The organism is Myceligenerans crystallogenes (genome assembly GCF_039529775.1).
Classification (GTDB): Bacteria; Actinomycetota; Actinomycetes; order Actinomycetales; family Cellulomonadaceae; genus Myceligenerans; species Myceligenerans crystallogenes.
In genome coordinates, this window is record NZ_BAAANL010000002.1 from 139419 (window position 1) to 195893 (window position 56475).

The window sequence follows — 56475 nt, forward strand, 5'->3', positions numbered from 1 at the left end:
GGCCTGACCGGTAGTTTTCTGTGCTGGTCGCAGGTCCCGCAAAGAAGGCGTCCCGGCATTTGTCATGTACGTCGTCCGGGGCCCTGCGCAGGGGCTCGGCCGTCAGGGCTTCTCGGCGCCGTCCGACCGGAGGATCCCGCGGATCCGGTCCAGCCGCTCGGACACCTGGCGCTCGAAGCCGCGGTCGGAGGGGGAGTAGTACTCCGTTCCCGCGAGGGTGTCGGGGAGGTACCGCTGCGGCGCGACGGCGTGCGGCCAGTCGTGGGCGTAGCGGTAGCCCGTGCCGTGGCCGAGGCCCTCGGCGCCGGAGTAGTGCGCGTCACGGAGGTGCAGGGGAACGACGCCGGCCTTCCCGGCGCGGACGTCGGCCAGGGCGGCGTCGCCCGCCAGGTACGCCGCGTTGGACTTGGGTGCGGTCGCCAGGTGCACCACGGCCTCGGCCAGGACGATGCGGCCCTCGGGCATGCCGATCATCTGCACGGCCTGGGCGGCGGCGACGGCGGTCTGCAGGGCGGACGGGTCGGCGACGCCGACGTCCTCGGCGGCGGAGATGATGAGGCGCCGGGCGATGAACCGCGGGTCCTCGCCGGCGGCGATCATGCGGGCGAGGTAGTGGAGCGCGGCGTCGACGTCGGAGCCGCGGATGGATTTGATGAAGGCGGAGATCACGTCGTAGTGCTGGTCGCCGTCGCGGTCGTAGCGCACGGCGGCGACGTCGACGGCGCGCTCGACGTCGGCGAGGGTGATGACGGGGACCGCATCATCCTGCGTGGTTTCCCCGGGGGCTTCCGCGGGGTCGTTCTGCAGCACGGCCCCGGCGGCGGCCTCGAGGATGGTCAGGGCCTTGCGGGCGTCGCCGCCGGCGAGGCGCACGAGGTGCCCGGCGGCGTCGTCGTCCAGGCCGACCGAGCCCGCGAGCCCGCGGTCGTCGGCGACGGCGCGGCCGACCAGTTCCCGGACGTGCTCCGACGTGAGCGGTTTGAGGGTCAGGAGCAGCGAGCGGCTCAGCAGCGGCGAGTTGACGGAGAACGACGGGTTCTCGGTCGTGGCGGCCACGAGGGTGACCCAGCGGTTCTCGACGCTGGGGAGCAGCGCGTCCTGCTGGGTCTTGGAGAAGCGGTGTACCTCGTCGACGAACAGGACCGTCTCGTCGCCGCCGGTCGCGAGGCGGCGTCGTGCGTCGTCCACCACCTGGCGCACGTCCTTGACGCCCGCGGTGACGGCGGACAGCTCGACGAACTGACGGCCGGAGGCCGTCGCCACGAGGTAGGCGAGCGTGGTCTTGCCGGTTCCGGGCGGTCCCCACAGGATGACCGACGACGGCGCCGCGCGGCCGGACGCGCCGGGCTCGATCAGGCGCCGCAGCGGGGAACCGGGTTCGAGGAGGTGCTCCTGCCCGGCGATCTCCGCGACCGACGCGGGCCGCATCCGGACGGCCAGCGGCGCCGACGGGTTCACCTCGGGGGTGCCGCGCCCGGAGGTGGTCACGGCGGAGAACAGGTCCATGACGCCAGCCTAAGGAGACCGGCTGACACCCGGCGCCACGGCGGGGCCGGATCCGGACGGGGCGGGGTAGGATGGTGCGGTTGCCTCAGCGGTTCCGGCCGTGACAGCAACTCCCTGGGACCTCGGCCCCCGGCGCGTTCGCGCGTCAATCGGCTGGTCCCGCATCCGGCTCGCCCGTTCGAGGGCGCGGCCGGGTGTGACCTCTCAACCACGAAGGACAGGAATCACCGTGACCTCTGTCACCCGTTCGCGGCGTCAGGTTCGCCTGAGCCGCAAGCTCGGCCTCGCGCTCACGCCGAAGGCCGTCAAGCACTTCGAGAAGCGCCCGTACCCGCCCGGTGAGCACGGGCGTGCCCGTCGCCGCACCGAGTCGGACTACGCGGTGCGCCTGCGCGAGAAGCAGCGCCTGCGTGCCCAGTACATGCTGCGGGAGAAGCAGCTCCTGAAGGTGTACGAGAACGCCCGCAAGCAGCCCGGCCTGACCGGTGAGGTCATGGTCGAGGACCTCGAGACCCGTCTCGACTCGCTCGTGCTCCGCGCCGGCTTCGGCCGCACCATCCTGCAGGCCCGCCAGATCGTGACCCACCGTCACATCCTGGTGGACGGCAAGATCGTGGACCGTCCCTCCTTCCGCGTGAAGGTGGGCCAGACCATCCAGGTGAAGCCGAAGAGCCAGCCCACGACGCCGTTCCAGGTCGCCGCCGCCGGCGCGCACCGGGACGTGCTTCCGACGCTGCCCGGCTACCTCGACGTGCAGCTGGAGAAGCTGTCCGCGACGCTCACCCGCCGCCCGAAGCGCGCCGAGGTCCCCGTGACCTGCGACGTGCAGATGGTCGTCGAGTACTACGCACGCTGACGCTCCCGGCGCAGGCCCTGGTCAGAGGCTGAAAACCTGACCGCACCGCGGCTCGTGGCCCCTCCCCCGGTAACGGGGGAGGCCACGAGCCGCGGTCGTGTCCGGGATCGCGCGGCCGGGGGCCGCGGTGCCGCGAACGCGCCGCCACGAACCGCCTCGCAGGTCAGTCGAGCAGGGTGGCGTACCGCAGGGAGAAGGTGACGGTGTCGCCCGATCGCTCGGTCGAGATGCAGACCGGTCGCCAGTCGTAGAAGGCGGTCAGGCGGCAGGCCTCCTTGTCCGGGAGGTCGCGGAGCGCGGCCGGGCCGGCCGTGGCCCGCACGACCACCTCGCGAGAGCAACCACCCGAGCCGCATCCCTTGCGGTCGGCGACGACCTCGGCGCCGGGCGGCAGCTCGGGCAGGACATGGCGCGGGGGGATCTCGGCGGGGCCGTCGAACTGCATCGCCACGACCGGCCAGATCATGACGACCAGCAGGACCAGGATTCCTGCCAGGGCGATCTTGCGGAGCGGGCGGCGCACCGCTGAAGTCTACGGCGGCGTGCCCGCCGGCCCGTGGCGCCCTGGGGGAGTGCCCCGCCGCCGGGGGACCGGCCGGTCAGCGCGGCAACGGCCCCGCGTAGGCGTCGCGCGCCCGGGCGACGTCGGCCTCATGGGCGGTCCACCAGGTGCCGAGGGCCGCGAAGACCGGCTGGAGGCTCAGGCCCAGCTCGGTGACCTCGTACTCGACGCGGGGCGGGACCTCGTTGTAGGCGCGGCGGGTGACCAGGCCGTCGCGTTCCATCTCCCGGAGCTTCGCCGTCAGGACCTTCGGGCTGATGCCGAGGCACTCCTGGAGCCGGCCGAAGCGCATCGAGCCGGACGTGTGCAGGGTCCACAGCACCGGCGTCGTCCACCGGGAGTGGACGACGTCGACGGCCGGTGCGATCGGGCACGCCGCGGCGGCGCCCGCGGTCGCCGAGGGGGTCCAGACGGTCATGAGCTCTCCGATACTTTCCTGGGGGTACCTACTGTAACCAGCCCCTTAGCGTCGCGGACGTGACCGGGACACGCCCGGCACGCAAGCGAGGAGAACCCATGAGGATCGTCGTCACCGGTGCCACCGGAAACGTCGGACGCCCGCTCGTCCGGACGCTCGCGGCCGCGGGCCACGAGGTGACCGCCGTCGCCCGCCGCCCGGCCTCCGGGCCGGACCTGCCCGGGGTGCGCGCCCTGGGTGCGGACATCGCCGAACCGTCGGGCCTGCGGGAGCCGCTCGACGGCGCCGCGGCGCTGTTCCTGCTGACCAGCGGGGACTTCCTCGGCGCGGGCGGCGACGTCGGGCCCGTCCTGGAGGCGGCCGCGAACGGCGGGGTGCGGCGGGTCGTGCTGCTGTCCTCGCAGGGCGTGGCGACCGGGCGGCACCCCGCCGGGATCGAGGACGCCGTCACGGGCTCGGGCCTGGCGTGGACCATCCTGCGGCCGGGCGGGTTCGCGTCGAACGCGCTGCGGTGGGCGCCCGGCGTCCGGTCGGGCCGCACGATCGCCGCGCCGTTCGGGGACGTCGCGCTCCCCGTCGTCGACCCGCGGGACATCGCCGACGTCGCCGTGGCGGCCCTGACCGGTGACGGTCGTTCCGGCGCCGTGCACGAGCTGACCGGGCCGGAGGCGGTCACGCCGCGGCAGCAGGCCGAGGCGATCGCCGGCGCCGTCGGGCTCCCGATCCGGTTCGCCGGGCTGACCCGGGCCGAGGCCCGCGAGGAGATGCTGCGGTTCATGCCCGGGCCGGTCGCGGAGTCCACGCTCGGCATCCTGGGCGAGCCGAGTCCTCGGGAGCAGCAGGTGAGCCCCGCGGTGGCCGAGGTGCTCGGGCGCCCCGCCCGGAGCTTCGCGGACTGGGCGCGCGCGAACCGGGAGGCCTTCCTGCCCGCGTGACACCCCCGCGGCAACGGTAGAGCGCCGAGGGAACTCGGGTGAAACGCCTGCATATTGCGCGAGATCACCAGTTAAATCAGTAGACTCCCGTGCACTGGTGGACAGAGAGGTTCGGGAGACGCATCGATGTCGCAGCAACAGCAGGACACGGGACGACGGGCAGGCATCGTCGGCGGTGTCGGTGCGCTCGCGGTGGCCGGGGTCGGTATCGTCCAGGAGGCGCTGCTGTCCGGCGTGCAGGCCTGGGTGGTCGTGGTCGTCCTGCTGCTCGCCCTGGTCAGCGTGGGCGCGGACGCCTGGGTGCGGTGGTGGCCCGGCCGGACCCGGGTCGATCCCGGCCTGCCGGCCCCGCGCCGGGCCGCGGTCCTGATCGACCGCCAGGCCGGCGGCGTCGCCGGGTACGGGTTCCTGGCCGAGGGCAGGCTCGTGGTCACGACGCAGAGCATCGTGCACCGGGCCCTCGGGCAGGACGGCGACGGCGACGCCACGGGCGCGACCGTCGTCATCCACTGGGAGTCGGCGCTGCAGAAGGACTACGACGCCGAGGTCGTCGCCTGGCGCGACTCGGGCGCCGCCGGGATCGCCGTGCTGTGCCTCGACCAGGCCGAGAGCGTGCCCAAGGGCGCCGCGCGCCTGGCGGCCGGCGCCCTGAGCGCCAGCAAGCAGGTCACCGTCGAGGTGCGCAACGCCGTGGGCAAGGTCACCCGGGTGTCCGGCGCCGCGGTCCAGGTGCACTCCGGGGGCCACACCCGGCAGACGTGGTCCATCCAGTCCGAGACCGGGGCCGGCTCGGCCGCCGGCCTCGGGGCCGGTGAGATCGACGGCGCCCCCGTCGTCCGGGAGGCCGACAAGCGGATCGTCGGGTACGTCGTGGACACCTCCGGCGACGACATCCTGTTCGCGCCCCTGAAGAACAACCCCGCGTACGACGAGGCCCTCGCCGCCGCCCGGACCGGAACCCTCGACGAGATCGCCGGGCGACGGAGCCTCGTCGGCTGGCTGCCGGCGGTCGCCGGTGTCGTGGCCGTGCTGTTCCTCGGCTACGTCACCCTCGGCAACGGCAGCCTGTTCGCGCCTCCCGTCGCGCCGTGCGAGGGCGAGCGCATCGACATCAACATCACCGTCGGCACCGAGAAGGACGCCCTGATCGAGACGCTGGCCGACCGGTTCGCGGAGACCTACCGCTACGACGAGGTCCGCTGCGTCCGCCCCCACGTCAGCGGCGTCAGCTCGGGCCTGGCCAAGACCGCGGCCGCGGAGGGCTGGGCGACCCCGCCCGAGGACGAGCTGCACCCGGGCTCGGCCGCCCCTCAGCCCGATCTCTGGCTCCCGACGTCGTCGGTGTGGGCCGAGCTCCTGGTCCAGGAGGGGCACGACGCCATGCTGGCCCCCGCCTGGAAGACCGAGATGATCACCGTGACGTCCTCGGTCCTGGGCATCCTCATGACCGAGGAGAAGCGCGCGGAGAACTTCGCCGACGGACCCCCGACCTGGCAGGAGCTGGCGCTCGCGGCGGCGTCCGACGACGGCCTCACGCTCGCCATCGACGATCCCGTGAACTCCACGTCGGGCATGGCGAACTCGGTGGCGGTGAACGAGGCCTTCAGCGACGTCCCCGGGCCGCAGAAGGTGAACACGCTGCGCGCCGCCGTCGCGTCGGTGCCCGATGCCCTGGCCGGGCGGGAGATCACGCAGATGATGAACCGGATGCACGAGCAGCCGGAGCTGCTGCGGCAGATGGACGCGATCGTCGCGCAGGAACAGACGGCGTTCCTCTTCAACTGCCGGTCGCCGCTGGGGGAGCCGCCCCTGGACTGCGCGAACCCGCGCACGGACCCCGCCGAGCGGCTCGTCGTCGTGCAGCCCGCCGACCGGACGTACGCGTTCGACCACCCGGCGATCCTCATGAAGAACGCCTACGAGTCGGACGGCGACCCGAAGGAGAAGTTCGCGGCGGTGACCGCCTTCGCCGAGTTCCTCGCCGGCCCTGCCGGGCAGGAGGAGTTCGAGCGCTGGGGTTTCCGGCCCGCGTCCGATCCCGCGGGGGTGACGGACCGGCTCGTCGACGTCGTCGGCGCGACCGCGCCGGTGAGCGTGTCGCCCTGGCCCGTGGCGGAGAAGATCGCGGGCTACCAGGCGCAGTGGCAGTCCGTGCGGCTCCCGGTGCGGGTGCACCTGACGATCGACAACTCCGGCTCGATGACGGACTCGACCAGCCGCGTCAACGTCCCCGGCTTCGTGGATCCCTGCGACGGCGAGGCCACCGACGACCCCAACTACCTGCAGCTGGCGCAGAAGGCCGCGCTCGACGCCGTCGAACGCCTCGACGACGGACGGGACGCGGTCTCCCTCGACGCCTTCCCGCGGCCCGACGGCTGGCAGGCCGTTCCCATGACCCGGCTCGACGGCGGGGTCCGGGGCGAGCTGCGCGAGGCGATCTGCGACGTGGACGGGCTCGGCGGCAGCACGCCGCTGTACTCGGCGATCGAGGGCGCGGAGCGCACGATGATCGCGGAGGTCCGCGAGGAGGGGGCGTCGAGCTCGACGGCGATCGTCGTGCTGTCCGACGGCGCCCAGCAGCCGCCGGCGGATCTGCGGGCGCTCCTGAAGAAGATCCGGGGCGAGACCATCGTCCCGGTGATCTCGGTGGCGATCGGGCCCGGCGCGCCGATCGACGACCTGTACGCGATCCGGGACGCGACCGGCGGCGCGGTGCGCGACCTGCGGTCCCCCGACGCGGTCGCCGACCTCGACACGGTGCTGGTCGACGTGTTCGGCGGGCTCACGGGGGAGTAGCCGGCGGGTCCGGCGGCCGGTGCCGTCGGGGAACGCGCGAGGGCGCGTGCGCGGGATGAACCGCGCACGCGCCCCGTGATGCGGCAGGCATGCCGGCCTGCCGGTTCGGGTCTACCGGATCCGGCCTACCGGGCCGGAACCGGCGGCGTGCGCGGGCCCGTGCCGGGCGTCGCGTCCCGCAGGCCGTCGAGCAGCGTGTGGTAGGCGGGCTTCTTCACGTACTCGCCGGTCATGATCGTGGCGTAGCCCTCCGGGAAGACGCCGGGGACCCAGGAACGCGCGTCGTCGAAGCCCCACACCGTGAAGCTCGAGCAGGACGGCACGTCGAGGCACGCGTCGAGCAGCTTGCGGTACCGCTCGGTCTGGAGGGTGATCTGCTCGGCGGTCGGCTCGCCGTCGTCCCCGAGCGGCATGCGGACGTCGGCCTCCGTGACGGCCACCTGAAGCCCGAGGTCGGCGAACCGCTCGAAGTTCTCGGTGACCGACTCGTCGAACTCGTACTGCAGGCTCAGGTGCGCCTGCGCCCCCATGCCGTGCAGCGGCACGCCGTCGGCGAGCAGCTCGGTGGCCAGGTCGTAGTAGGCGTTCGTCTTGGTGTTGACGCCCTCGGCGTTGTAGTCGTTCAGGAAGAGGGCCGCGGCGGGGTCCGCCTCGTGCGCCCACCGGAACACGTCGCCGATGAGGGCGACCGGGTCCTCCGCGCACGCCTTGAGGAAGGGGTTCGCCTCGGTGCGCAGGCGCACGCCGCCCGCGTCCCAGTCGTCCTGGAAGATCTCGTTGGCCACGTCCCACTCGTAGATCTCGCCCGCGTAGCGGCCGACGACGGTGCGGACGTGCTCCTCCAGGACGTCGCGCGCCTCCTGGCAGGTCCAGCCGGCGCTCGCGTCGGTCACCCACTGCGGGTTCTGGCTGTGCCACAGCAGGGTGTGGCCGCGCACCTCCTGGCCGTTGGCCTTCGCGAAGGCGACGACGGCGTCGGCGCCCGAGAAGTCGTAGACGCCGGGCTCCGGGTGGAGCTCGGCCCACTTCATGTCGTTCTCGGGGGTCAGCGAGCCGAACTCCGCGCCGAGGATGCGCTGGAACTCGGTGGGGTGCTTCCGGTCGTAGCCGATCAGCTCGCGCTGACCCCACACGGCGCTGCCGACCTCGAGGTCACGCGGCGCCTCGGAGCGCAGCGTCGGTGTCTTCGGGCCGGCCTGGGCGGCGGGTCCCGTCAGGGCGACGGCGGTGACGGCCGAGGCGGCGGCCAGGGCCGACGCGACGACGGCGGCCAGGCGCCTCTTGGTGATGGAATGGGACATCTTCGTTCCTCTCCGGATCTGTTCCGGCGACGTCGGACCTGTCGCGGAACTCCTTGGAGGGTAACGATGTCGATAACGTTTTCGCAAGGTGCGGGCGGGATCGGTCCGCCGCGCCGGGCCGGGCCGCGTGCCCGGCGCCGCGCCCCGCGGCGCCCGCCGTACCGGCACGCCCCGGGCGTCCCCGGTGCCCGGGCAGCTCACCGCGGTCTCACGTTAGGGTTGCCGCCATGACCTTCTCCCTCGGTGACGTGGCGGGACTGCTCGCGGCGATCGCGTTCCTGCTGCTCGTGGGTTTCCTCGCCTATCCGCTCGTCAAGCTGGGCCGCGTGCTCGAGGAGGCGCGTGCCGGGCTGCGCGAGGTGACCGAGCACTCCGTGCCCATCCTGGACGAGACCGCCAGCGCGGTGGCGAACGCCAACACCCAGCTCGTCAAGGTCGACACCGTGACCACGAGCGCCGCGTCCGTCAGCGAGAACGTGAGCGCCCTGACCGGGCTGTACGCCGCGACGCTCGGCGGGCCGCTGGTCAAGGTGGCCGCGTTCTCCTACGGCGTGCGGCAGGCCTTCGCGCGGGCGACCGGCCGGTTCGACGACGGCGCGGGGCGCCACACCGCCGTCCGGGACGAGGACCGATGAGGGCGCGGTTGTTCTGGGTCGGCGTCGGTGTCGTGGTCACCGTCGTGGTGATCCGGCGCGGCCGGCGCCTCGCGGAGCAGTACACGCCGGCGAACCTGGCGGCGCGCGCCGGGGCGAGGGCGGTCGACGCCGCCGACGCCGGGGCCGTGCGCCTGGCGCGGGGCGCCCGCGGTTTCGCGGGCGACTTCCGCCGGGCGCGCGCGGCACGGGAGGCGGAGCTGATGCGATCGCTCCTGTCCGACGGCGCCGGGGGCACGTACGACCTGGACGACCTGCGGCGGCGGACCGGCCGCTGAGCCCTGGCGGGCCGGCCTGCCGGTCGCGGTGCGGCCGGGCGCCGGCGAGCCTCCGGGGGCGCGGGCGGCGGGTTGTCCACAGGCACCGCAGTTTCAGTTTCCGTTTCCCGGCGTCGTCGCGGGAGACTGTTACCAGCACCGATCGAACCGGCGCGTGCGCGCGCCACGAACAGCAAAGGACCGCAACCGAGATGCGTACCGCCGAGATCCGCAAGCGCTGGCTCGACTTCTTCGAGGCAAGGGGTCATGCGGTGGTGCCGTCGGCGTCCCTGATCAGCCCGGACCCGTCCACGCTGTTCACGATCGCGGGCATGGTGCCCTTCATCCCGTACATGACGGGCCAGCAGACCCCGCCGTGGAAGCGCGCCACGAGCGTGCAGAAGTGCGTGCGCACGCTCGACATCGACGAGGTCGGCAAGACGACGCGCCACGGCACGTTCTTCCAGATGAACGGCAACTTCTCCTTCGGGGACTACTTCAAGGAGGACGCCATCAGGTTCGCCTGGGAGTTCCTCACCGGATCCCGCGAGGACGGCAACCTGGGCATCGACCCGGAGCGCCTGTGGGCCACGGTCTACCACGAGGACACCGAGGCCCGGGAGCTCTGGAAGACGCACACGAGCATGCCGGAGGAGCGCATCCAGTCGCGCGGCAAGAAGGACAACTACTGGCACACCGGCCAGCCGGGCCCGGGCGGCCCGTGCTCGGAGATCTTCTACGACCGCGGCCCCGGGTACGGCGCCGAGGGCGGCCCGGAGGCCGACGAGGACCGCTACATCGAGATCTGGAACCTCGTGTTCATGCAGTACGCCCTGGACGACGTGAAGGCCAAGGACGACTTCCGCGTCGTGGGCCCGCTGGCCAAGCAGAACATCGACACCGGCATGGGCCTGGAGCGCGTCGCGTTCCTGCTGCAGGGCGTCGACAACATGTACGAGATCGACGAGGTCCGCCCCGTCATCGACGCCGCGGAGGCGCTGTCGGGCAAGAAGTACGGCGCCGACCCCTCCGTCTCGTCGGACGACGACGTGCGGATGCGCGTCGTGGCCGACCACGTCCGCAGCGCCCTGATGATCATCGGCGACGGCGTGCGGCCCTCCAACGAGGGCCGCGGCTACGTGCTGCGCCGCCTGCTGCGCCGCTCCGTGCGCGCCATGCGCCTGCTCGGGGTCGACGACGTCGCCCTGCCGTCCCTGCTGCCGGTGGCCAAGGACGCCATGAAGGCCTCCTACCCGGAGCTGGAGACGAACTTCGAGCAGATCTCCGCCGTCGCCTACGCCGAGGAGGAGGCGTTCCGCCGGACCCTCGTGTCCGGCACGTCGATCCTGGAGGAGGAGGTCGCGAGGGCGAGGTCCGGGGCCTCGGGGACGCCCACGCTGTCCGGCGGCGCCGCCTTCCAGCTCCACGACACCTACGGCTTCCCCATCGACCTGACCCTCGAGATGGCCGCCGAGCAGGGCGTGAGCGTCGACGAGCAGGCGTTCCGCACGCTCATGCAGGAGCAGAAGGACCGCGCCCGCGCCGACGCCCTGGCCAAGCGCCACGGCACGGTCGACGTCGCCGCGTACGAGGCCGTCGCCAGGGAGCTGGCCGCTCCGGTCGAGTTCCTCGGGTACACCGAGCACGACGCCACCGTGAGCGTCGTCGGCCTGCTGGCCGACGGCGTGCCCGCGCCCGCCGCCACCGCCCCGGCCGACGTCGAGGTCATCCTGGACCGCACCCCGTTCTACGCGGAGGCCGGCGGCCAGCTCGCCGACCAGGGCACGATCGTGCTCGACGGCGGCGCCACGATCGAGGTCGACGACGTGCAGCGGCCCGTCAAGGGCCTGAACGTGCACCGCGGGCGCCTCATCGAGGGCACCGTGGCGGTCGGTGACCCCGGCACGGCCACCATCGACACGACGCGGCGCCGCGCGATCAGCAAGGCGCACTCGGCCACGCACATGATCCACAAGGCGCTGCACGAGCTGGTGGGCCCGGACCGCACGCAGGCCGGATCGGAGAACGCGCCGAGCCGCATCCGGTTCGACTTCCGCTCGCCGCAGGGCGTCTCGGCCGCGACGCTGTCCGAGATCGAGGAGCGCGTCAACACGCTGCTCACGGACAACCTCGAGGTCACCGACGAGCAGATGGCCCTGACCAAGGCCCGCGAGCTCGGTGCGATGGCGCTGTTCGGCGAGAAGTACGGCGACGTCGTGCGCGTCGTGTCGATCGGCGGGGACTGGTCCCGCGAGCTGTGCGGCGGCACCCACGTGAAGCTGACGGGTGAGCTCGGCCGCGTGACGCTGCTGGGCGAGTCGAGCATCGGCTCGGGCGTGCGGCGCGTGGACGCGCTGGTCGGCGACGGCGCCTACGGGTTCCAGGCCACCGAGCACGCCCTGGTCGGGCAGCTGTCCGGGCTGCTGAACGCCCGGCCGGAGGAGCTCACGGACCGCGTCGGCGCGCTCATGACCCGCCTCAAGGACGCCGAGAAGGAGCTGTCCGGCGTCCGCCAGGCCCAGCTCCTGGCCACGGCCGGGAAGCTGGCCGCCGAGGCCCCGCGCGTCGGCGACGTGCGGGTCGTCACGCACGACGCGGGCGAGGCCGCCGCCGACGACCTGCGCGCCCTCGTGCTGGACGTGCGCGGCCGCCTGGGCGAGGCCGAGCCGGTCGTGGTCGCCGCGGGCGGCGCGCCGGGCGGCCGCCCGGTGGTCGTGATCGCCACGAACGAGGCCGCGCGGTCGGCCGGCCACAAGGCCGGGGACCTGGTCCGCGCCGCCGCGCGGACGCTGGGCGGCGGTGGTGGCGGCAAGCCGGACCTCGCCCAGGGCGGCGGCCAGGACGCGGCCAAGCTCGGCGAGGCCCTCGCGGGCGTCGCCGAGGGCGTCCGCCTGGCGGCGGTCGGGGCGTGAGATCGCCCGACGACGGCGCGGGGCAGGGGGCGGGCGAGGCCCCGTCCCTGCCCCGGGGCGCCCGCCTGGCCCTGGACGTCGGCAAGGTGCGGGTCGGGCTGGCCGCGAGCGACCCCGACGGCCTGGTCGCCACGCCGGTCGAGACCGTGCCGCGCGTCCCGGAGCCCGCCGCGCTGGCGCGCGTGGCGCAGGAGGCGGCGGACCGGTTCGCGGCGGTGATCTACGTCGGCCTGCCCCGGCACCTGAACGGCCGCGAGAGCGCCTCGAGCGCGGACGCGCGCGCCTTCGCCGGGGCGCTGCTGCCCGCGCTGGCCGCCGTCGGGCAGGCCGGCACGGAGCTGCGGTTCGTCGACGAGCGGATGACGACCGTCACCGCGACGCAGGCCCTGCACGCCGCGGGGCGAAACACCCGGAAGCACCGGTCTGTCATCGACCAGGCGGCTGCCGTTATCATTCTGCAATCCGCGCTCGACGCCGAGCGGGCCACGGGTGCCCGCGCCGGTTCCGGCGCAGGTGAGTGACCAGTGCACGACACGCACGTCCCGGCCCCGGCACATGCCCCCAGAAGTGAAGGATCGACGAGGTGACGGATCTGTTCACGGCGCCGCCTGATGCCCAGGCGGGCCTGCCGTCCAACGCGTCGCGACCCCGCGGCCGGAAATCACGGAACGCGGCGATCCGGCGCAGGCAGCGGCGCCGCAGGCGGGGCCGCTCGGTCGTCGTCCTGCTGGTGTGCCTCGGCCTCGTGTCGGGCGCGGGCTGGTTCCTCTGGGAGCAGCGCGACTCGCTGCTCTCCTTCGACAGCGCCCTGGCGGCGAAGGACTACCCGGGCCCCGGGAACGACGAGGTCAAGGTCGAGATCCTCGCGGGGGCCACCGGCGAGGAGATGGCCGAGGCCCTGCGCAAGGCGGGTGTCGTGGCCAGCGACGACGCCTTCATCAAGGCGTTCGACGAGAACCCGGACTCCGCCCGGATCCGGCCGGGGACGCGCGAGCTGCTCACCGAGATGAAGGCGTCCGACGCCGTCGCGCTGCTCGCCACGAACGAGATGGCGCACCTCGACGTGACGATCCCCGAGGGGCTCACGGTGGCGCAGACGGTCGAGCAGCTCAGCTCCGTGTCCGGCATCCCCGCCGAGGAGTTCGAGAAGGCGCTGGACAAGCCGCGGTCGATCGGCCTGCCCGCGCAGGCCGACGGGAACGCGGAGGGCTGGCTGTACCCGTTCACGTACGCCGTCGACCCGGAGCAGGACACCGCGGCGGGCGTGCTGCAGGAGATGGTGGCCGCCACCGTCCGCGAGCTGGACGAGCGGGACATCGCGCCGGGCGACCGTCAGGAGGTCCTCGTCAAGGCCTCCCTGGTCGAACGGGAGGGACGGATCGCCGCCGACCGGCCGATGATCGCCCGCGCGATCGAGAACCGGCTGGCGGACGGCATGAAGCTCCAGATCGACGCCTCCCTCGCCTACGGGCTCGGCAAGTCCGGCCTGGACCTGACGAACGCCGACAAGGGCGCCGACACGCCGTTCAACCTGGAGCAGCACCTCGGCCTGCCGCCCGCCCCGATCGCGAACCCGAGCGAGGAGTCGATCGACGCCGTGCTCGCGCCGACGCCCGGCGACTGGAAGTTCTGGGTCGCGGTCAACCTCGACACGGGTGAGACGAAGTTCTCGGAAACCTTCGCGGAACACCAGGGATATGTCGCTGAACTGCGGGAATGGCAGGAGGCGAACGGCGGCTGAACGTTGCCCCGTGCATCGTGACGCGGTGCGGGAACCTGATATAACCGACTCGCCGCGGGTGTGACCACGCCCCGCGGCGGGACGAGTACGACCCGAGAGACAGGTGAATCGCGCCGCGATGTCCCAGCCGAATCAGTCCACCCCCCGCCACTGGGCGGGGACCGGGACCGCATCCCGCAGCAGGCGGGGCGGCCCCGGCACCGCCAGATCCCGGCGGGGCGGGCGCAACCGGCGCCGCGGCGCGTCCGGCCCCGGCGCCGTCCCGCGGCCCGTGCTGATCGCGGCGGCCGTCGTCGGCGCGATCGTCGTCGGGCTCGGCGGCCTCGCGTACGCGGACCACGGCTACCTGTTCGGCGTCAGGACGCCGCTGGCGGGCGCGGACTACGAGGGCTCGGGCGGCGAGGAGATCCAGGTCGAGATCCCCGAGGGGGCGGGCGGCCGGGCCATCGGCGAGGTGCTCGTCGAGAACGGCGTCGTCGCCTCCTCCGGGGCCTTCGAGTACGCCTTCGAGAACAACCCCGGCGCTCCCGCCATCCAGCCCGGCACGCACACCCTCAAGCTGCAGATGCCGGCGGCCGACGCCGTGGCGCTCCTGGCCGCGAACCAGGTCGACCGCGCCGGGCTGACGATCCCCGAGGGGTTCGTCGTGGAGCAGATCAAGCAGCAGATGGTCGAGGCCGGCTGGCCCGAGCAGGACGTCGAGCGGGCTTTCGAGAACATCGGCGACGTGCTGCCGCCGCAGGCCGAGGGACACCCGGAGGGCTGGCTGTTCCCGAACACCTACGAGGTCAAGCCGGAGAAGCAGTCGGCGAAGGACGTCGTCACGGTGATGGTCGAGCAGATGACCGCGGCGCTGGACGAGCTGGACGTCCCGTCGGAGCGGCGCAAGGAGGTGCTGATCAAGGCCTCCCTGATCGAGCGCGAGGCGGTGCACAAGGAGGACATGCCGCTGATGGCGCGCGCCATCGAGAACCGGCTGGAGGGCGACGACCGGCTCGGGATCGACGCCGCCGTCCTCTACGGCCTCGGCCGGACCGGCGGTGTGCTCTACCAGGCGGAGCTGGACGACCCGTCGAACCCCTACAACCTGCGCCTGCACAAGGGCCTGCCCCCGACGCCGATCTCCGCGCCGAGCCGGGCGGCGATCGAGGCCGCGCTGAACCCGTCGACGGAGCGCACCGACGTCTACTTCTGGACGACGGTCAACATGGAGACCGGCGAGACGAAGTTCGCGACCAAGGAGGAAGGCAACGCGGCGCACGTCGCCGAGCTGCGCCAGTGGGAGGCGGCCAACCCTGACTGGCACGAGTGACCGGCGCCGGGATCACCTACGCTTGCGCCCGTGGAACTGATCAGACAGGGCAAGGTGCGGGACGTGTACGCGGACGGCGGGGACGTGATCCTGGTCGCCTCGGACAGGCTGTCGGTGTACGACGTCGTGCTCCCGACCCCCGTACCCGACAAGGGCGCCGTCCTGACGCAGCTGTCCCTGTGGTGGTTCCGGCAGTTCGCCGACCTGGTCCCGAACCACGTGATCAGCGAGGACGTCCCCGAGGAGTGGAAGGGCCGCGCGATCCGCTGCGAGCGGCTCGACATCGTGCCGGTCGAGTGCGTCGCGCGCGGCTACATCACCGGCTCGGGCCTGACGTCGTACGAGGCCACGGGCGAGATCTCGGGCATCGCGCTGCCGCCCGGCCTCGTCGAGGCGGACCGGCTCCCCGCGCCGGTCTTCACGCCCACCACGAAGGTCGACGAGGGTCACGACGAGCCGATCACGTTCGACGACGTCGTGCGCACCACCGGCGAGGAGACCGCCACCGCGCTGCGGGACCTGACGCTGGAGATCTACGGGCGCGGATCCGAGATCGCGCGCGAGCGCGGCGTCGTCATCGCGGACACGAAGCTGGAGTTCGGCCTCCGCGCGGACGGCACGCTCACCCTCGCCGACGAGGTCCTGACCCCGGACTCCTCGCGCTTCTGGAAGGCGAGCGAGTACGCTCCGGGCCGTGCCCAGTGGTCGTTCGACAAGCAGTACGTCCGCGACTGGTCGTCGACCCTCGACTGGGACCGCACCTACCCGGGCCCGGAGGTCCCGGCCGACGTCGTGGCCGAGACGCGCGCCCGGTACGTGGAGATCTACGAGACGCTGACAGGAGAGAAGTGGACGTGACGGCAGCAGAGCACACGGCAGGGGAGCCGGCAGGGGATCAGGGGACGACGACGCGCCGCGCCGCGGTGCTCGGCCATCCCATCGCGCACTCCCTGTCCCCGGTGCTGCACACCGCCGCCTACCGGGCGCTGGGCCTGACGGGCTGGGAGTACGGCCGGCACGACGTCGACGAGGACTGGCTCCCCGGGTTCCTCAGCGGCCTGGACCCGACCTGGGCGGGCCTGTCCCTGACGATGCCGCTGAAGCACCGCATCATGGACCTGGTGGACCACGTCGACCCGCTCGCGGCGGCCGTCGGCGCGGTCAACACGGTCCTGGTCTCCCCGGCCGGGTCCGGCGACACCGTGACCCTGACCGGCACCAACACCGACGTCCACGGCCTCGTCCAGGCGCTGCGGGAAGGGCTGGCCTCCCCGGGGCCCTTCGCCGGCGGCCCGGGGCACCGCGCCGCCGCGGGAACGCCGTCCGCCGAAAGGGGGCGGGGCAAGAAGATCACCTCCGCGGTCGTGCTCGGCGGGGGAGCCACCGCGGCCTCCGCCCTGGCCGCGCTCGCCGAGCTGGGCTGCACCTCGCCGCGCGTGCTCGTCCGGTCCCTGGACCGCGTCGGCGAGCTGACCGGGGCGATCGCCCGCATGGGCGTGACCCCGGAGGTCGTGGAGTTCGACCTCACCGGCGCGGACCCGCGCCTCACCTACGAGCTGACCAGCGCCGACGTCGTCGTCTCCACGCTGCCGCCGCGCGCGGCCGACCCGCTGGCCAAGGGCCTGCTGCACGACGCCCGCCTCGACGAGGAGGACCGCCCCGGCGTGCTGCTCGACGTCGCCTACGACCCGCGGCCCACCAAGCTGGCCGCGACCTGGGAGCTCATGGCCGGCGTCGCGGTGTCCGGCGAGCGGATGCTGCTGCACCAGGCGGTCGAGCAGGTGCGGCTCATGACCGGGTACACCGGCGACCTCGCACCGGTGGTCACGGCGATGGACACGGCCCTCAACCAGGCCCTGGACGTGTAAGGATGGCCGCATGCTTCGCTGGCTGACCTCCGGAGAATCCCACGGACCCGCCCTGGTGGGCGTCATGGAGGGCCTGCCTGCCGGCGTGGCCCTCACGACCGACGACATCCGCGCCGCGCTCGCGCGCCGCCGCCTCGGCTACGGCCGCGGCTCCCGGCAGAAGTTCGAGCAGGACGAGCTGCGCGTGCTCGGCGGCCTGCGGCACGGCCTCACCCAGGGCGGGCCGCTCGCCGTCGAGATCGGCAACACCGAGTGGCCCAGGTGGACCGAGGTCATGTCCGCGGACCCGGTCGAGCGCGAGGCCCTCCTGAAGGACGCCGGCACCGGCGACGAGAAGGAGATCGCCCGCAACCGGCCGCTCACGCGCCCGCGCCCCGGCCACGCCGACCTCGTGGGCATGCGCAAGTACGCGTTCGACGACGCCCGCCCCGTCCTGGAGCGCGCGTCCGCCCGCGAGACCGCGATGCGGGTCGCGCTCGGCGTTGCCGCCGCGAACTTCCTGCAGCAGGCGCTGGGCGTGCGGCTCGTCTCGCACGTCGTCGCGATCGGCGCGGTCGAGGTCCCCGAGGATGCGCCCGTGCCCGGCCCGGACGACGTCGCCGCGCTCGACGCCGACCCCGTGCGCTGCCACCACGCCGCCACCTCCAAGCTCATGGTCGAGGAGATCGACCTCGCCAAGGCCGACGGCGACACCCTCGGCGGCGTCGTCGAGGTCGTCGTGCACGGCGTGCCCTCGGGGCTCGGCACCTACGTCCAGGGCGACCGGCGCCTGGACGCGCGCCTCGCCGCCGCGCTCATGGGCATCCAGGCCATCAAGGGCGTCGAGGTCGGCGACGGCTTCCGCACCGCCCGCCGCCGCGGCTCCGCCGCGCACGACGCGATCCTGCCCGCCGGGTCCCACGGCACCACCGGCGGGATCGTCCGCGAGACGAACCGCGCCGGCGGCATCGAGGGCGGCATGTCCAACGGCGAGCCCATCCGCGTGCGCGCCGCCATGAAGCCCATCTCCACCGTCCCGCGCGCCCTGCCCACGGTCGACGTCGCCACCGGCGAACCCGTCACCGCGCACCACCAGCGCTCCGACGTGTGCGCGGTCCCGCCCGCCGCCGTCGTCGCCGAGGCCATGGTCGCCCTCGTCCTGGCCGAGGCCGCCGTCGAGAAGTTCGGCGGCGACTCCCTGGTCGAGGTCAGGCGCAACGCCGAGGCCTACCTCGCGGCCATCCCGGAGACCCTGCGGTGAGCTCGGGCCCCGTGGTGGTCCTCATCGGCCCGCCCGGCTCCGGCAAGTCCAAGCTCGGGCGCGTCCTGGCCCACGGCCTGGGCGCCGGGGTCCGCGACACCGACGACGACATCGAGGAACGCGCCGGCAAGCCCGTGGCCGACATCTTCGTCGACGACGGCGAACCCGCCTTCCGCGCCCTGGAACGCGAGGCGGTCGCCGCGGCGCTCGCGGAGCACGACGGCGTCCTGTCGCTCGGCGGCGGCGCCGTCATGGACGCCGCCACGGACGCGGCCCTGACGGCGTACACCGCGGCCGGCGGCCGGGTGGTCTTCCTGGACGTGACCCTCGCGGTCGCCGCCCCGCGCGTCGGCATGAACCAGGCCCGCCCGCTCCTGCTGGGCAACCCCCGGCAGCGCTGGCTGGAGCTGATGGAACGCCGCCGCCCCACCTACGAGCGCCTCGCCACGCTCCGCGTGCAGTCCACGGAGGCTCCCGCCGAGGAGGTGGCGGCCGAGGTCGTGCGGGCCTTCGGCCTGACCCTCGTCACCGACCTAGCCGACCCGAAGCACGCAGACGACGAGACCACCCAGGAGGACCCGGCGTGACCACCCGCGTGACCGTGAAGGGCGAGAGGCCGTACGACGTCGTCGTCGGCAAGCACCTGCTCGGCGAGCTGCCCGCGATGATCGGCGAGGGCGTGCGGCGCGTGCTCGTCATGCACCCCGCGTCCCTGGAGGCGACCGGCGAGGCGATCCGCGAGGACCTGCTCGCCCAGGGCTACGAGGCGTTCGCGTGCGAGCTGCCCGACGCGGAGGAGCAGAAGACCGCGCAGGTCGCGGCGTTCTGCTGGGGCGTGCTCGGGCAGGCGGACTTCACGCGCTCGGACGCGATCGTGTCCGTGGGCGGCGGCGCGACGACGGACCTGGCCGGGTTCGTCGCGGCGACCTGGCTGCGCGGCATCACGGTGGTGCACGTGCCCACGACGCTGCTGGCCATGGTGGACGCCGCCGTCGGCGGCAAGACCGGCATCAACACGGCCGAGGGCAAGAACCTGGTGGGCTCGTTCCACCCGCCCGCGGGCGTGCTGTGCGACCTGGCGGCGCTGGAGTCCCTGGACCGGTGGGACCTCGTGGCCGGGATGGCCGAGGTGGTCAAGACCGGCTTCATCGCGGACCCGGAGATCCTGCGGCTCGTCGAACGGCACGCGGACTCCTTCCTGAACTGGAAGGGCCCGGACGCGGCACCCGAGACCTGGGACGTGCTGGCCGAGCTGGTCACGCGGTCCGTGACGGTCAAGGCGCACGTCGTGGGGGAGGATCTGAAGGAGGCGGGCCTGCGCGAGATCCTCAACTACGGGCACACCTTCGGGCACGCGGTCGAGCTCGCCGAGCGGTACCAGTGGCGGCACGGCGCCGCCGTCGCCGTGGGCATGGTGTTCGTGGCCGAGCTGTCGCGGCTCGCGGGGAAGCTGGACGACGACGTCGTCGACCGGCACCGCGCGATCCTCACGTCGCTCGGCCTGCCGACGTCGTACCGCGGCGACCGCTGGGAGGAGCTCCTGGCGGCGATGCGCCGCGACAAGAAGTCCCGCGGCGACCTGCTGCGGTTCGTGGTGCTGGACGACGTCGCCCGGCCGGTGCGCCTCGAGGGCCCGGACCCGGCCCTGCTGGCCGCGGCCTACGCCGAGGTCTCCAAGGAGCCGCCGGCCGGGAACGAGACCCGCGTCTCGCTGGGGTAGGACGGCCGGCGCCCGGCCGGGCCGGCCGGGCGCGGCGTCCTCTCAGTTCCTTGCGCCGCCCGTCGCGCGCTGGCGTGACCAGGCGCGGTAGACCAGCACGACCAGGACGGGGATGAGCAGCGCCCCGATCCACCAGCCGATCTCGTCGGACTCGGACAGGACCATCAGGGTCGGGATCACGAACGCCAGGATCGCGATGGCGGACGACATCCTGGTCACGGCGACGTTGTCCGCGACGTGCGCGGGATCCTCGCTGAGCTTGCTCTCCGTGAGCAGCGCCGTCGGGTTGACGAGGGCCAGGTACGGCCAGACGACGAACACGGCCACGACGACGGCCGCCAGCAGCGCGAACGCGAACCCGCCCAGCACGGCCATGACGGCCTGGGTCAGCGGCGATCCGCCGGTCAGGTCGATCGCCGCCTCGTCGCCCGCGAACCAGTAGTGCGGGATGTAGTCCTCGGGGTCGGCGTACGCCACGACGCGGTCGGCGAAGAACGGCAGCCGGGTGAACACGAGCTGCACGACGGCGAGCGGCGGCACGGTCAGCACGGGAACCACCATGCCGCGGTAGAGCGCCATGACGACGTGGCCGAACTGCTCGTCCGGCCGCCACAGCGCCTGCAGGGCCACCCACGCCCCCACGGTGGCGCCCGGGAACACCAGCAGGAACCCGAGGAACATCAGGTTCCCCTGGGGATCCGCGGCGAGCAGCCACAGCCCCGGGGGCATGAGCACGGCCGTCACCGCGGTCACCACCCAGGCGGACGGCGACATCATCCGCCTGCCGAACCCGTCGGACGCGCGCGTCACGGGCACCAGGCCACGCCGCCTGCCGGGTGAGCCGGCGGCGGCCCGTACCGCCTCGGCGGCCGTCGCGGCGGCGTCCCCCGCCTCGGCCAGGCCCGCCCGCAGCCGGTGGCGGGCGAGCACCACCACCAGCGCCGCCGAGGCCACCACGATCGCGGCGGCCGTCGCGACCGACAGCACGTACGTGAGATCGGTGGCGAGCGGCACCCCGTGGCGCACCCCGGACATCAGCCGCGGCAGCGCGCTGCCCCGGATGCCGTACTCGAGGGCGGCGAGCGTCAGCGTGCCGTAGGTCAGGGCCGCCGCGACCGCGGGCACGCCCGCCGTCACGTAGTCGCCGGCTCGGGCCGCGATCCCGGACCGCAGCCGGCCGGCGATGTGCCGGCCTATCTGCACGAGTGCCGCCACCTGCAGCGCCAGCGTCACCACGAACGGCGCCGGCGCGTCGTCCGGCGCGAGCACCACCGACAGCGGGGCCACGACGCAGGCGGCGGCGAGCACCCAGGTCACCGCGTCCGACGGTCGCCTCCCGGCGCCGGCCTCCGGTCCGTTCATCCTTGCCCCTCCCGGGCCTCATCTCGTCGTGCACCGAACTCGCGCCGCACGGTACCAGCACGGCAGCGGGTGCGCGGGATCCTGCGGGTAGCCCGGCCGGAGGAGGCGAAGCCGGGCTTAATCGGTTCACGCCGTGGACCCCGGCGAACGGCACGGGTTCGATGGTGCCGGACCCGGCGCCACGCGCCGGTGTCGTCCCCGCATTCCGGCGAAGGGTCTCGATGATGAGCGGCCTGATGAACGCGATACGTAGTAAACGATTTTTACGACCCTTGGTCGGGGCGCTCGCCGCGACCCTGGTCCTGACCGCGGGCGCGCTCGGGCTGAGCGCGGCGACGCAGCCGGCGTCGTCGGCCGCGAGCCTGACGCGGGTGACGAACTTCGGGCCGAACCCCAGCAACCTGAACATGTACGTCTACGTGCCGGAGAACGTCGACCCGAATCCCGCGCTGCTGGTCGCGGTGCACTACTGCACGGGGACGGCGCAGGCGTACTTCAGCGGGGCCGCGCGGGAGTTCGTCACCGCGGCGGACCAGCAGGGGTTCGTCATCGTGTTCCCGGAGGCGACGCGCGACAGCAAGTGCTTCGACGTCTACTCCCCGGACGCCCTGAGGCGCGACGGCGGCAGCGACCCGGTCGCGATCAAGTCGATGATCGACTACGCCCGGAGCCACTACGGCGTGGACGCCTCGCGGATCTACGCGACGGGCGTGTCGTCCGGGGCGATGACGACGAACGTCCTGCTGGCGCTGTACCCGGACGTCTTCGCGGCGGGCTCGGCGTTCGCGGGCGTCCCGGCGACCTGCTTCGCGACGGGCAGCTCCACGAACACCTGGAACAGCACCTGCTCGGGCGGCCGCGACATCCGCACGGCGCAGGCGTGGGGCGACGCGGCCCGCGGCATGTACCCGTCGTGGTCGGGCACGTACCCGCGCTTCCAGACGTGGCACGGCACGCAGGACACGGTGCTGGCGTACCCGAACTTCGGCGAGCAGATCAAGCAGTGGACCAACCTGCACGGCCTGGCGTCCGGCTCCGGGCGCGTGGACCAGCCGCAGACGGCGTGGACGCGCACCACGTACGGCGACGCCGCCCGGCCCACGTTCCAGTCGATCAGCCTGCAGGGATACTCGCACGACGTGTATCGCACGGGGATGGCGAGGTACGCGATGGACTTCTTCGGCGGGCTCGACGAGGCCGGCGCGACGCCGTCGCCCAGCCCGTCGATGACGATGCCGTCCCGGACGCCGACCCCGACGCCGTCGATCCCGGACTGCGGCACGGGTGCGGTCTCGGCGCTGACGACGTGCCCGCCGCCGTCGCCGTCCGCGTCGCCCCGCCCGCCGGGCTGCGAGGAGGGGGCGCCGACGCCCGCGCCGTCGTGCCCGCCCTGGCCGTCCGACAGCGCCAGTCCGTCGCCGGCGTCCGGCTGCACGGCCGTGATGCGGATCGTGAACGGCTGGCAGGGCGGCTACCAGGCCGAGGTGACGGTCACCGCGACCCGGCCGCTGACCGGCTGGACGACGTCGTTCACGCTGTCGGGCTCGACGGTGTCGCAGCTGTGGAACGGCCAGCTGACCGTGACCGGCTCACGGGTCCAGGTGAAGAACTCGACCTGGAACGGCAGCCTGCTCGCGGCCGGCGGGACGGCGTCGTACGGCTTCATCGGCACCGGCACGGCACCGGCGACGATCCCCGTGGTCGACTGCGCGTGACGGCCCGCCACTGAACTACCCCCGGGCAGGCCGGGGGTCGAAGGCGAGGGGCCCCGCCCGAGATGGACCGGGCGGGGTCCCTCGTTCTGTCCGGTCAGTCGGAGGTCCGCAGGAAGAACTCGTTCTCGTCGGGGTCTGCCAGGACGACGACGTCGCCGGCGTCGTCGAGGACCCGCGCACCGAGCCCGACGAGCCGGGCGGTCTCGGCGCGGAGCTCGGCGGCGGGCGCGGAGAGCTCCGGGCAGAGCCGGTTCGTCCCGGCCTTCGGCGGGATCGGCGGACCGCTCCAGGTGATCTTCGTGCCGCCCCCGGGCGCCTGGACCGCCGTCTCCTCGTCCTGGTCCCACACCAGCGGCCAGCCCAGCGCCGCGTGCCAGAAGTACCCCGTGACGGCCCTTCCCTCGCAGTTCAGCGCACCGATCAGGCCGCACCCGGCGAGGAACGTGTTCTCCGGCGGGACGACGCAGAACTCGTTGCCCTCCGGATCGGCCAGGACGACGTGCGTCTCGTCCGGTCCCTGCCCGACGTCGCAGTGCTCGCCCCCGGACCGCAGCGCGGTCTCGACCCGCCCGTCCATGTCCTGGCGCGACGCGCTCGTCAGATCGAGGTGCACGCGGTTCTGCCGCGTCTTGGGCTCGTCGCTCGCGACGAACCGGAGGCCGTAGGCGGTGCCGTCGGTGGGCCGCACGACGACGCCGTCCGGTGCGCTCCGTGCGATCCGCCAGCCGAGGAGCCCGGCCCAGAACGCCGCCTGCCCCTGCGGATCATGGGCGTGGACGCGAACTCCGGCGAATGCGAGGGCCATGGGCCGACGGTAGGCGCGCGGACGGAGGACGGCAACGTGTTTTCCGGCGTCCCGGCGAGCTTGATGTTGCCGCGTGACATCAGGCGCGCGAGCGGGCCCATCCGGCCGAGCACGGCCCGCGGGTCGGTCACCGTGACGCACAGGTTCCTCTGGCCCTGGATCTCCCAGACGTGCCAGCCGGTGACCTGCTCCCAGGGGATCCGCCCGGCGCCCACGAAGCTGGAGGTGTCGGTGAACCCGTCGTCGTCGTCCCGAACCCGGACGGGCCCGGGCGGAGGGACAGGGTCCAGGCACCGCAATTCGGCGGTATCCGCCGGCAGGACCCACGCTCGTGGCGTCACGCCCGTCGGGCAGGATGGCCCCATGAACGACGACGCGATCCAGGTTGCCATCGACGAGGTCACGGCCCAGGAGGCCGAGCTGGTGCTGCAGGCCTTCACCCATGACGACGCCTGGCGTCTCGGGTCCCGGCTGGTGGAGCTGGCCGTGGAGCGGGACCTGCCGGTCACGGTCGACATCCGCAAGGGCACCCAGCAGGTGTTCCATGCCGCCCGGCCGGGCACCACGCCGGACAACGACTCGTGGGTGGAGCGCAAGGTGCGCACGGTGTACCGGTTCGGTGCGTCGTCGTACCTGGTGGGGCTGCGGGCCCGGGCCAAGGGCGAGAACTTCAACGCCCAGCAGGGCCTGTCGTTCCAGGAGTACGCGGCGCACGGCGGCGCGTTCCCGGTGCGGGTCGCCGGGGTCGGGGTCGTCGGCGTGGTGACCGTGTCGGGCCTGGCGCAGGCGGACGACCACGCCCTGGTGGTCGAGGTGCTGCGGGAGCACGCCGCCGGGTAGCCGGCGCCGCGCGGCACGACGTCGCCGGGCCCGGAACATCTTCGCCGCCCGTGCGTTGCACCCTTCATGACCGAACTTCAGGGTGAATATGTTCCGAGCACGGCCGGCTGGGTGCGTGACCAGGTGGAGGCGTTCGAGGCGTCGAACGGGACCGCGGCGAACGTCCTGGCGCGCACGGGCGACCCGATCGTCGTCATCACGAACCGTGGCGCCAAGAGCGGCAAGATCCGCAAGACGCCGCTGATGCGGGTCGAGAAGGACGGCAGCTACCTGGCCGTCGCCTCCCTGGGCGGCGGCCCGAAGGATCCGGTCTGGGTGCACAACTTCCGTGCGCACCCGGAGGTGGAGCTCCAGGACGGCGAGGTGAAGCAGGCGTACGTCGCGCGCGAGCTGTCCGGCGAGGAGCGCGCGCAATGGTGGGAGCACGCGGTGGCCACGTGGTCGACCTACGGCGAGTACCAGAAGAAGACGGACCGCGTCATCCCGCTGTTCCTGCTGGAACCGGTGGGCTGACGCCGGGCCCGGACCCTGGTGCGGCAGCGGGCTGCCGCACCGGAGCGGCCTCCGGTGGCCCGTGGTGCCCTCAGGCGCGCACGTCGTGCAGGTGGTGGACGACGTCGTGCACGAAGTACGTGCCCAGCGTGCTCACGGTGAACACCGAGCCGTCGGAGCGGTGGCCCGGCCGGTCCAGCTGGCCGGGGCGCACGCCGTCCCAGCGGGCGGCGATCGCCTCGCCCGCCTCGGCGAGCTCGCGCGCCACGACGGCGGGGTCCTGCAGGTCGTACCGTGCGGCCACGGCGGCCGCGTCCTGGTCCCAGTTCTCGAACGGCGGGTCGTCCTGGCCGAGCATCGCGGCCAGGCGCCCGTCGAAGACCCGGAACACGTCCCGCACGTGCGCCCCGTACTCGAGGGCCGACCACACGCCGGGCGACGGCCGCCCGGCGACCCCCTCCCGGCCGAGCGCCGCCTGCCAGCGCGGCACGTACCCGCGCACGGCCGCCCCGATCGCGGCGACCTCGACCCCGGCCGGGTCGAACCCGCACTCGTCGCAGCGCCGTTCCAGGACCCAGGTCCAGTCCTTCGTGTCGGGCACGATGCCGCCCGTGACGTCTTCGCTCATCCGGTCACGATACGGCCGCGCGAGTTTGCTGCCCAGCCTGGTTCCGGCGCATTAAGATCCCCCACGTGTCCGAACCACAGCCGTCCGCGTCGTCGCAGGTCCCGCTGCTGTGGCAGCCGGACGCCCTGCTCGGGGAGTCGTTCGACCAGGCGAAGCTCGGCCCCGCCACCCTCGTGCGCCACGTGCCCGCCGGGGCGCGGCCGGAGCCCCGCGCCGTCGTCCTGCACGTGCACGGCTACAACGACTACTTCCATCAGGCTCACCTCGCGCACGCGTTCGACCGGGCCGGGCACGCGTTCTACGCGGTCGACCTGCGGGCCGCGGGGCGCTCGCTGCGCGAGAGCCAGGTGCCGCACTTCGTGGGGGACCTGCGCGAGCAGGCCGCCGACATCGACGAGGCGGCCCGCGCCGTGCGCGAGCTGCACCCGGGCCTGCCGCTGGTCGTCCACGCGCACTCCACGGGCGGCCTGACGGCGGCCTGGTGGGCGCACGCCCGCCGCAACACGCTCCCGGACGGCTCGTACCGCGGCCCGGACCTGCTGGTCCTGAACAGCCCGTTCCTGGACCTGCCGGGCACGCTGTTCGAGCGCACGGTCGGCACGGTGCTCCTGCGGATCGCCGCGCCGGCGTCCCCGCACCGCGTCATCACCTCGGGTCCGAGCGTGTACGCGACGCACCTGCTCGCCGCGAACGGGGGCCGCTGGGAGTTCGACACCCGCTTCAAGAAGCCCGGGGGCCAGCCCACCCTGGCGTTGTGGATGCGGGCCGTGCGGCGCGTGCAGTGGCACCTGTGGGTGCGGGGCTTCCGGATCCCGGTGCCGGTGCTCGTGGCCCGGTCGGACGCGTCCGGGCCGGACCGGCACGACAACCCGCGCCTCGACGAGCAGGACACGGTGCTGGACGTCGAGCAGATCGCCCGCCGGTCGCGCAGCCTGGGGGCGGACGTCACCCAGCTCGTCGTGCCGGGCGCCGTCCACGACCTGTCCCTGTCCGCCGACGGCCCCCGCACGGAGTACCTCGGCAAGCTGTTCGCCTGGCTCGAGGAGCGTCTGTGACGCGGCTGGTGCCGGACGACGGCGGCGCCGGGCGCGGCGGCTACTTCGACGCCCCCGGCGGTTTCGCGGCCCTGGCCCATCGCGGCTTCGCCCGCCCGGACGGCGCCGGCACCGGCCCGGAGAACTCGATGGCCGCGTTCGCGGCGGCGGTCGGCCTCGGGTTCGGGTACGTGGAGACGGACGCGCACGGCACGTCCGACGGCGTCGCGGTGGCCCTGCACGACGAGTCCCTGGACCGCACCACCGACTCCTCGGGGCGGGTCGCCGACCTGCCGTGGTCCGTGGTCCGGCAGGCGCGGATCGGCGGCACCGAGCCGGTGCCGAAGCTGGAGGACCTGCTCGGGACCTGGCCGAGGCTGCGGGTGAACATCGACGTCAAGGCGGCCTCGGGCGTGGCGCCGGTCGCGGCCGCGATCGAGCGCACCGCGGCCCACGCCCGCGTGTGCGTGACGTCGTTCTCCCGGGCCCGGCGCCGCGCCACGCTCGCGCGCCTGACCCGCCCGGTCGCGACGTCGGCGGGCACGAGCGAGGTGGCCGGGTTCCTGCTCGGCGCGCGCACGGGCCTGACGGCGGTGGCGCGGTTCGCGCTGCGCGACGTCGGCGCCCTCCAGGTCCCGGTCACCCGGGCCCTCCCGGTGGGTGGGAGCCTGACGGTGGTCGACGCCGCCACGATCCGCACCGCCCACGCGGCGGGCCGGCAGGTGCACGTGTGGACCGTCAACGAGACCGCCGAGATGCACCGCCTGATCGACCTGGGCGTGGACGGCATCGTCACGGACCGGGCGGACCTCCTCAAGCAGGTCCTGACCGAGCGCGGGCGCTGGGCCTGAGTCCCTGAGCCCTGAGCAGCGGTCCGAGGGTCCCGGGGGGCGGACCCCGAATCGTTTTGCCTGGTGTTTTGCCCGGGCAAGGGTCGGTTAGCCTGTGCCGGTGAATTCCCCCGGGACCGGATCCCTGCACCTGGTGCGGGTCGCGCTGCTGACGGCGGCGGTCCTCGGGTTGACCACCGGGCTGCACGGCGCGGTCGGGGGAGCGACGCCGCAGGTTGTGCCGTTCCTGGCGCTGGGGGCGGTGACGTGCGTCGCGGTGCGGTGGATCGCCCGGCAGGAGCTGAGCTTCCCCCGCCTGCTCGCGGTCCTCGGCCCGGTGCAGGTCCTCCTGCACCTCGGCCTGGAGGGCGCGGCCGCTCCCGGCGGCGCCCCGGCCGTGGCGGCCCATGCCGCCCATGACCACGGTGCCGTGGCCGCCGAGGCGTCCGCGGCGTCGTCGTCCCTGCTCATGGTCGCCGCGCACGTGGTGGCGACCTTCGCCGTCGCCCTGGTGCTGCGGTACGGCGAGGCGGTGCTGTGGCGGCTGTGGGCCTGGCTGACGTGCCGCACGCTGCCCGGGCGGCCGCGCGCCGTCGTCGTCCCGCGGGCGTTCCCGCATCCGGACCTGGCCACGATGCGCGAGCCGGCCGCGCCCTGGAAGGCACGGGGGAGGGCGCCGCCCGCGGCGGCGTGACCACGACACCCCCTTCCCCCTTTCGAAAGGCCAGAAAAACCCCATGCGTACCTCCCTGCGCGCCCTCGGCGCCACCGTCCTTGCCACCGGCCTCGTCCTGGCGGGCGCCACGGCGGCGTCGGCCCACGTCACCGTCACCCCGAGCGGGACGGCGGCCGGCTCGTACGCCCTGCTGACCTTCGCGGTCCCGCACGGCTGCGAGGGCTCGGGCACCACCAAGGTGTCCATCCAGATGCCGGAGCAGATCATCGCCGTCACCCCGAGCGTGAACCCGTCCTGGGACGTGGAGAACGTGATGGAGGAGCTCCCCGAGCCCGTCGAGGACGGGCACGGCGGCGAGTACACCGAGCGCGTCGCCGAGGTGGTCTACACCGCGCACGACCCGCTGCCCGACGGGCTGCGCGACGCGTTCGAGCTGTCCCTCAAGCTCCCGGAGACCGAGGGGGAGACGCTCGCGTTCCCGGTGGTCCAGGAGTGCGAGGAGGGCGAGACGGCCTGGGTGCAGCCCACGCAGGAGGGCGCCGCGGAGCCGGAGTACCCGGCCCCGTACTTCGCGCTGACCGCCGCCGAGGGCGGCGCGCACGGCACGGTCGCCGAGCCCGCCGGCCAGGAGGTCGCGGACGAGGCGTCCGGCGCCGCCGCCGCCTCCACCACCGCCGGCTCCCCGGCGCTGACCTGGATCGCCCTCGCGCTGGGCGCCGCGGGCTTCCTGCTGGGCCTGGTCGCGTTCCTCAAGACCCGCCGCGCGCGGGACTGACGAGATGCGTCCCTCGCGCCGGTGGGTCGCGGTGCTGGGGAGCGCCGTGGCCGGGATCCTGCTCGTCCTCCTGCCGAGCGTCCCGGCCACGGCGCACGCCGTGCTGACCGGAACCGACCCCGCGGACGGCACCGTCCTGCAGGAGGCACCCGCGCGGCTCACCATCAGCTTCAACGAGCCCGTGCAGGCCGTCGCCGACGCGACGACCCTCCTGACCGCCCAGGGCGACCCCGTCGCCGCGACCGTCAAGGCGGTCGACGACGACGTCGTGGTCACGCCCGCGCAGCCGCTGGCCGACGGCACCTACGTGGTGGCGTGGCGGGTCGTCTCCCTGGACTCGCACCCGATATCCGGTGCGTTCTCGTTCTCCGTCGGCGCCCCCAGTGGCACCCCGGCGGACGTCACCGCGGCCGTCACCGCGCCCGCCGAGCCCGGTACCGCCGTGACCGTCGCGCGCGCCGTCACCCAGGCCACCGGGTACGCGGGCACGTTCCTCGTGGCGGGCCTGGTGGTCTTCGAGCTGTTCGTGCTGCACGCCACCCCCGGCGCCGTCCCGGTGCTGCGCCGCCGGATCCGGCGCCTGCGGCTCCTGGCCCTGCTCGCCGCCGCCGTCGCCCTGGTGGCCGGCGTCCCCGTGACGGCGGCCTGGCAGGCGGGCGCCGGCCTCGCCGACGTCCTGGCCCCCGGCACCTGGGCGGCCGGCCTCGCCTCCGACACCGCCCTCGCCGGCGGCCTGAACCTGGCAGGACTCCTGCTCGCGGCCCTCGCCGCGCCGCGCGCGTCGTCGGACGGCCCCGCGGCTGGCGCCCGCACGCCGGGCCCCCTGCGCCGGATCACGCCCGCCGCGGCGGCGGGACTCGCGCTCGGCGGCTCCGCCCTCGCCCTCGGCGCCCTCGTCGTGACCGGCCACACCCGCACCTTCGGGCCCTGGTGGCTCGTGCTCGCCTCCGACCTGACCCACGTCACCGCCGGTGCGGTCTGGCTCGCGGGAGTCACCGGGCTCGCCCTGGCCCTGACACCGTCGTCGGGCCTCGACCCGCGGCGGGCGGCCGTCACCGTCACCCGGTTCTCCGCCCTCGGCGCCTGGCTGGCGCTCGTGGTCGCCTTGACCGGCCTCACCCTCGGCTGGCGCATCCTGGGCACCCTCGAGGCCCTTCTCGGCACGGACTACGGGCGCTCGCTGCTGGTCAAGGCGGGCCTGGTGCTGTGCGTCGTGGCGCTCGCGGCCTGGAACCGGTACCGGCTCGTGCCCGCCGTCACGGCCGGCGCGACCACCGGTGGTACCGCGGGCGGGACCGCCGGCGCGGCCCGCGCCCTGCGCCGCACCGTCCTGGCCGAGGCGGTGCTGCTCGGCGCGGTCCTGGCGGTCACGGGGGTGCTGGTCTCGAACAGCCCCGTGCCGGCCGCGACGGACGCGGGGGGTCAGGCAGCCGCGGCGTCCGGCGGCGCCCCGGCCGCGCCGGAACCGGCGCAGGCCACCCAGGAGACCGGCGACGGGACGATCACGGCCCGCGTCACCCCGGGCGGCCTCGGCGTCAACGCCCTGGAGATCGAGATCGTCGGGACCGACGGCGAGCCGCTGGAACCCGTCGAGCCGCCGGCGGTCGCCGTCACGCTCGCGGACCCGGCGATCGGCCCGTTCACGCCCGCCGTGAACCCCACCGGCCCGGGCACCTACGAGGCCGTCGTCGACCTGACGATGCCCGGCTCCTGGACGGTCGCCGTGAGCGTGCGCACGTCCAAGTACGAGAACCCCGTCGTCGACGTCCCCGTGGAGGTGACGCAGTGAGACCCACCGCAGCCCGGGGCCCGGGGGTCGCCGTGGCGGCCACGGCCCTCCTGCTGATGCCCGCCGCCCCGGCGTCCGCGCACGTCAGCATCGGTGAGGTCGCCCCCAACGGGGACGGCACCACCACCCTCACGTTCGTGTTCGACCACGGCTGCGAGGGCTCGCCGACCTACGCCCTGCACATGGACGTCCCCGAGGGCGTCGAGGCGCTGTCCGCCGGGACGCTCCCCGAGGGCTGGAACGCGGACGTCCAGCCGCAGCACGTCGCCTGGACCGGCCAGCCGGTCCAGGACGGCGACACCGCCACGATGACGCTCGACGTGCGGGTCACCGGCCGGCCCGGGCAGTCGTTCGCCTTCCCGACGCAGCAGGTCTGCATCGAGGGGCACGCCGAGTGGACCGACCCCGACCCGTCCGGCGAGATGCCCGCCCCCGCCTTCGTGGCGACCGGCGCGTCGATCGGCGAGAGCGCGGCCCCGCCGGCCGGTACCCCGTCCGCGCCGGCACCCGGGGCGAGCCCGGCGCCGGCCGCCGCCCCGGCGGACGCCACGATCCCCACCGGCCCCCTGATCGCGGGAGTGGCCGGGATCGCCGCGGCCGCCGGCATCGCGGGCGCCTGGGTCACGGCGCGCCGCCGGCGGGCGTGACCCACCCCGGGGCAGGGCCCGGGGCGGGCAGGTCCCGGGCCCCGGGGCCGCCGCGGTCACGCCGGCGGCGCCGGGCCCCGCGGGCCCGGCCTCACACCAGCACGACCTTCCCCGTCGTCCGCCGCTCCTCGAGCTCCCGGTGCGCGCGGGCCGCCTCGGCGAACGGGACCCGGTGGGTCAGCACCCGCCAGCGGCCCGAGGCCGCCGCCGCCAGCGCGCGCTCCTGGTACGGGCGCTGGTCGCCCATCGGGGGAGCGTCCGGGCCCACCGCGTAGCGCACGACGACGTCGTCCGGCGCCGGCCCGCGCCCGAGGCCGCCGCCCGCCTCCGGGGAACCCGCCGCCCACGACGTGTACCCGTTCGGCGCCCCCGAGGCCCACCCGTACGCGATCAGCCGCCCGCCGGTCCGCAGCAGGGCGGTCGCGGCGGTCCCCAGCTCCCCGCCGACGCCGTCGAACACCACCGTCGCCGACCCGCCGTCCGCCGCGTCGTCCCCGGTGAGCCCGGCGAGTGCCTCCCGCGCGGCCGCCACCCAGCCCGGCGCCGTGTAGTCCACCCAGGCGATCCGGCGCCCGCGGTCCGGCACGAGCCAGGACGGGCCGGTGTCGCCGGGCGCGCCGTGCGTGCCGCCGGTCAGCTCCCGCAGCACCCGGAGTTTCGCCTCCCCGCCGGCCAGGGCCAGCACGCGTGCCCCGACGGCGAGGGCCTCCTGGACGAACAGGCTGCCGAGCCCGCCCGCCGCGGCGGTCACGACGACGACGTCGGCCGGTGTCAGGCCCGCGACGTCGAGCGTGTACACGGCCATGCGCCCGGTGCCGATCATGGCGATGGCGTCGGCCTCGCCGAGCGGCCCGCGGGGCCCGTCGGGGATGCGGTGCAGGGCCGCAGCGTCCACGACGACGCGGCGTGCGTACCCGCCGCCGCGGGCCACGGCGCCCAGGTGGGCCGCGACCCGCGTCCCGGTCCAGGACGCCGGCACCCCGGCCCCGGTGCGGCTCACCACGCCCGCGACCTCGCGGCCCGGCACGGCGGGCAGCTCGGGCAGCGCGAGCGGCCCGGCCACGCCGCGCCGCAGGGAGGTGTCCATCAGGTGCACGCCGTGCGCGACGGCGTCGACCAGCACCTGCCCGGGGCCGGGCGCGGGATCGGGCAGATGGCCGACGACGAGGTTCTCGGGCGGGCCGAAGGCGTGCAGCAGGATCGCTTCCATGCGCACATCCTGGGACCTCAACCCAGGTTGAGGTCAACCGGCGGGTACGAACGATTCGCGCGGCGTCGTGCACCGGCCGGATCGTGCAAACTGGTCGCGGGATTATAAAGCACACAAGAGAGATCTGCTCTCTCGGGGGTGAGAAGTCAGCAAAATCTTCCATCTGCCCGATAGCGCGTGCTATTAATTCGATGAATTCAGCCCACGACGCCCCTGATCGTCCTCGGCATGCGCACCCCGGACCACGTGCACGAGGCCGCCGCCCGGCCCGCCGCGCCCGCCCCACACGGGCCGCGCCGGACCGGCGGCACCGGGACCGGTCACCCGGCCGGGCCCGACCTCACCCTCCCTACGACACCAGGAGAGCAACCGTGCACCTGCTCCGCCTCGGCCCCCGCGGCCGCGAGATCCCCGCCGTCGAGCACGACGGCGCCACGCACGACCTGCGGCCCCTGACGGCCGACATCGACGGTGCCTTCCTCGGCCAGGACGGCATCGCCCGCACCCGCGCGGCCCTGAGCGCCGGCGTCCTGCCTGTCCTGCCCGGCGCCGCGGCCATCCGCCGCGGCGCGCCCGTGGCCCGGCCGGCCGCCGTGATCTGCATCGGCCAGAACTACGCCGCCCACGCCACCGAGTCCGGCGCTGAACCGCCGCGCCTGCCCATCTGCTTCCTCAAGCACCCCAACACCGTCGCCGGGCCCGACGACGACCTGCCCCTCCCGCCCGGCGCCACCACCGTGGACTGGGAGGTCGAGCTCGCCGTCGTCATCGGACGGCGCGCCGCCTACATCCCCTCACCCGCCGACGCGTGCGATCACATCGCCGGGTACACCATCGTCGACGACGTCTCCGAGCGCACCTGGCAGCTCGCCGACTCCCTCGGCCAGTGGTCCAAGGGCAAGTGCGCCCCCGGGTTCCTGCCCACCGGCCCGTGGCTCGTGCCCGCCGACGAGATCGACCCCCTCGCCCTGACCCTGCGCACCTGGGTCAACGGCGCACCCCGCCAGGACTCCACCACCGCCGACATGATCCACGGCGTCGACGAGATCATCTGGCACCTGTCCCAGTACATGACCCTCGAGCCCGGGGACATCATCTGCACCGGCACCCCCGAGGGAGTGGCCCTGTCCGGACGCTTCCCCTACCTCGGCGACGGCGACGTCGTCGAACTCGAGATCACCGGGCTCGGCAGGCAGCGGCACCAGGCCGCCGCCGTACCCGTACCCGACCGCGTCGGCGTCCTGCGCTGAACCCGGGACCAGGCGAAATCACCCCCTACGACCCCATCGCCGATTCCCGTTCTCCCAGGCACGTGCCGTAAGTTCGGTCGCTGTGACCGCGACGTCCTTCCCGCCGCCCCCTGAACCCGCCCCGCACGGGCAGGGCCGGACCGGTGCCTCCACCCCGGGCACGCCACAGGCGTTCCCGGGGCGGAGCGGAGGACTCCCCGTCCGGCAGCCCGGCGCCGCCCTGCCCCCCGCGGGCCCCCGCCCGCCCGCCCCGCAGCAGCCCGCCCCGCAGCCACCGCCGTCCCCCTGGCCCACGCCGCAGGCCCCGCCCGCCCCCGACCCCGGGACCGCGACCTGGTCGGCCCCCATGCTGACCGGACCCGCACGCAAGGAACCCCGCCGCAGACCCCGCCGGGCACGCACCGGCACCGTCGTCGTGACCGTCGTCGCCCTCCTGCTCGTCGGCACCCTCGGCGGCACCTACTACCTCCTCGACCAGGAAGCCGGCGACCTCACCGCCGAGGCCGGCACCGCCCGCACCCTCCTGGAGCAGTCCGACGGCCAGGTCGCCGACCCCGCCACCCGCGACACCCTCACCCGGGAACTCGCCACCGCCGACCAGGTCCTCGCCGGAACCCCCCTCCTCGAACGCCGCCCCGGCGACGCCGCCACCGCCACCGAGAACCTCGCCGCCGCCCAGGCCGGCGTCGTCTCCTCCATGATCGACCAGGCCCACACCCGGATCGCCGACGGCCGCCACACCCTCACCACCGCCATCGACACCGGCCGCAGAACCTACGACGCCACCGGCGAACTCGACGACCCCGCCCGCGCCACCGTCAAGAAGAAACTCGACGCCGCCACCCAGGCCGCCGCCGGCACCACCGACGACGCCCTCGCCGACGCCGACCTGCCCACCCTCCAGGAAGCCGTCACCACCCTCGGCAGGCACCACAAGGAACTCACCACCGCCACCGGCACCCTCGCCACCGCCCAGGACACCGCCGTCTGCCCCCAGCCCGACCAGCTCTGGAGCCCCGACAGCGGCCACCTCCCCGCCGACCAGCTCGCCACCATCCCCTGGGCCCCCGAGTTCCAGGTCCGCAAGGACATCCTCGCCTCCCTCGTCGCCCTCAACACCGAGTACAAGGCCCAGTTCGGCACCGACCTCACCATCAACTCCGCCTACCGCAGCTACGAGTCCCAGGTCGGCCTCGCAGGCTCACCCCTCGCCGCACCCCCCGGCTGCTCCAGCCACGGCCTCGGCCTCGCCGTCGACCTCGGCGGCGGCGTCCAGACCCACGCCAGCCCCCAGTACACCTGGCTCACGGAACACGCCGCCGCCCACGGCTGGGCCCACCCCCGCTGGGCCGACCCCGACGGCCGCCTCCCCGAACCCTGGCACTGGCAGCACGTGAAATCGCCCGAAGAAACCCTCTGACGGTCCGACCCCGCCACCTCCCGTTCACCCGGACCCAGGAGAGTTCCCACCCATGAGCGAGAACACCACCCCCGCCACAGGACTCCAGCGACAGGCGGACGCCCGCATCCCCCGCGCACGCGTGGTCGCCTGGGCCCTGTGGGACTGGGGCACCCAGCCCTTCCAGACCGTCATCACCACCTTCGTCTTCGTCTCGCTCTACCTCGTCTCCGACAGCTTCCTGCCCGACGACGTCGCGGCGCTCGCGGACGACGACCCGCTCAAGCTGCGGGCGAGCGCCGAGCTCGACGCCGGCATCGGCCTCGCCAACGCCGCGGCCGGGATCCTCGTCGCCCTGATCGCCCCCGTCCTCGGCCAGCGCGCCGACGCCACCGGCGGGCGCAAGCTCGGCCTCGGCATCAGCACCGGCCTCCTGCTCGCCTGCACGGCCGCCCTGTGGTTCGTCCAGGCCGACCCCGCCTGGTTCGTCCTCGGCGCGACCCTCATCGCGCTCGGGCACGTCTTCAGCGAGATCGCCGGCGTGAACTACAACGCCATGCTCGTCCAGGTCGCCACGCCGCGGACCGTCGGCCGGGTCTCCGGCTTCGGGTGGGGGATGGGCTACCTCGGCGGCGTCATCGCGCTGGCGGCCGTCGCGGGCGCGAACGCCGCCGGCTGGTTCGGGATGCCCGTGGACAACGGCGAGCCGTTCCGCTGGGTGGCCGTCGCCTGCGCGGTGTGGGGCCTGGTCTTCTGCTGGCAGATCTTCCGCCGGGTGCCCGACGTCGCGCCCGTCGCCGATCGCCCGCGCGTGAGCTTCCTCGCCGGCTACGTCGTGCTCGCGAAGGACGTCCGGGCGCTGTGGCGCGACTCCCGCACCACCTTCTGGTTCCTGCTGGCCAGCGCCGTGTACCGGGACGGGCTCGCGGGCGTGTTCGTCTACGGCGCCGTGATCGGCTCCAAGGCGTTCGGGTTCGAGACCGCCGACATGGTGGTCTTCGGCATCACGGCCAACCTGCTGGCCGGCATCTGCACCATGCTGGTCGGGCGGCTGGAGGACGTCGTCAAGCCGCGCGCGGTGATCCTGTGGTCGCTGGGGCTGATCCTCGTCTCGGGCCTGGGCGTGGTGTTCCTGCGGGACCTCGGGCCGGTCGTGTTCTGGGTGGGCGGGCTGATCCTGAGCTGCTGCGTCGGCCCGGCCCAGTCCGCGTCGCGCTCGTTCCTGGCGCGGGTCACGCCCGCGGGCAAGGAGTCCGAGATCTTCGGCCTGTACGCCACCACGGGGCGGGCGGCGTCGTTCCTGTCCTCGACCGCCTGGACGGTCACGATCGCGGTCGCCGGGGCGACGATCTGGGGAACTCTCGGTATCGTCGCCGTCGTGCTGGCCGGACTGGTTCTCATGGCGTTCGTCAAGACGCCGGCGGATTTCGCCTATTCAGGCGGGCGCCAGTAGCATCAGCCGGGCATAGCAGACACACTGTGGCACGTGGCAGCAGCCCTGCCGACGAACGGACCGACGACGGGATCTGACAAGGGGGATCGCAGCGTGCCGACCGCAACGAGCCCGGAGGAGCCGGCGTCGTCCATCACGGTGCTGCGCCCGGAGGACCCCCGCCACCTGGGCCCGTACCGGCTGCTCGGGGTGCTGGGCTCCGGCGGGATGGGGACGGTCTACCTGGGCCGCACCCCGGACGGCGAGAACGTGGCCGTGAAGGTCGTGCGCCTCGACCTCACCGGCGAGCAGGAGTTCCGCGAGCGGTTCGCCCGCGAGGTCGACGCCGCCCGCCGCGTCCACGGCAGCCACACCGCCGGGCTCGTCTACGCCGACCCGCACGCCCGCCAGCCGTGGATGGCCACGGTGTTCGTGCTGGGGCCCTCGCTGCGCGAGGCCATCCACGAGGGCGGGCCGCTGGACATCCACACGCTGCGCGCCCTCGGGCTCGGGCTGGCCGAGGGCCTGATGACGATCCACGCCGCCGGGCTCGTGCACCGCGACCTCAAGCCGGGCAACGTGCTGCTCACCGAGGGCGGCCCCCGGATCATCGACTTCGGCATCGCCCGCGCGCTGGAGGCCACCGCGCTGACCTCGGTGAGCCAGGTGCTGGGCACGGCGTCGTACATGTCGCCCGAGCAGGTGCGCGGCTTCGAGGCGGGCACGCCGTCGGACGTCTTCTCCCTGGGCTGCGTGCTGGCCTACGCCTCGACCGGGAACGCGCCGTTCGGCACGGGGCAGGCCGAGTCCGTGGCCTACCGCGTGGTGCACACGGAACCGGACCTCGAGGGCGTCCCGGCCGAGCTGATGGTGCTGGTCAGCGACTGCCTCGCCAAGGACCCGGCGCGGCGGCCGACGCCGCAGGAGATCGTCGAGCGCATCACCCGGCGCACCCAGCGCCCCGTCACGTGGCGCGCCACCCCCGCGATCAACACGATGATCGCGGTGCGCGCCAAGCAGGTGCGCGGCCTGGAGGCGCAGGCCGACGCCGAGCCCACCGAGCCCATCGCTCCGCTGCGGGACGACCTCGTGGGCCCCGGCCCCGTGCGGCCGCGGCGCGGGGCCACGAAGCTCGTGGCGGCGGCGCTGGCGGGCGTCGTGCTGCCGATCGGCGGGTGGATGCTGTACGAGCGGCTGGCCAACCCGTCCCTGACGACCATCGCCCCGGACGGCTGGTACTCGATGGAGGGCGAGCCGCTGCCGAACCCGCCGGCGAGCGGGCACTGGATCGAGATCGAGATCACCACGCCGTCGCCGGGGCAGCGGGTGCTCGTCGGCTACGCGGCGAGCGTGATCCGGGACGACGGCGGCCCCGCGGGCGGCGCCTCGGACGCGGCCGATCGCGGCGGCGAGTCGAGACCGTCGCGGAAGGGCCTCGTCGACACCCAGCAGGTCGGCAACGAGGAAGGATTCCTCGTCTCCACGCCGTGGCGCGGCAGGATCCCGGTCGACGCCTCGGTGCTCACCGTCGGGGCCACGGCGACGGGGGAGGGACAGATCAGCTGCGCGATCTCCGTCGACGACGAGACCGTGGTGACGTCGACGGACTCGTCGCAGACGTCGTGCCTGACGCCGTTCGACGGCGAGGACGCCCTCTCGCAGAACATCCGCAGCGCCGGTGCGACGCCGGTCCCGCCGGCGACGGTGCCGGGCAGCGGGCGGCTGCCCACGGAGCCGACGTCGGGGATCGTCACCGGGGACCCCCAGGAGACCGGGAGCCCGGGGGAGAGCGCCGGCGGCGCGAGCGGTTCCGGCGATCCCGGGGACTCGCCCTCGACGATGCCCGGCGCGGACGCCACGGGGAGCAGCCGCGTGGCGACCGGCGACACGGACGATGACACAGGCGATGACACGAGCGGCCCGACGGCCGGGGCCGATCCCGCCACGGGGACGGGCGCCGACCCCGGGACCGGCGGCACGTCGCCCGCCGAGCCGTCGGCGGCCGCCACGGGGGACAACACCGGGGGAGCGTCGTCGGGCCGCCAGAACGAGAACGGCAGCGACAGCGGCTCGAACTCGGGCCGGGGCGGCCGTACCCCGGCCCCATGACGGCCGGCGGCGCGCCGGACGGCGGGGTGGCGGGACACCCGGAGCTGACGGTCGGTGAGGTCGCGCAGCGCGCCGGCGTCACGGTGTCCGCGCTGCACTTCTACGAGCGCCAGGGCCTGATCTCCAGCCGCCGCACCAGCGGCAACCAGCGCCGCTACCGCCGGGACGTGCTGCGCCGCGTCGCGTTCATCCGCACCTCCCGGCGCGTCGGCATCCCGCTGGCGAGGATCGCGGAGGCCCTGGCCACCCTCCCGGCGGACCACGCCCCCAGCCGCCAGGACTGGGCCCGCCTCTCCCGCGCCTGGCAGGCGGACCTGGACGCCCGCATCGAGCAGCTCGCCCGCCTCCGCGACACCCTCACGGACTGCATCGGCTGCGGCTGCCTGTCCCTGCGCACCTGTGCCCTGGCCAACCCCGGCGACGCCCTCGCCGGCACGGGCGCGGGCCCCCGCCGGCTCCTGGTGGGCGGCCTGCCCGACGACGACGCCTGAGCCGGCGCGCGGCCAGGCCGCCCGCCCTCGCGGGTAAAAGTGTGCCAAGCGGCACCGGATCGCGAGGGCGCGCAGCAGCGCGACGTGCGATTCCGGGGCGCCGGGCGGCGCTCAGCTCGCCAGGGCCGCCTTGACGTGGGCGACGACGCCGTCGGCGGCCGCCTCGATCTCGTCGAGGCAGATCTCGAAGTCGGCCGGGCCGCCGTACCAGGGGTCGGCGACGTCCAGGGCGTGGTCGCCCAGGTCGTACGCGGCGGGGTCGAAGGTGCGGTAGAGGCGGACGTCGGCGCCGGGGGCGAGGTCGCGCAGCCGCCGGGCGTGCTGGTTCGTCATCGCGAGCACCAGGCCCCGGGCGGCGACGTCGGAGGCGATCGCGTGCCGTGCGACATGCGCGTCGCCCGCCGCGTAGCCGCGCCGGACGAGGGCGGCGCTGGCGCGGGGATCGATGGGGTTGCCGGCTTCCTCGTCGCTGACGCCGGTCGAGTCGACGACGGCGTCCAGCCCGGCGGCGTCGAGCCGGTCGCGGAGCACGATCTCGGCCATGGGGGAACGGCAGATGTTTCCGGTGCAGGTGATCATCACGCGGTAGGTCACCCGCACATTCTGGCGGAGTCCGCGCCGGACGTCGGTATCACGTTCATATCATCCGGATAAAAAAGTGTGCCAAGCGCTGATCAGCTCCCACGGCGAGGACCCAGGTCACCTACCCTCGAGCTCATGACGCGAGTGCTTGTCCTCAACGGACCCAACCTCGGCCGGCTCGGCGTGCGCGAGCCCGAGATCTACGGCCACGCGACGCTGGCGGACCTGGAGAAGGCGGCGGGGGAGTGGGGCGCCGGCCTGGACCTGGACGTCGAGGTGCGCCAGACCGACGACGAGGGGACCCTCATCGGCTGGCTGCACGAGGCGGTCGACACGCGGTCGCACGTCGTGCTCAACCCGGCCGCGTTCACGCACTACAGCTACGGGATGCGCGACGCGGCCGCCCAGGTGTCCGAGGCCGGCCTCACGCTGGTCGAGGTGCACCTCTCGAACCCGGCGACGCGCGAGTCGTTCCGGCACCTGTCGGTGGTGGCGGGCGTCGCGACGGGCACGATCGCGGGCTTCGGCTTCGAGGGCTACCGCCTCGCCCTGGAAGCGGTGGCGTCCCGCGTTGGCTGACCGGCCCGCGGGGGCGGTCGGTCGCTTGTCGCAGGATCGGTCGCCCGGGGGGCCGATCCTGCGACGTCCGGCCGACCGCCCCGGTCAGCTCAGCCTGGCCACCAGGCGCGCCGTCTCCTCGTCCGAGAGGTGCGGGTTCAGTTCGGCGAGCCATGTCGTGAGCTCGCCCGCCGCCAGGTCATGGTGCTCGGTGGCGCCGTCGTCGTGCCGGATCGTCACGGTGCCCGCGGTGAGCGTGACGTGGCGCCCGGTGAACCGCCGCGCGACGATGAGCTCGTGCGTGAAGTGCGAGGCGGGCGACGTGCTCGTGTAGCAGTGCCCGAGCTCCACGTCCGAGGGGCGCACCGGCAGCTCGTCGGTCGTGTGCTGCACCTCCCACATCTCGTTCCGCAGGCGCTCCAGGCGCCAGGCGGGGACGACGCCGTCGGCCGCCCGCACGATCCGGTACCGGTTGCCGTACTGCTCGTCGACGTGCCCGTCCTCCAGGGGGATCGGGCGCGCGACGCTCATCCCGAAGCCCGGGTCGCACAGCAGCCGCCGCCCGTCCAGCACCACCTCCACCACGAGGTGCGTCCGGCTGGTGACCGGCCCCTTGGCGGGATCGCCGACCCGGGCGAGCCGCCGGATCACCGTGTACCCGAGCCGTTCCAGCGCCGCGGACAGCAGCGTCGAGTGCTCGAAGCAGTATCCGCCCCGCCCGCGCCCCACGAACTTCTCGCTCACGGAGTCGAGGTCCACCCCGGGATGCTGCCGGAGCAGCACGTCGGCGTTGTCGAAGGTGAAGGTCCGCACGTGCCGCTCGTGGATCTCGTCGAGCGCCTCCCGGCTCGGCTCCCGCGCAGGGATCCCGAGCCGCTCGAGATACCCGTCGAGATCGAGCCGCTCGACACGCCACGCGCCGGATGAGGTCGAGATGCTGGTCGTCATGCCTGCATCCTGGATCCCCAACCGGGGTTGAGGTCAAGCGTTCAGGGAAGTCCGACGACGGCCAGCCCTGCGACTGCGACGAGCCAGCTGGCGAAACTGCCGATGAGGAAGTACTCCGATACCGGGTTCGGACGATCGCCTACCGTTGCGTTCCGGTCCGCCTTGACCTCGGGATAGCGAAGAAGTCCCTTGGCTGCGACGACCGCGGCAGCTGCGGTGAACGCGCCCGTCATGCCGAGCCCGATGATGAAGAGCCGCTCCATCGGCCCGAGCACACGGCCGCTCTTGAGCTTCCGCTCACCCGGAGCCGTCGGTACGCCGACGCTGTGCAGGACGAGCCGTACGATCACGTTCGCGGTCGACAGCTGCGCGAGCATGACCCCGGAGACGAGCAGCGTGCGATCGACGGGAATCTGGGTCAGCGGACCAGTCAGGAACGACGGCCAACTCGGTGCGGCACCGCCCAGCAGCAGTGCGCATGCCAGGCCCAGGCCCAGCCCGGTGAACGCGATGACACGAGAGAACGCACCGCCGCGAGCCGAGAGGGCATCCCCCGAGCCGAACACCCAGGCGGCGATCCCGCCGGCGAGCGGCAGCGCCACGAACCAGTCGCCGCCGGTTGTCCCGCCTGCTGCCAGGAGGAGTCCGAGCGCGAGCAGACCGATCACCAGAACGGTGAGCCGGCGCCGCATCGACGTGTCGTCGTCGGACGCACGGAACAGGTCACCGACTCCGAGCGCCCCGAGAAACGCTCCAACTACTGCCATCATCCTGCCTTTCCGAAGGTGACCTGTGCGTCATGCGCTGCCCGGACGCCCCGGGCGAAGGCTTGGCTGACCGCGGACTCCGTGATCTCCTCGACCTCGGCGATCTCCTTCTGCGTCTTGCCCTGGAGGGCGAGCAGGAGCATCCGGAGCTGACGGTCGTTGAGGGTGGCGACGAGCCCGTCCCTGGCAAGGAGGAAGGCGTTGACAAGATCCGGGTCGGGAAGGTCTGCGCTTGCAGGACCGGCGTAGAGAGTTCCGCGCTTGCCCTTGAGGCGGTCGATGGCATCCCGGGCCGTCCACCAACCCGGACCGTCCTGGAGGAGAGGGCTGCGATCGCCGTCGTGCACGGTCACGTCACCGCAGCCGAGGCCGAAGCGCATCTCGATGTCGGGCGCGAGCTCCAGCCGGATCAGGAGCGTGGCCAGCGTGGCATCGGCGATCGAGAAGAAGCCGCCCTGGATCTCGTCCCCGACGGTGGGTTCGAGCATCTGGGCCATGTCGATCACGTGGTTCACGCGCTCCAGAACCTCGCCGATGGTGCGCTGGGCACCAGCGCGGTCGGGGATCTTGCGGGACCCGACGAGGTCACCGATGAGCGTGAACATTGAAGCCTATTCCTAAAGTCCGCCGAACTTCAGCGCAGCACTGTTGCGTATGCGCAACCCTACAGGTCAGCGGGGTGTGTCGGTGCAGGACGCGGCGATTCCTCGCATCTAGGCTCCTGCACAGAAGGACATTTCGCCATCGGAAGGAGCTGCTGCCGTGCTGGGCTGGTGGAGTGGAGCGCGTGTCTTTCGCGAGCCACGGCGGGTGCCGGAGGCGCCCAGGCCGGATGGAGAGCCGGAGTCCGGCGGCTCGGCCGATGCCCAGTTCGTGCAGTCGATGCTTCAGCTCACCATTACGAACGCCGACGTCAAGACGAGTGTCCTCGTCGCGGCGATCGCGCTGACGTTCGGAGTCGGCACGCCCACCATCCCGTTCGCGCAGGCGCTTGTCCCGGGTGCATGGCTGGCGGTCGCCGGCGCGATGACCGGACTGGCGGCAATCGTGCTGTGCGGGATCGCCGGGATCCACCTCACCTTGTCACTCCGCCCGCGGATGAAGAACCGGGACTTCTCGCGGTACTCCCTTCCGGACATCGTCGAGGCGTCGGTGGACGACCTCGTCGCCACGCGCGTTCACGACGACCGCCGCGAGGCATGGATCCAGGCGAAGAATCTCGCGGACATCTCCGCGCAGAAGCATGCCCACATCCGCAAGGCGCTGGCGTATTACCCGCTTTCCGTGGTGCTCATGGTTCTTGCCGCTTCGATCGGGATCATCGTCAATGGCGCTCCGACGTAAAGCATCCTGTCCCATTATTGCGGTCGACCGGATATGACCAGCAGGTACGAAACCAAGCCACAGGTCGTCCTGGGCCACACCTAAAAACTCTGCAGCTCGAGCAAAGCGGCATGACGTATGTGCAACGGAGCAGGTGAGGGGCTTGCGCGATGAGAGTGCGACTGCTGCAATATGGTGCTGTCGGACTTCAGAGATTCAACGCCCCTGTACTACTGCATGTTCCGGGCCCTCGGCCCTTCGTACTGTCGTGACGTCTCCCTGGGCACCTGGAGGAATTCTTGCCGTCTACAGCAGCGGATCCATTGCATCGTGTGATGCTGGGCGTCGATCTTCGAGGATCGTCGGCAACCGGCCGCGAGCCGGGCAGGTCGTCGGCGTTGATCGACGACCTGATGGAAATTCTGGAAAATGCATTCGATGATGCCGGGGTGCCACGGCGCTCCTACGTCACTCAGGCACGGGGGGACGGTGGCCGGTTTGACTTCGACGGCATATCGCCTGTCACGATCCTGCGGGCGGTTCTCGGACAACTGTCCTCCCGGCTCCGAACTCACAACAGAAGCCGTTCAGCCAGTCAGCGCCTCGACCTCCGGCTCGCCCTGCATGATGGCTACGTCGTACCACGCAGAACCGACAGGGACAACAACGGGCCCGCTGCGAACCTGCTCCACGGCATCCTGGACTCGGCAGAGTTGAAGGGCCTTCTTGAGGTTCAGGATCAAGGTTGGGTGCTTGCCCTCAGCGAGTCCATCTGGTCGGGAATCCTCCGGCCCGGGTACGGCGACTTCGAGACAGCGACGTTCGAGCCGATGGAGATCGCGGTGAAGCACGGCTCGCCCGTCGCTGTCTGGACAACCAGCTCGATGAACTACCCGGCTGTCCCGCTTGCCATGGATCCGGGCGCGGAGAACCAGGCCGCCGAAGGTGTCCGTGCGGGAGCCGGGCATCCGGCCGAGAACCGGCCTGGTCGCGCAGGCGGCGTCTTCTTCGGCGGCCCGGTCACGATCTCAGGTGCCGGCGTGGTGGAAGGCGATGGGCACTTCGACCTACGGGGCCGAGCGTGACCCTCCGCGAAGCTGCCGAAGCGCCTCCGGAGCCCGCCGCCGTCCAGGCTGACGACAAGTACGACGACGATCATCCCGACGACGACCAGGACCGGGAGGCAGACGGTCAGTTCACCCAGTTCGCCGAGGTAGAGAGGGGCGTCAGGCGTTTCACCGCACGAGGAGCGGTTGCCTTCGACGCACCTCTCGACGTGCGCGGGGCCGCGGTTGTTTCCGGCGATCAGCACGTCTACCTCGACGGCCAGCGACAGCGCCGAAATCTGTCCACACCACTGTCACGTGACCTGATCGACCGCATGCGCCGCGTCGATGCGGGACATCCCGGTACGGATTCCGCGGTTCGGATCCTGCAGGAGCACCGGCTGTGTGTCCTCCGGGGGACCCGGGGGACCGGTCGCGGCTTCCTCGGACGCATCGTCGCAGCGAAGGTGGCCGAGACTGCTGGGCGCTGCCGCCTCCTGGAGCCGGGAACCGATCCGCGCGAACTTCTGGAGGAGGATTTCGAACCAGGGCACAGCTACGTGCTCGAGTCACCTGCGCTTCGCGCGGACCGGGCTCTGGCGGAGTTCACCCTCACGAATGTGGCATCGCTCCTGACGCAACGAGGGGCATATCTCGTCATCGTCGTCGACGATGCCACGCCGGTCGGGGACGCTTCCGAGCGCTGGTCGGTGTCCGTGACATCAGGACCGCCGCTGACGGAGGTCCTCCGGGCACATATCTCCGTGGACCTTCCGCGGCACTTCAGTGACGTCGTCGACGACCTGCTCAACGAGGCGCCGATCATCAACTGGCTGAGGAACGACGCACCGACACTCGGTGAAGTGGGTCGGATCGGCCGCGCTCTGGCCGGCGTCGCCCACGGGACCACGACGATCGACGCCTGTCTCGAACACGCTGTGGCTCGTGAACGTGAGCGCGTCAGAGACCTTCTCGGAGACAGCGGGAGCTCGCGGGAAAAGGAACTTGCCTTCGCGGTCGCGTTCTTCGGTGGTTTCTCGTACGCCACGATCTCTCGGGTCGAGGGAGTGCTGGCGGACGTGGTCCACGCTCGCTCCGGCAAGGAAGGAGCCAGGCCACGACACTTTCTTCGGAGCAGGGCCGAGCGGCTGGCTGCGATCGACGCAAAGTTCGAGACGGGTGTCGCCTCGAACGAGTACGGGTCGAGTCCCGCGGAGATCGTCGAGTTCACCCGGAACCAGACCCATGACGTTCTGATCGACGTGGCCTGGAAGGACTTCGATGCCTCGGAAGTGCTGATGGTATGGCTGCGCACGCTCGTGGTCAGCACAGATCCTGCCGTGCGAGCACGCGCCGCGCTCTCGATCGGGCGCCTCTCGCTGTTCGAGTTCGCGGACGTCGCGGAGAATGTGCTCCAGCCGTGGGGACGGTCGAACGACCCTCGCGAGCGTGGGGCGGCAGCCACAGCTCTCTGCGTCGCGGTCGAGGACGAACAGGTCGCCGGGCACGCACTCGGGCTCATCGAGTCCTGGGTCACCGGAACGCGGCGTCAGCGCATGACGGCAGCGCTTGCTCTCGGTCTGGCCGTACGCAACAACTGGCCCGTGGCAGCGATGGACGGGCTCGGCAGTCTGCTGGACACCGAAGACCCGGCAATCATCGGGGTGGTTCGCACGGGGATCGTGGGCGTCTTCGTGGTTCATCACGAATTGGTGCTCCAGTCGATCGACGGATGGCTGTCGGCGGCGACCGGACCACGGCGCAATGAACTCCTCAAGGTGTTCCTGCTTCTGTGCAACGACGCGACTCTGTCCACCCTCGAAGGCTCGAACGAGGCGCCGGCTGTTCTCACGGTCTTTGCGGGCGGGTCGGCAAATCGCCGTACCGGCAGCGAGAGCCCTGGACCTGATGCTGCCGTGCTCTCGCTCTGGCGCGCCGCTCTCAACGACACCGGCTTGCGAGACGACGCGCTGGCATGCCTGGGCATCTGGATCAAGAAGGCCGACCTGGATGCTTCCATGCGCGACATGGTTGTCGATCTGATCGTCCACATGGCCCCGACCAACAGAGAGATCGATCGCTTGAAGTATGCGCTGGAGAAAAAGACTCATGGCACGCCCCGGCCATCCGCGACGGCCAGAGCCGCACTGATGGCCTTGAGCAGCCGGCAAGGACCGAGACCACACCCGGAGGTATCCAGATGAGCGAAAGGCTGCTGGTTCGTGGCCCGTTCCCGATGAAGCGACCACGCGATATCCAGGGAGACGCCAGGCCTTCCGGTGACGAAACTGTCGTGGTATTCGGCAGCGGCGAGCCCAAGGTTCTTCAACCCGGGGAGTTGCCGACCTCCAGCATGAACTGGTTCCTGCGACAGCGGCAGGGTGAGTATCGAATCGTTCACATCGGAAACCGGATCGAAAATCTCGAGATCAAGGTGCCGAGCAGCACAACAGGATTCGATTTCATCTGCAATGCAAACGTTTCGTGGTACGCGAGTGATCCAATGAAGGCAATTCGTCATAACGGCACCGATCCAGCCAGAGTGATGGAGCAACGAATTCTTCCGATCTTGACGACCCTATCGAATAACTGCGGGATGGACGAGTACCACCTCTTCCTGTCAAAGATCCGGTCGGTGGATTTCACCGCGAAGATGGCTGACCTCCCGGATTTCGTCCGGGTCGAGTTCGTCGAGGTGACCATCGGGCGCGACGCCGAATGGCTTGAATTGCATCGCCGGCAAGCACTCGAAGGCATGAAGGTGGATGCGTACGACGAGATCATCAAGGGAGAGAGGACCATGGCAGCGGCCATGAGCCAGAACCCCGAATACGTGGCCAAGCTCGCGGATGTCGAGCTGAACGAGAAGATCGCCCGTCAGCAGATGGAAAGTCACGCAGCTCGCGCCACACTGGAATTCAACCAAAGAATGGAGGAGCTTGCCACGCGAGCTGGGATTCGCGAAAATGAGTTGAGATTTCGCGGACACCTTGCATCGCTTCATGCCCGGATGATTTCGAAAGATACCGAGCCCCACGAGATCCCTGGAATCTGGCAGGAGATGGAGGGTTTGCTCAATTCGATTGGCAGCACCGCGAGCGATGTCGATCCGATACTCGTCAACGATTCCACGCGCGAACAGCTGACGGCTGACAGCACCGAGAAGGACAAATCGTCGGGCGTTCCGGACGGCGGGCAGGCTGAGCATGCGGGTGACGGAAGCGAGAGCGAGACGATGCCAGGGGACGGGGGATGACCGAATCCGCCGAGGGGCTCGCGGATCTGTTCCTCTTCCCCTTCTCGTGGATCGAGTATCCCCTCCGGGTGATTGTTGCAGCGGTCGCAGGGGTGATCGTCACCAGGATTGGGCTCCGCTGGGTGGTTCCAACGGTTGGACGCGCGATCCGAGCTTTCGGCCCGATCGCCTCACGGCGGATCTGCAGCCTTCTGATGCTTCCGGAGTGGGTCCTGACCGACTGGTTCATACGAGCGAGCCGTCGGATCCCTGTCGGCCTCCGCCGTTACGGGGCCGCGGTCGAAGATCTCACCGACCTGTTCGTACATGGCAGCAAGGTCGTCGGAGGCGCGCTGGTCACCGTCCGCAGCGCCGGGCGCTCCGCCGCTGTCGGGTTGGTCGCAATCGTCATTATCCTGCTCAACGTCCCAGGAACGGATGAAGGCAGGCAGAAGGACGACGTACCCATCGTTCACTGGTGGGGTGAGTTCAGTGCGCTCTTCGAGGAGCCCGAGGAGCCAAAGGGCAAGCGGTCCGGCGATGAGGCCCGCAACGGCGTGGAGCAGGAAGGCAAGTGACCGGTGAGGCGCTCCGATGTGAGCCGATCGTGGCCTCGCCGTTAGACTGAGGCGCTACCCCAGAACTCCCCGGTCGTGACGCGCGTCGTCGTGCCCGGCACATCACCCGATCAACAGGAAGACGAACGTGGCAACCTCGAACGACATCAAGAACGGCACCGTGCTCCGCATCGACGGTAACCTCTGGACGATCATCGAGTTCCAGCACGTCAAGCCGGGCAAGGGTGGCGCGTTCGTCCGCACCAAGATGAAGAACGTGCTGTCGGGCAAGGTGGTCGACAAGACGTTCAACGCCGGTATCAAGGTGGAGACGGCCAGCGTGGACCGTCGCGACTACCAGTACCTGTACATGGACGGCGCGGACTACGTGTTCATGGACAACGACACGTACGACCAGATCACGGTCGCCCCGGAGACGGTCGGCGACGCCAAGGACTTCATGACCGAGGGCATGGAGGTCATGGTCGCCACGAACGAGGGCACGCCGCTGTACATCGAGCTGCCGTCGTCCGTCGTGCTGGAGATCACCTACACCGAGCCGGGCCTGCAGGGCGACCGCTCCACGGGCGGCACCAAGCCGGCGACGCTGTCGACGGGCGCGGAGATCCAGGTCCCGCTGTTCCTCGAGCAGGGCGTCAAGGTCAAGGTCGACACCCGCACGCGCGACTACCTGGGTCGCGTGAACGACTGATCCCGAGGTGCAGCGCAGGGTGGGGACCGAGGAACGAGGCTCCCCGCCCGGAGCGGAACCGAACGGATCAGTCGTCGAGAGAAGGAGCCTGAAATGGGTGCTCGCACCAAGGCGCGCAAGCGCGCCGCCGACATCCTCTTCGAGGCCGAGCAGCGCCGCGTCGATCCCGCGCAGCTCCTCGCCGACCGGGTCGTGACGCCGCACACCGAGGCCCCCGTGCCGCAGTACACGGTCGAGATCGTCGAGGGCGTCCTGGCTCACCAGGACCGGATCGACGAGGCCCTCGAGACGTACTCGCACGGCTGGACCCTCGAGCGGATGCCGGCCGTCGACCGCGCGCTCCTGCGCATCGGCGTCTGGGAGGTCCTGTTCAACGACGACGTGCCCGACGCCGTCGCGGTGGACGAGGCCGTGGAGCTGGCGGCCGGCCTGTCGACCGACGAGTCGCCGTCGTTCGTGAACGGCCTGCTCGGCCGCATCAAGGAGATGAAGGCCACGCTGCTCGCGTGACGCCCCGTGGTCAGGGCCGTCGCCGGAGACTGTGAGGAACGCCGCTTGCCACGATGTGGCAGGCGGCGTTCTGGTGTCAGCGGGTCGGGATAGGGTGACGGTGTCAGACTCCCTTTAAAGCCGTCCTGTGAGGCGGAAAAGGAGGATTGCATGGCCAGCTCTGCCGTACCCGGAAACGGGTCGGTTCCCTCGGACGGGACGACCGTTCTCGAGGCCCCGGACATCGCCCGCGCGCTCACGCGCATCGCGCACGAGATCACCGAGCGCAACAAGGGGGCGGCCGACGTCGTCCTCCTCGGCATCCCGACGCGCGGCGTCCCGCTCGCGATGCGTCTCGCCGAACGCCTCTCGGCGATCGAGCCCACGTACGACGCCGCCGCGGTGGGCGAGCTCGACGTCACCATGTACCGCGACGACCTGCGCCGGCATCCCACCCGCGCCGTCGGCGCGACACGGATCCCCGGCAGCATCGACGGCCGCACGGTCGTGCTGGTCGACGACGTCCTGTTCTCGGGCCGCACCATCCGCGCCGCGCTCGACGCCCTGAACGACCTGGGCCGCCCGCGCGCCGTCCAGCTCGCCGCCCTGGTCGACCGCGGCCACCGCGAGCTCCCGATCCGTGCCGATTTCGTGGGCAAGAACCTCCCCACCTCCCGCAGCGAGCGCGTCAGCGTCCACCTGACGGAGACCGACGGCGAGGACGCCGTGATCATCAGCGACAGGGCCGCGAGCGCCGAGGGGGCCGGGCGATGAAGCATTTGCTCTCCACGGCGGATCTGTCGAAACAGGATGCGGTTCTGCTGCTGGACACGGCGGCGCAGATGGCGGCGACGCAGTCGCGTGAGATGAAGAAGCTGCCGACGTTGCGTGGCCGGACGGTGGTGAATCTCTTCTACGAGGACTCGACGCGTACGCGGATCTCGTTCGAGACGGCGGCGAAGCGGCTGAGTGCGGATGTCATCAATTTCTCGGCGAAGGGTTCGAGCGTCTCCAAGGGTGAGTCGTTGAAGGACACGGCGCTGACGTTGCATGCGATGGGTGCGGATGCGGTGGTGGTGCGTCATCAGGCGTCGGGTGCGCCGCACATGCTGGCTCATGCGGGCTGGCTGGATGCGGCGGTGGTGAATGCGGGTGACGGTATGCACCAGCATCCGACGCAGGCTTTGCTCGACGCGTTCACGATCCGGCGTCATCTGGTGGGTTCTGGTTCGGACGAGGGGACGGCGGGCAGGGATCTCGCGGGTCTCAGGGTGGCGATCGTCGGTGATGTGCTGCATTCGCGGGTGGCGCGGTCGAACGTGCGGTTGCTGCACACGCTGGGTGCGGAGGTGACGATGGTGGCTCCGCCGACGTTGTTGCCGGTGGGGATCGAGTCGTGGCCGTGCCGGGTGTCGTTCCATCTGGATGAGACGCTGGAGCGGACGAAGCCGGACGCGGTGATGATGCTGCGTGTCCAGCGTGAGCGGATGTCGGGGGGCGCGGGTGGCGCGTTCTTCCCGAGTGTGCAGGAGTACAGCCGGAAGTTCGGTCTGGGTTCGCAGCGTCTGGGGATGCTGGCGGATCACGCGATCGTGATGCATCCGGGGCCGATGAACCGGGGTCTGGAGATCAGCGCGGAGGCGGCGGACCATCCTCGGTCGGTGATCGTGGAGCAGGTCGCGAACGGTGTCGCGGTGCGGATGGCTGCCCTGTACCTGCTGCTGGCGGGCGACGAGAGGAATACCTTGTGAACGGCACGACCATCATGTATCTCCTGCGTGGGGTGCGTCCGCTGGGCGGTGAGCCCGCTGACGTGGTTCTGCGGGAGGGGAGGATCGCGCATGTCGGCGCGCCGGGGAGCGGCCGGCGTTTCCTGGACGACGGGGTGAACGACGGCGTCGTCGAGGTCGACGGTGAGGACCGTCTGGTTCTTCTTCCTGGTCTGGTGGATCTGCACACGCATCTGCGGGAGCCGGGTCGTGAGGACGCGGAGACGGTGTGGTCGGGTACCCGGGCGGCTGCGGCGGGTGGTTTCACGGCGGTGCACGCGATGGCGAACACCACCCCGACCCAGGACACGGCGGGTGTGGTGGAGCAGGTGTGGCGGCTGGGTCAGGAGGCGGGCTGGGCGGATGTTCGTCCGGTGGGCGCGGTGACGGTGGGTCTGGGGGGTGAGCGTCTCGCGGAGCTGGGTGCGATGGCGGATTCGGCGGCGCGGGTGCGGGTGTTCTCCGACGACGGTCTGTGCGTGCACGACCCGGTTCTGATGCGGCGCGCGCTGGAGTACGTCAAGGCGTTCGACGGCGTGGTGGCCCAGCACGCGCAGGAGCCGCGGCTGACCCAGGGTGCGCTGATGAACGAGGGTGTGGTCTCGGCGGAGATCGGGCTGGCGGGCTGGCCGGCGGTGGCGGAGGAGGCGATCATCGCCCGGGACGTGCTGCTGGCCGAGCATGTCGGGTCGCGGTTGCACGTGTGTCACCTGTCGACGGCGAGGTCGGTGGAGATCGTCCGCTGGGCCAAGGCCCGGGGCGTGGACGTGACGGCGGAGGTGACGCCGCATCATCTGCTGCTGACGGACGAGAGGGCGCGCACGTACGACGCGCGTTTCAAGGTCAATCCGCCGCTGCGCACGCAGGCGGACGTCGAGGCGGTCCGCGACGGGCTGGCGGACGGCACGATCGACGTCGTCGCCACGGACCATGCGCCGCACCCGGTCGAGGACAAGGACTGCGAGTGGGCGGCGGCCGCGTTCGGGATGACGGGCCTGGAGACGGCGCTGTCGGTGGTGCAGGCCACGATGGTCGACACGGGGCGGATGTCCTGGGCGGACGTGGCCCGGGTGTTGTCGGTCGCGCCGGCGCGGATCGGGCGCATCGACGAGGCGCGCCCGGGCCTGCCCGATCCGCACGGCCGCCCGCTGGCGGCGGGGGAGCCGGCGAACGTGACGCTGGTCGACCCGGCGGCGTCGCGCACGGTGCGGGGCGCGCAGCAGGTCACCGCGAGCGCGAACACGCCGCTGGAGGGTATGGAGCTGCCCGGGGTTGTGGTGGCCACGTTCCTGCGCGGGCGGGCGACGGTCCTGCGGGGCGTGCCGGTCGAGCGAACCGAGCGAACCGCGGAAGGGGTACTGCCGTGAATCTGCCGATGCCGGTGGCGGTCGGGATCTGGGTGGTCCTGGGTCTCGTGCTGCTCGCCCTGGTGCTGACGGGACGCAAGCGTCTCGCGTCGCGTACGACGACGCTGGTCCCGGCGCCGCCCGCGGTACCCGCGGAGGTCGCCGCGTCCCTGTCGGGGGCGTTGCGCGACGGGCCCGAGCCCGTGTTCGGGCCGGTCGAGGCCACGTACGTGTCCAGCACCCTGCACGGCGACTGGCTGGCGCGCGTGGGCGCGCACCGGCTGGGGGACCGGTCGCTGGCGCGGGTCAGCGTGCTCGAGGAGGGCGTGCTGGTCGAACGCCACGGAACGGACGACGTGTGGATCCCGGCCGCGTCGATCCGGTCGGCGCAGCTCGCGCCGGGAATGGCCGGGAAGTACGTGGGCGCGGACGGGATCGTCGTGATCTCGTGGGCGGTCGGGGAGCTGCCCGACGACGCCGCGGACGCCGCCGCGCCCGGCGCGGGTGACGACTCCGGCCGCGAGGCCGTGCTGCTGGACACCGGCCTGCGGACCCGCCGTGCCACCGATCGAGGCGCCCTTGTGGACGCCGTCCGACACCTGGGGACCAACAGATGACCACCACCACTTCGACCACCACCACCGAGGACACCGCGAAGCTCGTCCTGGAGGACGGCACCACGTTCACGGGCCGCGCCTACGGCGCCACCGGCACCACGTTCGGCGAGCTCGTCTTCTCCACCGGCATGACCGGCTACCAGGAGACCCTCACCGACCCGTCCTACCACAAGCAGATCGTCGTCATGACGGCCCCCCACGTGGGCAACACCGGCGTGAACGACGACGACCCCGAGTCGGGCCGCATCTGGGTGTCCGGGTACGTGGTCCGCGACCCCGCCCGCCGCGTCTCCAGCTGGCGCGCCAGACGCTCCCTCGACGAGGAACTGGCCGCGCACGGCGTCGTCGGCGTCTCCGGCCTCGACACCCGCGCCCTGACGCGCCGCCTGCGCGAGGAGGGCGTCATGCGCGCCGGCATCTTCTCCGGCGCCGCCCTGAACGAGACCGGCCCGTCCGGCGAGATCCGCGAGCGCCCCCTGTCCGACCTGGTCGCGCAGGTGAAGGCGTCGCCCGAGATGGAGGGCGCGCACCTTTCCCCGGAGGTCTCCACGACGGAGCCGTACACGGTCGAGCCGTCGGGCGAGTTCGCCGGGAAGACCCCGGTGGCCACGGTGGTCGCGGTGGACCTGGGCATCAAGGCGATGACCCCCCAGCGTCTCGCGGAGCGTGGTGTGCGGGTGATCGTCGTGCCCCAGTCGTCGTCGTCCGACGACGTCCTGGCGCGTCTGCCCCAGGACGGGACGCCCGGGGGGGTGTTCTTCTCGAACGGCCCGGGTGACCCGTCGTCCGCCGGTCACGAGGTGGCCGTCGCGCGGGCGGTGCTGGACGCGGGGGTGCCGTTCTTCGGGATCTGTTTCGGGAACCAGATCCTGGGGCGGGCGCTGGGGTACGGGACGTACAAGCTGGGGTACGGGCACCGGGGGATCAATCAGCCGGTGCAGGATCGTACGACGGGGAAGGTGGAGGTCACGGCGCACAACCACGGTTTCGCGGTGGATGCGCCGGTGGTGGACGACGCGGGTGCGCCCGCGGTCTCCACGGCGCCGCACGACGGCGGCCGGTACGGCCGGGTGGTGGTGTCGCACGTGGGGCTGAACGACCAGGTGGTGGAGGGGCTGACGTGCCTGGACCGGCCGGCGTTCTCGGTGCAGTACCACCCGGAGGCGGCGGCCGGGCCGCATGACGCCGCGTACTTGTTCGACCGGTTCGTCGATCTGATGACGGACCCGGCGGCGTGGCCGCCTGCCCTGCGGGGCGCCGATGACGAGGAGAGCAACTGATGCCCAGGCGGAACGACATTTCCTCGGTGCTGGTGATCGGGTCGGGGCCGATCGTGATCGGGCAGGCGTGCGAGTTCGACTACTCGGGCACGCAGGCGTGCCGGGTGCTGAAGGAGGAGGGCCTGCGGGTCATCCTGGTGAACTCCAACCCGGCCACGATCATGACGGACCCGGAGTTCGCGGACGCGACGTACGTGGAGCCGATCACGACCGAGGTGCTGACCAGCATCATCGCCAAGGAGCGGCCGGACGCGCTGCTGCCGACGCTGGGCGGGCAGACGGCGCTGAACGCGGCGATCGACCTGCACGAGGCGGGGGTGCTGGCCGAGTACGACGTGGAGCTGATCGGCGCGAACATCGCCGCGATCCGCAAGGGTGAGGACCGTGAGCAGTTCAAGCAGGTCGTGGAGGTGTGCGGGGGTGAGTCCGCGGCGTCCGAGATCGTGCACTCGGTCGAGGAGGCCGTGAAGGCCGCCGACGTGCTCGGGTACCCGATGGTGGTGCGGCCGTCGTTCACGATGGGCGGCCTGGGGTCCGGGCTCGCGTACGACGAGACCGACCTGCGCCGCATCGTGGGGCAGGGGCTGCACTACTCGCCCACCTCGGAGGTGCTCCTGGAGGAGTCGATCCTGGGGTGGAAGGAGTACGAGCTGGAGCTGATGCGCGACCGCGACGACAACGTCGTGGTGGTGTGCTCCATCGAGAACGTGGACGCCGTGGGCGTGCACACCGGCGACTCCGTGACCGTCGCCCCGGCGATGACGCTCACGGACCGGGAGTTCCAGAAGCTGCGGGACATCGGCATCGCGGTCATCCGCGAGGTCGGCGTGGACACGGGCGGCTGCAACATCCAGTACGCCGTCGACCCCGCCACCGGGCGCGTGATCGTCATCGAGATGAACCCGCGCGTGTCGCGGTCCAGCGCGCTGGCGTCCAAGGCGACCGGCTTCCCGATCGCGAAGATCGCCGCGAAGCTGGCCGTCGGGTACACGCTCGACGAGATCCCGAACGACATCACCAAGGTCACCCCGGCCTCCTTCGAGCCGACCCTCGACTACGTCGTGGTCAAGGTGCCCCGGTTCGCGTTCGAGAAGTTCCCCGCCGCGGACGACACCCTCACCACCACCATGAAGTCCGTGGGGGAGGCGATGGCGCTGGGCCGGAACTTCACCGAGGCGCTCGGCAAGGCGCTGCGCTCCATCGACAAGCAGGGCGTCACGTTCCACTGGGACGGCCCGGCGCCGTCGGGCGACGAGCTGGCGCACCTGCTGCGCGAGATCGCACGACCCACCGAGCAGCGGCTCGTGCAGGTGCAGCAGGTGCTGCGCGCCGCGGTCACCGGCGACGGCGCCGCGTCCGGCGAGATCGTCCGGCAGGTCTTCGAGGCGACCGGCATCGACCCGTGGTTCCTGGACCAGATCCTCCTGGTCAACGAGCAGGCCGCGGCCATCGCGGGCGCCGGGGCACTGACCGCCGGCGTCGTGCGCGAGGCGAAGCGGCACGGCCTGTCCGACGCGCAGATCGCGCGCCTGCGGAACATGGGCCCCGCCGGTGAGGCGACCGTACGGGAGGTGCGGCACGCCCTGGGCGTGCGGCCCGTCTACAAGACCGTCGACACGTGCGCCGCCGAGTTCGCCGCCACCACCCCCTACCACTACTCGTCCTACGACGACGAGACCGAGGTC

Annotated in this window: 54 protein-coding genes (1 of these 54 cut by a window edge); 42 read left to right on the plus strand and 12 right to left on the minus strand. The window is 72.4% G+C overall.

Annotated elements, in window-relative coordinates:
* Positions 1–102: 102 nt before the first annotated feature.
* Entirely contained in the window at positions 103–1506 is a 1404-nt protein-coding gene (locus ABD208_RS05335) for a replication-associated recombination protein A (protein ID WP_344100298.1), read from the minus strand.
* Positions 1507–1735: 229 nt separating this feature from the next.
* Between ABD208_RS05335 and rpsD the strand changes: the two genes are divergently transcribed.
* Entirely contained in the window at positions 1736–2362 is a 627-nt protein-coding gene (rpsD, locus tag ABD208_RS05340; RefSeq protein WP_344100300.1) for a 30S ribosomal protein S4, read from the plus strand.
* Between the two features lie 163 nt (positions 2363–2525).
* On the opposite strand, the gene ABD208_RS05345 is transcribed toward rpsD, so the two are convergent.
* Together ABD208_RS05345 and ABD208_RS05350 are read right to left on the minus strand one after the other, a co-directional pair.
* Positions 2526–2885, minus strand: coding sequence for a hypothetical protein (locus ABD208_RS05345; RefSeq protein ID WP_344100302.1), 360 nt, complete (start codon positions 2883–2885; stop codon positions 2526–2528).
* A 76-nt stretch (positions 2886–2961) separates the two neighbouring features.
* Positions 2962–3342, minus strand: a complete 381-nt coding sequence (locus tag ABD208_RS05350; RefSeq protein WP_344100304.1) for a winged helix-turn-helix transcriptional regulator — start codon at positions 3340–3342, stop codon at positions 2962–2964.
* A 98-nt stretch (positions 3343–3440) separates the two neighbouring features.
* Here ABD208_RS05350 and ABD208_RS05355 point away from each other — a divergent pair, with 98 nt between their 5' ends.
* Both ABD208_RS05355 and ABD208_RS05360 read left to right on the plus strand, forming a co-directional pair.
* On the plus strand, positions 3441–4277 hold the full coding sequence (locus tag ABD208_RS05355) for an NAD(P)H-binding protein (protein WP_344100306.1): 837 nt from the start codon (positions 3441–3443) through the stop codon (positions 4275–4277).
* A 126-nt stretch (positions 4278–4403) separates the two neighbouring features.
* On the plus strand, positions 4404–7073 hold the full coding sequence (locus ABD208_RS05360; protein WP_344100308.1) for a vWA domain-containing protein: 2670 nt from the start codon (positions 4404–4406) through the stop codon (positions 7071–7073).
* Between the two features lie 125 nt (positions 7074–7198).
* Here the strand turns inward: ABD208_RS05360 and ABD208_RS05365 are convergent, their stop codons facing one another.
* A complete protein-coding gene (locus ABD208_RS05365) occupies positions 7199–8374 on the minus strand; it encodes an endo-1,4-beta-xylanase (protein ID WP_344100310.1) in 1176 nt (391 codons plus the stop codon).
* A gap of 227 nt (positions 8375–8601) precedes the next feature.
* On the opposite strand from ABD208_RS05365, the gene ABD208_RS05370 reads away from it, so the two are divergent.
* The 11 genes from ABD208_RS05370 (at position 8602) to aroB (ending at position 20077) form a co-directional block, all read left to right on the plus strand.
* A complete protein-coding gene (locus ABD208_RS05370; RefSeq protein WP_344100312.1) occupies positions 8602–9009 on the plus strand; it encodes a DUF948 domain-containing protein in 408 nt (135 codons plus the stop codon).
* Positions 9006–9305 (plus strand): hypothetical protein, encoded by a 300-nt coding sequence (locus tag ABD208_RS05375; protein ID WP_344100314.1) that lies wholly within the window; start codon positions 9006–9008, stop codon positions 9303–9305. The genes ABD208_RS05370 and ABD208_RS05375 overlap by 4 nt, the downstream gene beginning before the upstream one ends.
* 191 nt (positions 9306–9496) lie before the next feature.
* The gene (gene alaS / locus ABD208_RS05380) at positions 9497–12196 is read left to right on the plus strand and encodes an alanine--tRNA ligase (RefSeq protein WP_344100316.1); all 2700 of its coding nucleotides are present in this window, start codon (positions 9497–9499) and stop codon (positions 12194–12196) included.
* Positions 12193–12717, plus strand: coding sequence for a Holliday junction resolvase RuvX (gene ruvX, locus ABD208_RS05385; RefSeq protein WP_344100318.1), 525 nt, complete (start codon positions 12193–12195; stop codon positions 12715–12717). Before alaS ends, ruvX begins: the two co-directional genes overlap by 4 nt.
* Before the next feature lie 62 nt (positions 12718–12779).
* Positions 12780–13937: an endolytic transglycosylase MltG gene (gene mltG, locus ABD208_RS05390; protein ID WP_344100320.1), complete on the plus strand. Its 1158-nt coding sequence runs from the start codon at positions 12780–12782 to the stop codon at positions 13935–13937.
* 118 nt (positions 13938–14055) lie between these two features.
* Positions 14056–15249 (plus strand): endolytic transglycosylase MltG, encoded by a 1194-nt coding sequence (gene mltG, locus ABD208_RS05395; protein ID WP_344100322.1) that lies wholly within the window; start codon positions 14056–14058, stop codon positions 15247–15249.
* A 30-nt stretch (positions 15250–15279) separates the two neighbouring features.
* Positions 15280–16107, plus strand: a complete 828-nt coding sequence (locus ABD208_RS05400) for a phosphoribosylaminoimidazolesuccinocarboxamide synthase (protein WP_344100324.1) — start codon at positions 15280–15282, stop codon at positions 16105–16107.
* On the plus strand, positions 16104–17117 hold the full coding sequence (locus ABD208_RS05405; RefSeq protein WP_344100326.1) for a shikimate dehydrogenase: 1014 nt from the start codon (positions 16104–16106) through the stop codon (positions 17115–17117). Before ABD208_RS05400 ends, ABD208_RS05405 begins: the two co-directional genes overlap by 4 nt.
* A gap of 10 nt (positions 17118–17127) precedes the next feature.
* Entirely contained in the window at positions 17128–18357 is a 1230-nt protein-coding gene (gene aroC / locus ABD208_RS05410) for a chorismate synthase (protein WP_344100328.1), read from the plus strand.
* Entirely contained in the window at positions 18354–18944 is a 591-nt protein-coding gene (locus ABD208_RS05415) for a shikimate kinase (RefSeq protein ID WP_344100330.1), read from the plus strand. The genes aroC and ABD208_RS05415 overlap by 4 nt, the downstream gene beginning before the upstream one ends.
* The gene (aroB, locus tag ABD208_RS05420) at positions 18941–20077 is read left to right on the plus strand and encodes a 3-dehydroquinate synthase (protein ID WP_344100332.1); all 1137 of its coding nucleotides are present in this window, start codon (positions 18941–18943) and stop codon (positions 20075–20077) included. Before ABD208_RS05415 ends, aroB begins: the two co-directional genes overlap by 4 nt.
* Before the next feature lie 42 nt (positions 20078–20119).
* On the opposite strand, the gene ABD208_RS05425 is transcribed toward aroB, so the two are convergent.
* A complete protein-coding gene (locus ABD208_RS05425) occupies positions 20120–21439 on the minus strand; it encodes a hypothetical protein (protein ID WP_344100334.1) in 1320 nt (439 codons plus the stop codon).
* A gap of 224 nt (positions 21440–21663) precedes the next feature.
* On the opposite strand from ABD208_RS05425, the gene ABD208_RS05430 reads away from it, so the two are divergent.
* Positions 21664–23154: an extracellular catalytic domain type 1 short-chain-length polyhydroxyalkanoate depolymerase gene (locus ABD208_RS05430; protein ID WP_344100336.1), complete on the plus strand. Its 1491-nt coding sequence runs from the start codon at positions 21664–21666 to the stop codon at positions 23152–23154.
* A gap of 94 nt (positions 23155–23248) precedes the next feature.
* On the opposite strand, the gene ABD208_RS05435 is transcribed toward ABD208_RS05430, so the two are convergent.
* Positions 23249–23959, minus strand: coding sequence for a VOC family protein (locus ABD208_RS05435; RefSeq protein ID WP_344100338.1), 711 nt, complete (start codon positions 23957–23959; stop codon positions 23249–23251).
* A gap of 363 nt (positions 23960–24322) precedes the next feature.
* Here ABD208_RS05435 and ABD208_RS05440 point away from each other — a divergent pair, with 363 nt between their 5' ends.
* The gene (locus ABD208_RS05440) at positions 24323–24799 is read left to right on the plus strand and encodes a heme-degrading domain-containing protein (RefSeq protein ID WP_344100340.1); all 477 of its coding nucleotides are present in this window, start codon (positions 24323–24325) and stop codon (positions 24797–24799) included.
* A gap of 66 nt (positions 24800–24865) precedes the next feature.
* Positions 24866–25312, plus strand: a complete 447-nt coding sequence (locus tag ABD208_RS05445) for a nitroreductase family deazaflavin-dependent oxidoreductase (RefSeq protein WP_344100342.1) — start codon at positions 24866–24868, stop codon at positions 25310–25312.
* Positions 25313–25382: 70 nt separating this feature from the next.
* On the opposite strand, the gene ABD208_RS05450 is transcribed toward ABD208_RS05445, so the two are convergent.
* A complete protein-coding gene (locus ABD208_RS05450; protein ID WP_344100344.1) occupies positions 25383–25919 on the minus strand; it encodes a DinB family protein in 537 nt (178 codons plus the stop codon).
* 65 nt (positions 25920–25984) lie between these two features.
* On the opposite strand from ABD208_RS05450, the gene ABD208_RS05455 reads away from it, so the two are divergent.
* From ABD208_RS05455 to ABD208_RS05480, 6 genes are all read left to right on the plus strand, one after another.
* The gene (locus ABD208_RS05455) at positions 25985–26974 is read left to right on the plus strand and encodes an alpha/beta hydrolase (protein ID WP_344100347.1); all 990 of its coding nucleotides are present in this window, start codon (positions 25985–25987) and stop codon (positions 26972–26974) included.
* The gene (locus ABD208_RS05460) at positions 26971–27804 is read left to right on the plus strand and encodes a glycerophosphodiester phosphodiesterase family protein (RefSeq protein WP_425561072.1); all 834 of its coding nucleotides are present in this window, start codon (positions 26971–26973) and stop codon (positions 27802–27804) included. The genes ABD208_RS05455 and ABD208_RS05460 overlap by 4 nt, the downstream gene beginning before the upstream one ends.
* Before the next feature lie 100 nt (positions 27805–27904).
* Positions 27905–28477 carry a hypothetical protein gene (locus ABD208_RS05465; protein ID WP_344100349.1) on the plus strand — a complete coding sequence of 191 codons (573 nt, stop codon included), beginning with the start codon at positions 27905–27907 and terminating at the stop codon, positions 28475–28477.
* A 43-nt stretch (positions 28478–28520) separates the two neighbouring features.
* The gene (locus ABD208_RS05470; protein ID WP_344100351.1) at positions 28521–29234 is read left to right on the plus strand and encodes a YcnI family copper-binding membrane protein; all 714 of its coding nucleotides are present in this window, start codon (positions 28521–28523) and stop codon (positions 29232–29234) included.
* 4 nt (positions 29235–29238) lie between these two features.
* Positions 29239–31023, plus strand: coding sequence for a copper resistance protein CopC (locus ABD208_RS05475; protein ID WP_344100353.1), 1785 nt, complete (start codon positions 29239–29241; stop codon positions 31021–31023).
* Positions 31020–31670: a DUF1775 domain-containing protein gene (locus ABD208_RS05480; RefSeq protein WP_344100355.1), complete on the plus strand. Its 651-nt coding sequence runs from the start codon at positions 31020–31022 to the stop codon at positions 31668–31670. Before ABD208_RS05475 ends, ABD208_RS05480 begins: the two co-directional genes overlap by 4 nt.
* Before the next feature lie 91 nt (positions 31671–31761).
* On the opposite strand, the gene ABD208_RS05485 is transcribed toward ABD208_RS05480, so the two are convergent.
* Positions 31762–32880 carry a zinc-binding dehydrogenase gene (locus ABD208_RS05485; RefSeq protein ID WP_344100357.1) on the minus strand — a complete coding sequence of 373 codons (1119 nt, stop codon included), beginning with the start codon at positions 32878–32880 and terminating at the stop codon, positions 31762–31764.
* Between the two features lie 371 nt (positions 32881–33251).
* On the opposite strand from ABD208_RS05485, the gene ABD208_RS05490 reads away from it, so the two are divergent.
* The 5 genes from ABD208_RS05490 to soxR all read left to right on the plus strand — a co-directional run bounded on the left by ABD208_RS05490 (position 33252) and on the right by soxR (position 39561).
* A complete protein-coding gene (locus ABD208_RS05490) occupies positions 33252–34130 on the plus strand; it encodes a fumarylacetoacetate hydrolase family protein (RefSeq protein ID WP_344100359.1) in 879 nt (292 codons plus the stop codon).
* A gap of 82 nt (positions 34131–34212) precedes the next feature.
* Complete coding sequence (locus ABD208_RS05495) at positions 34213–35550, plus strand: M15 family metallopeptidase (RefSeq protein WP_344100361.1); 1338 nt, start codon at positions 34213–34215, stop codon at positions 35548–35550.
* 52 nt (positions 35551–35602) lie between these two features.
* On the plus strand, positions 35603–36982 hold the full coding sequence (locus tag ABD208_RS05500; protein ID WP_344100363.1) for an MFS transporter: 1380 nt from the start codon (positions 35603–35605) through the stop codon (positions 36980–36982).
* A 93-nt stretch (positions 36983–37075) separates the two neighbouring features.
* Entirely contained in the window at positions 37076–39070 is a 1995-nt protein-coding gene (locus ABD208_RS05505) for a serine/threonine-protein kinase (RefSeq protein ID WP_344100365.1), read from the plus strand.
* Positions 39067–39561, plus strand: coding sequence for a redox-sensitive transcriptional activator SoxR (soxR, locus tag ABD208_RS05510; protein ID WP_344100367.1), 495 nt, complete (start codon positions 39067–39069; stop codon positions 39559–39561). The genes ABD208_RS05505 and soxR overlap by 4 nt, the downstream gene beginning before the upstream one ends.
* A 111-nt stretch (positions 39562–39672) precedes the next feature.
* On the opposite strand, the gene ABD208_RS05515 is transcribed toward soxR, so the two are convergent.
* Positions 39673–40155 (minus strand): low molecular weight protein-tyrosine-phosphatase, encoded by a 483-nt coding sequence (locus tag ABD208_RS05515; protein WP_344100369.1) that lies wholly within the window; start codon positions 40153–40155, stop codon positions 39673–39675.
* A 123-nt stretch (positions 40156–40278) separates the two neighbouring features.
* On the opposite strand from ABD208_RS05515, the gene ABD208_RS05520 reads away from it, so the two are divergent.
* Positions 40279–40722, plus strand: a complete 444-nt coding sequence (locus tag ABD208_RS05520) for a type II 3-dehydroquinate dehydratase (protein ID WP_344100371.1) — start codon at positions 40279–40281, stop codon at positions 40720–40722.
* A gap of 84 nt (positions 40723–40806) precedes the next feature.
* Here the strand turns inward: ABD208_RS05520 and ABD208_RS05525 are convergent, their stop codons facing one another.
* The 3 genes from ABD208_RS05525 to ABD208_RS05535 form a co-directional block, all read right to left on the minus strand.
* Positions 40807–41649 carry an arylamine N-acetyltransferase family protein gene (locus ABD208_RS05525; protein WP_344100373.1) on the minus strand — a complete coding sequence of 281 codons (843 nt, stop codon included), beginning with the start codon at positions 41647–41649 and terminating at the stop codon, positions 40807–40809.
* Positions 41650–41690: 41 nt separating this feature from the next.
* Positions 41691–42341 carry a hypothetical protein gene (locus tag ABD208_RS05530; RefSeq protein ID WP_344100375.1) on the minus strand — a complete coding sequence of 217 codons (651 nt, stop codon included), beginning with the start codon at positions 42339–42341 and terminating at the stop codon, positions 41691–41693.
* Between the two features lie 74 nt (positions 42342–42415).
* Entirely contained in the window at positions 42416–43021 is a 606-nt protein-coding gene (locus ABD208_RS05535) for a SatD family protein (protein WP_344100377.1), read from the minus strand.
* 157 nt (positions 43022–43178) lie between these two features.
* On the opposite strand from ABD208_RS05535, the gene ABD208_RS05540 reads away from it, so the two are divergent.
* The 13 genes from ABD208_RS05540 to carB form a co-directional block, all read left to right on the plus strand.
* A complete protein-coding gene (locus tag ABD208_RS05540; protein WP_344100379.1) occupies positions 43179–43760 on the plus strand; it encodes a Pycsar system effector family protein in 582 nt (193 codons plus the stop codon).
* Positions 43761–44074: 314 nt separating this feature from the next.
* On the plus strand, positions 44075–44824 hold the full coding sequence (locus ABD208_RS05545) for a hypothetical protein (RefSeq protein WP_344100380.1): 750 nt from the start codon (positions 44075–44077) through the stop codon (positions 44822–44824).
* A complete protein-coding gene (locus ABD208_RS05550) occupies positions 44821–46989 on the plus strand; it encodes a hypothetical protein (protein WP_344100382.1) in 2169 nt (722 codons plus the stop codon). Before ABD208_RS05545 ends, ABD208_RS05550 begins: the two co-directional genes overlap by 4 nt.
* Positions 46986–48041 (plus strand): hypothetical protein, encoded by a 1056-nt coding sequence (locus ABD208_RS05555; RefSeq protein WP_344100384.1) that lies wholly within the window; start codon positions 46986–46988, stop codon positions 48039–48041. Before ABD208_RS05550 ends, ABD208_RS05555 begins: the two co-directional genes overlap by 4 nt.
* The gene (locus ABD208_RS05560; RefSeq protein ID WP_344100386.1) at positions 48038–48598 is read left to right on the plus strand and encodes a hypothetical protein; all 561 of its coding nucleotides are present in this window, start codon (positions 48038–48040) and stop codon (positions 48596–48598) included. Before ABD208_RS05555 ends, ABD208_RS05560 begins: the two co-directional genes overlap by 4 nt.
* A gap of 127 nt (positions 48599–48725) precedes the next feature.
* A complete protein-coding gene (efp, locus tag ABD208_RS05565; RefSeq protein WP_344100388.1) occupies positions 48726–49289 on the plus strand; it encodes an elongation factor P in 564 nt (187 codons plus the stop codon).
* Between the two features lie 93 nt (positions 49290–49382).
* Positions 49383–49799: a transcription antitermination factor NusB gene (gene nusB, locus ABD208_RS05570; protein WP_344100390.1), complete on the plus strand. Its 417-nt coding sequence runs from the start codon at positions 49383–49385 to the stop codon at positions 49797–49799.
* A 150-nt stretch (positions 49800–49949) separates the two neighbouring features.
* On the plus strand, positions 49950–50552 hold the full coding sequence (gene pyrR / locus ABD208_RS05575) for a bifunctional pyr operon transcriptional regulator/uracil phosphoribosyltransferase PyrR (protein ID WP_344100392.1): 603 nt from the start codon (positions 49950–49952) through the stop codon (positions 50550–50552).
* Complete coding sequence (locus ABD208_RS05580) at positions 50549–51529, plus strand: aspartate carbamoyltransferase catalytic subunit (RefSeq protein ID WP_344100394.1); 981 nt, start codon at positions 50549–50551, stop codon at positions 51527–51529. The genes pyrR and ABD208_RS05580 overlap by 4 nt, the downstream gene beginning before the upstream one ends.
* A 14-nt stretch (positions 51530–51543) precedes the next feature.
* Entirely contained in the window at positions 51544–52914 is a 1371-nt protein-coding gene (locus ABD208_RS05585; protein WP_344101205.1) for a dihydroorotase, read from the plus strand.
* Entirely contained in the window at positions 52911–53510 is a 600-nt protein-coding gene (locus tag ABD208_RS05590) for a PH-like domain-containing protein (RefSeq protein WP_344100396.1), read from the plus strand. The genes ABD208_RS05585 and ABD208_RS05590 overlap by 4 nt, the downstream gene beginning before the upstream one ends.
* Positions 53507–54790, plus strand: a complete 1284-nt coding sequence (gene carA, locus ABD208_RS05595; protein ID WP_344100397.1) for a glutamine-hydrolyzing carbamoyl-phosphate synthase small subunit — start codon at positions 53507–53509, stop codon at positions 54788–54790. Before ABD208_RS05590 ends, carA begins: the two co-directional genes overlap by 4 nt.
* Positions 54790–56475: the start of a carbamoyl-phosphate synthase large subunit gene (gene carB, locus ABD208_RS05600; RefSeq protein WP_344100399.1), read on the plus strand. Its footprint extends 1725 nt past the window's final position; 1686 of the gene's 3411 nt are visible here — the first part of the coding sequence; its start codon is at positions 54790–54792; its stop codon lies off the right edge, out of view. The genes carA and carB overlap by 1 nt, the downstream gene beginning before the upstream one ends.

Excerpts from the sequence above, each read along its gene's own strand:
- ABD208_RS05335 (WP_344100298.1), bottom strand. The coding sequence starts at position 1,506 with ATGGACCTGTTCTCCGCCGTGACCACCTCCGGGCGCGGCACCCCCGAG.
- ABD208_RS05350 (WP_344100304.1), bottom strand. The coding sequence starts at position 3,342 with ATGACCGTCTGGACCCCCTCGGCGACCGCGGGCGCCGCCGCGGCGTGC.
- ABD208_RS05355 (WP_344100306.1), top strand. The coding sequence starts at position 3,441 with ATGAGGATCGTCGTCACCGGTGCCACCGGAAACGTCGGACGCCCGCTC.
- ABD208_RS05360 (WP_344100308.1), top strand. The coding sequence starts at position 4,404 with ATGTCGCAGCAACAGCAGGACACGGGACGACGGGCAGGCATCGTCGGC.
- ABD208_RS05365 (WP_344100310.1), bottom strand. The coding sequence starts at position 8,374 with ATGTCCCATTCCATCACCAAGAGGCGCCTGGCCGCCGTCGTCGCGTCG.
- ABD208_RS05370 (WP_344100312.1), top strand. The coding sequence starts at position 8,602 with ATGACCTTCTCCCTCGGTGACGTGGCGGGACTGCTCGCGGCGATCGCG.
- ABD208_RS05375 (WP_344100314.1), top strand. The coding sequence starts at position 9,006 with ATGAGGGCGCGGTTGTTCTGGGTCGGCGTCGGTGTCGTGGTCACCGTC.
- alaS (WP_344100316.1), top strand. The coding sequence starts at position 9,497 with ATGCGTACCGCCGAGATCCGCAAGCGCTGGCTCGACTTCTTCGAGGCA.
- mltG (WP_344100322.1), top strand. The coding sequence starts at position 14,056 with ATGTCCCAGCCGAATCAGTCCACCCCCCGCCACTGGGCGGGGACCGGG.
- aroC (WP_344100328.1), top strand. The coding sequence starts at position 17,128 with ATGCTTCGCTGGCTGACCTCCGGAGAATCCCACGGACCCGCCCTGGTG.
- ABD208_RS05425 (WP_344100334.1), bottom strand. The coding sequence starts at position 21,439 with ATGAACGGACCGGAGGCCGGCGCCGGGAGGCGACCGTCGGACGCGGTG.
- ABD208_RS05430 (WP_344100336.1), top strand. The coding sequence starts at position 21,664 with ATGAGCGGCCTGATGAACGCGATACGTAGTAAACGATTTTTACGACCC.
- ABD208_RS05435 (WP_344100338.1), bottom strand. The coding sequence starts at position 23,959 with ATGGCCCTCGCATTCGCCGGAGTTCGCGTCCACGCCCATGATCCGCAG.
- ABD208_RS05440 (WP_344100340.1), top strand. The coding sequence starts at position 24,323 with ATGAACGACGACGCGATCCAGGTTGCCATCGACGAGGTCACGGCCCAG.
- ABD208_RS05445 (WP_344100342.1), top strand. The coding sequence starts at position 24,866 with ATGACCGAACTTCAGGGTGAATATGTTCCGAGCACGGCCGGCTGGGTG.
- ABD208_RS05450 (WP_344100344.1), bottom strand. The coding sequence starts at position 25,919 with ATGAGCGAAGACGTCACGGGCGGCATCGTGCCCGACACGAAGGACTGG.
- ABD208_RS05470 (WP_344100351.1), top strand. The coding sequence starts at position 28,521 with ATGCGTACCTCCCTGCGCGCCCTCGGCGCCACCGTCCTTGCCACCGGC.
- ABD208_RS05475 (WP_344100353.1), top strand. The coding sequence starts at position 29,239 with ATGCGTCCCTCGCGCCGGTGGGTCGCGGTGCTGGGGAGCGCCGTGGCC.
- ABD208_RS05485 (WP_344100357.1), bottom strand. The coding sequence starts at position 32,880 with ATGGAAGCGATCCTGCTGCACGCCTTCGGCCCGCCCGAGAACCTCGTC.
- ABD208_RS05500 (WP_344100363.1), top strand. The coding sequence starts at position 35,603 with ATGAGCGAGAACACCACCCCCGCCACAGGACTCCAGCGACAGGCGGAC.
- soxR (WP_344100367.1), top strand. The coding sequence starts at position 39,067 with ATGACGGCCGGCGGCGCGCCGGACGGCGGGGTGGCGGGACACCCGGAG.
- ABD208_RS05520 (WP_344100371.1), top strand. The coding sequence starts at position 40,279 with ATGACGCGAGTGCTTGTCCTCAACGGACCCAACCTCGGCCGGCTCGGC.
- ABD208_RS05525 (WP_344100373.1), bottom strand. The coding sequence starts at position 41,649 with ATGACGACCAGCATCTCGACCTCATCCGGCGCGTGGCGTGTCGAGCGG.
- ABD208_RS05530 (WP_344100375.1), bottom strand. The coding sequence starts at position 42,341 with ATGCGGCGCCGGCTCACCGTTCTGGTGATCGGTCTGCTCGCGCTCGGA.
- ABD208_RS05535 (WP_344100377.1), bottom strand. The coding sequence starts at position 43,021 with ATGTTCACGCTCATCGGTGACCTCGTCGGGTCCCGCAAGATCCCCGAC.
- ABD208_RS05545 (WP_344100380.1), top strand. The coding sequence starts at position 44,075 with ATGCTGGGCGTCGATCTTCGAGGATCGTCGGCAACCGGCCGCGAGCCG.
- ABD208_RS05555 (WP_344100384.1), top strand. The coding sequence starts at position 46,986 with ATGAGCGAAAGGCTGCTGGTTCGTGGCCCGTTCCCGATGAAGCGACCA.
- ABD208_RS05560 (WP_344100386.1), top strand. The coding sequence starts at position 48,038 with ATGACCGAATCCGCCGAGGGGCTCGCGGATCTGTTCCTCTTCCCCTTC.
- nusB (WP_344100390.1), top strand. The coding sequence starts at position 49,383 with ATGGGTGCTCGCACCAAGGCGCGCAAGCGCGCCGCCGACATCCTCTTC.
- pyrR (WP_344100392.1), top strand. The coding sequence starts at position 49,950 with ATGGCCAGCTCTGCCGTACCCGGAAACGGGTCGGTTCCCTCGGACGGG.
- ABD208_RS05580 (WP_344100394.1), top strand. The coding sequence starts at position 50,549 with ATGAAGCATTTGCTCTCCACGGCGGATCTGTCGAAACAGGATGCGGTT.
- ABD208_RS05585 (WP_344101205.1), top strand. The coding sequence starts at position 51,544 with ATGTATCTCCTGCGTGGGGTGCGTCCGCTGGGCGGTGAGCCCGCTGAC.
- carA (WP_344100397.1), top strand. The coding sequence starts at position 53,507 with ATGACCACCACCACTTCGACCACCACCACCGAGGACACCGCGAAGCTC.